This window comes from Bacillus sp. FSL W8-0645 (genome assembly GCF_038007905.1).
Taxonomy (GTDB): Bacteria; Bacillota; Bacilli; order Bacillales; family Bacillaceae; genus Bacillus; species Bacillus pumilus.
This window is the reverse complement of record NZ_JBBOYC010000001.1, coordinates 1-57,671: the sequence shown is the minus strand read 5'-3', so window position 1 is coordinate 57,671 and position 57,671 is coordinate 1. Positions and strand designations below refer to the sequence as shown.

Annotated in this window: 49 protein-coding genes, 5 tRNA genes, 6 rRNA genes, 1 other RNA gene, 1 pseudogene and 1 other annotated feature (1 of these 63 running past the window's edge); of the genes and pseudogenes, 7 read left to right on the top strand and 55 right to left on the bottom strand. The window is 42.7% G+C overall.

The genetic code is table 11. From position 1 onward, the window contains the following. The 11 genes from ridA to metG form a co-directional block, all read right to left on the bottom strand. Positions 1–98: the 5' portion of a 2-iminobutanoate/2-iminopropanoate deaminase gene (ridA, locus tag NST39_RS00310; protein WP_065097660.1), read on the bottom strand. Its footprint begins 280 nt before the window's first position; 98 of the gene's 378 nt are visible here — the first part of the coding sequence; it begins with the start codon at positions 96–98; its stop codon lies off the left edge, out of view. 37 nt (positions 99–135) lie between these two features. Further along, entirely contained in the window at positions 136–969 is an 834-nt protein-coding gene (gene purR / locus NST39_RS00305) for a pur operon repressor (protein ID WP_113768769.1), read from the bottom strand. A 55-nt stretch (positions 970–1,024) separates the two neighbouring features. Beyond that, a complete protein-coding gene (gene ispE / locus NST39_RS00300) occupies positions 1,025–1,894 on the bottom strand; it encodes a 4-(cytidine 5'-diphospho)-2-C-methyl-D-erythritol kinase (protein ID WP_044140396.1) in 870 nt (289 codons plus the stop codon). A gap of 146 nt (positions 1,895–2,040) precedes the next feature. Then, on the bottom strand, positions 2,041–2,226 hold the full coding sequence (locus NST39_RS00295) for a small, acid-soluble spore protein, alpha/beta type (RefSeq protein ID WP_012008653.1): 186 nt from the start codon (positions 2,224–2,226) through the stop codon (positions 2,041–2,043). Positions 2,227–2,389: 163 nt separating this feature from the next. Beyond that, complete coding sequence (gene veg, locus NST39_RS00290; RefSeq protein ID WP_003217979.1) at positions 2,390–2,647, bottom strand: biofilm formation stimulator Veg; 258 nt, start codon at positions 2,645–2,647, stop codon at positions 2,390–2,392. A 212-nt stretch (positions 2,648–2,859) separates the two neighbouring features. Beyond that, complete coding sequence (gene yabG / locus NST39_RS00285) at positions 2,860–3,744, bottom strand: sporulation peptidase YabG (protein ID WP_034620903.1); 885 nt, start codon at positions 3,742–3,744, stop codon at positions 2,860–2,862. A gap of 133 nt (positions 3,745–3,877) precedes the next feature. Continuing rightward, on the bottom strand, positions 3,878–4,756 hold the full coding sequence (gene rsmA, locus NST39_RS00280; protein WP_044140395.1) for a 16S rRNA (adenine(1518)-N(6)/adenine(1519)-N(6))-dimethyltransferase RsmA: 879 nt from the start codon (positions 4,754–4,756) through the stop codon (positions 3,878–3,880). Then, positions 4,749–5,309 carry a ribonuclease M5 gene (rnmV, locus tag NST39_RS00275; protein ID WP_012008650.1) on the bottom strand — a complete coding sequence of 187 codons (561 nt, stop codon included), beginning with the start codon at positions 5,307–5,309 and terminating at the stop codon, positions 4,749–4,751. The genes rsmA and rnmV overlap by 8 nt, the downstream gene beginning before the upstream one ends. A gap of 161 nt (positions 5,310–5,470) precedes the next feature. Continuing rightward, positions 5,471–6,673 carry a ubiquitin-like domain-containing protein gene (locus NST39_RS00270; protein ID WP_341026466.1) on the bottom strand — a complete coding sequence of 401 codons (1,203 nt, stop codon included), beginning with the start codon at positions 6,671–6,673 and terminating at the stop codon, positions 5,471–5,473. A 244-nt stretch (positions 6,674–6,917) separates the two neighbouring features. Next, the gene (locus NST39_RS00265) at positions 6,918–7,685 is read right to left on the bottom strand and encodes a TatD family hydrolase (RefSeq protein WP_106066825.1); all 768 of its coding nucleotides are present in this window, start codon (positions 7,683–7,685) and stop codon (positions 6,918–6,920) included. 81 nt (positions 7,686–7,766) lie between these two features. Beyond that, positions 7,767–9,767, bottom strand: coding sequence for a methionine--tRNA ligase (gene metG, locus NST39_RS00260; protein ID WP_341026465.1), 2,001 nt, complete (start codon positions 9,765–9,767; stop codon positions 7,767–7,769). A 520-nt stretch (positions 9,768–10,287) separates the two neighbouring features. On the opposite strand from metG, the gene NST39_RS00255 reads away from it, so the two are divergent. After that, positions 10,288–10,578 (top strand): AbrB/MazE/SpoVT family DNA-binding domain-containing protein, encoded by a 291-nt coding sequence (locus NST39_RS00255; RefSeq protein WP_087975202.1) that lies wholly within the window; start codon positions 10,288–10,290, stop codon positions 10,576–10,578. A gap of 45 nt (positions 10,579–10,623) precedes the next feature. Here NST39_RS00255 and rsmI read toward each other — a convergent pair whose 3' ends face one another. The 25 genes from rsmI to tadA all read right to left on the bottom strand — a co-directional run bounded on the left by rsmI (position 10,624) and on the right by tadA (position 29,615). Further along, positions 10,624–11,502, bottom strand: coding sequence for a 16S rRNA (cytidine(1402)-2'-O)-methyltransferase (rsmI, locus tag NST39_RS00250; protein WP_065097667.1), 879 nt, complete (start codon positions 11,500–11,502; stop codon positions 10,624–10,626). Then, positions 11,480–11,776, bottom strand: coding sequence for a GIY-YIG nuclease family protein (locus NST39_RS00245; protein WP_106067701.1), 297 nt, complete (start codon positions 11,774–11,776; stop codon positions 11,480–11,482). Before NST39_RS00245 ends, rsmI begins: the two co-directional genes overlap by 23 nt. Then, positions 11,763–12,506: a tRNA1(Val) (adenine(37)-N6)-methyltransferase gene (locus NST39_RS00240; RefSeq protein ID WP_341026464.1), complete on the bottom strand. Its 744-nt coding sequence runs from the start codon at positions 12,504–12,506 to the stop codon at positions 11,763–11,765. The genes NST39_RS00245 and NST39_RS00240 overlap by 14 nt, the downstream gene beginning before the upstream one ends. A gap of 55 nt (positions 12,507–12,561) precedes the next feature. Further along, positions 12,562–12,915 (bottom strand): DNA replication initiation control protein YabA, encoded by a 354-nt coding sequence (gene yabA, locus NST39_RS00235; RefSeq protein WP_003217957.1) that lies wholly within the window; start codon positions 12,913–12,915, stop codon positions 12,562–12,564. 14 nt (positions 12,916–12,929) lie between these two features. Next, positions 12,930–13,757: a PSP1 domain-containing protein gene (locus NST39_RS00230; RefSeq protein WP_003217932.1), complete on the bottom strand. Its 828-nt coding sequence runs from the start codon at positions 13,755–13,757 to the stop codon at positions 12,930–12,932. Positions 13,758–13,759: 2 nt separating this feature from the next. Continuing rightward, positions 13,760–14,749 (bottom strand): DNA polymerase III subunit delta', encoded by a 990-nt coding sequence (gene holB, locus NST39_RS00225; RefSeq protein WP_341026462.1) that lies wholly within the window; start codon positions 14,747–14,749, stop codon positions 13,760–13,762. Positions 14,750–14,760: 11 nt separating this feature from the next. Next, positions 14,761–15,201 carry a YaaR family protein gene (locus NST39_RS00220; RefSeq protein WP_044140388.1) on the bottom strand — a complete coding sequence of 147 codons (441 nt, stop codon included), beginning with the start codon at positions 15,199–15,201 and terminating at the stop codon, positions 14,761–14,763. Between the two features lie 12 nt (positions 15,202–15,213). Then, positions 15,214–15,543 (bottom strand): cyclic-di-AMP receptor, encoded by a 330-nt coding sequence (locus NST39_RS00215; protein ID WP_012008640.1) that lies wholly within the window; start codon positions 15,541–15,543, stop codon positions 15,214–15,216. A 79-nt stretch (positions 15,544–15,622) separates the two neighbouring features. Further along, positions 15,623–16,261 (bottom strand): dTMP kinase, encoded by a 639-nt coding sequence (gene tmk / locus NST39_RS00210; RefSeq protein WP_065097670.1) that lies wholly within the window; start codon positions 16,259–16,261, stop codon positions 15,623–15,625. Then, the gene (locus NST39_RS00205; protein ID WP_341026460.1) at positions 16,258–17,667 is read right to left on the bottom strand and encodes an aminotransferase class I/II-fold pyridoxal phosphate-dependent enzyme; all 1,410 of its coding nucleotides are present in this window, start codon (positions 17,665–17,667) and stop codon (positions 16,258–16,260) included. Before NST39_RS00205 ends, tmk begins: the two co-directional genes overlap by 4 nt. Before the next feature lie 77 nt (positions 17,668–17,744). Then, a complete protein-coding gene (locus tag NST39_RS00200) occupies positions 17,745–18,803 on the bottom strand; it encodes a toxic anion resistance protein (protein WP_341026458.1) in 1,059 nt (352 codons plus the stop codon). Between the two features lie 19 nt (positions 18,804–18,822). Continuing rightward, the gene (locus NST39_RS00195; protein WP_003217944.1) at positions 18,823–19,437 is read right to left on the bottom strand and encodes a 5-bromo-4-chloroindolyl phosphate hydrolysis family protein; all 615 of its coding nucleotides are present in this window, start codon (positions 19,435–19,437) and stop codon (positions 18,823–18,825) included. Positions 19,438–19,565: 128 nt separating this feature from the next. Next, on the bottom strand, positions 19,566–19,757 hold the full coding sequence (locus tag NST39_RS00190) for a sigma factor G inhibitor Gin (protein WP_044140383.1): 192 nt from the start codon (positions 19,755–19,757) through the stop codon (positions 19,566–19,568). Between the two features lie 170 nt (positions 19,758–19,927). Continuing rightward, positions 19,928–20,043 (bottom strand): 5S ribosomal RNA (gene rrf / locus NST39_RS00185). A gap of 61 nt (positions 20,044–20,104) precedes the next feature. After that, positions 20,105–23,035, bottom strand: a 23S ribosomal RNA gene (locus NST39_RS00180). A gap of 98 nt (positions 23,036–23,133) precedes the next feature. Beyond that, positions 23,134–23,209, bottom strand: a tRNA-Ala gene (locus NST39_RS00175). A gap of 14 nt (positions 23,210–23,223) precedes the next feature. Next, positions 23,224–23,300 (bottom strand) — tRNA-Ile (locus tag NST39_RS00170). A gap of 95 nt (positions 23,301–23,395) precedes the next feature. Further along, positions 23,396–24,944 (bottom strand): 16S ribosomal RNA (locus NST39_RS00165). Together the 16S, 23S and 5S rRNA genes with 2 tRNA genes alongside form the textbook arrangement of a ribosomal RNA operon. A 276-nt stretch (positions 24,945–25,220) precedes the next feature. Then, a complete protein-coding gene (locus NST39_RS00160) occupies positions 25,221–25,484 on the bottom strand; it encodes a pro-sigmaK processing inhibitor BofA family protein (RefSeq protein ID WP_003218084.1) in 264 nt (87 codons plus the stop codon). A gap of 66 nt (positions 25,485–25,550) precedes the next feature. Next, entirely contained in the window at positions 25,551–25,775 is a 225-nt protein-coding gene (locus NST39_RS00155) for a YaaL family protein (RefSeq protein WP_003218088.1), read from the bottom strand. A gap of 18 nt (positions 25,776–25,793) precedes the next feature. Continuing rightward, positions 25,794–26,390: a recombination protein RecR gene (gene recR, locus NST39_RS00150; RefSeq protein ID WP_113768807.1), complete on the bottom strand. Its 597-nt coding sequence runs from the start codon at positions 26,388–26,390 to the stop codon at positions 25,794–25,796. Between the two features lie 15 nt (positions 26,391–26,405). After that, complete coding sequence (locus tag NST39_RS00145) at positions 26,406–26,729, bottom strand: YbaB/EbfC family nucleoid-associated protein (RefSeq protein ID WP_008342011.1); 324 nt, start codon at positions 26,727–26,729, stop codon at positions 26,406–26,408. A 26-nt stretch (positions 26,730–26,755) separates the two neighbouring features. Further along, positions 26,756–28,468 carry a DNA polymerase III subunit gamma/tau gene (gene dnaX / locus NST39_RS00140; protein WP_341026457.1) on the bottom strand — a complete coding sequence of 571 codons (1,713 nt, stop codon included), beginning with the start codon at positions 28,466–28,468 and terminating at the stop codon, positions 26,756–26,758. Between the two features lie 329 nt (positions 28,469–28,797). After that, positions 28,798–29,062, bottom strand: an RNA gene (ffs, locus tag NST39_RS00135) — signal recognition particle sRNA large type. Positions 29,063–29,138: 76 nt separating this feature from the next. Beyond that, positions 29,139–29,615: a tRNA adenosine(34) deaminase TadA gene (gene tadA / locus NST39_RS00130; RefSeq protein WP_044140444.1), complete on the bottom strand. Its 477-nt coding sequence runs from the start codon at positions 29,613–29,615 to the stop codon at positions 29,139–29,141. A 79-nt stretch (positions 29,616–29,694) separates the two neighbouring features. On the opposite strand from tadA, the gene NST39_RS00125 reads away from it, so the two are divergent. The 4 genes from NST39_RS00125 (at position 29,695) to NST39_RS00110 (ending at position 32,955) form a co-directional block, all read left to right on the top strand. Continuing rightward, entirely contained in the window at positions 29,695–30,249 is a 555-nt protein-coding gene (locus NST39_RS00125) for an isochorismatase family cysteine hydrolase (RefSeq protein WP_065097772.1), read from the top strand. Positions 30,250–30,348: 99 nt separating this feature from the next. Continuing rightward, positions 30,349–31,596 (top strand): glycosyl hydrolase family 18 protein, encoded by a 1,248-nt coding sequence (locus NST39_RS00120; protein ID WP_437435423.1) that lies wholly within the window; start codon positions 30,349–30,351, stop codon positions 31,594–31,596. A 79-nt stretch (positions 31,597–31,675) separates the two neighbouring features. Beyond that, positions 31,676–32,299, top strand: coding sequence for a deoxynucleoside kinase (locus NST39_RS00115; RefSeq protein ID WP_044140447.1), 624 nt, complete (start codon positions 31,676–31,678; stop codon positions 32,297–32,299). Then, entirely contained in the window at positions 32,296–32,955 is a 660-nt protein-coding gene (locus NST39_RS00110; RefSeq protein ID WP_003218104.1) for a deoxynucleoside kinase, read from the top strand. Before NST39_RS00115 ends, NST39_RS00110 begins: the two co-directional genes overlap by 4 nt. A gap of 88 nt (positions 32,956–33,043) precedes the next feature. Here the strand turns inward: NST39_RS00110 and NST39_RS00105 are convergent. The 5 genes and pseudogenes from NST39_RS00105 to pdxS all read right to left on the bottom strand — a co-directional run bounded on the left by NST39_RS00105 (position 33,044) and on the right by pdxS (position 37,288). Continuing rightward, positions 33,044–33,136 (bottom strand) — tRNA-Ser (locus NST39_RS00105). Positions 33,137–33,265: 129 nt separating this feature from the next. Then, positions 33,266–33,601: pseudogene (locus NST39_RS19925) on the bottom strand (methyl-accepting chemotaxis protein); the annotation flags it as partial. Between the two features lie 597 nt (positions 33,602–34,198). Next, positions 34,199–35,473 carry a serine--tRNA ligase gene (serS, locus tag NST39_RS00095; RefSeq protein ID WP_044140449.1) on the bottom strand — a complete coding sequence of 425 codons (1,275 nt, stop codon included), beginning with the start codon at positions 35,471–35,473 and terminating at the stop codon, positions 34,199–34,201. Between the two features lie 49 nt (positions 35,474–35,522). Beyond that, positions 35,523–35,739: a binding site (T-box leader), on the bottom strand. A gap of 53 nt (positions 35,740–35,792) precedes the next feature. Continuing rightward, a complete protein-coding gene (gene pdxT, locus NST39_RS00090) occupies positions 35,793–36,383 on the bottom strand; it encodes a pyridoxal 5'-phosphate synthase glutaminase subunit PdxT (RefSeq protein WP_341026455.1) in 591 nt (196 codons plus the stop codon). A gap of 20 nt (positions 36,384–36,403) precedes the next feature. After that, the gene (gene pdxS, locus NST39_RS00085) at positions 36,404–37,288 is read right to left on the bottom strand and encodes a pyridoxal 5'-phosphate synthase lyase subunit PdxS (protein ID WP_341026453.1); all 885 of its coding nucleotides are present in this window, start codon (positions 37,286–37,288) and stop codon (positions 36,404–36,406) included. Between the two features lie 245 nt (positions 37,289–37,533). Here pdxS and pdxR point away from each other — a divergent pair, with 245 nt between their 5' ends. After that, positions 37,534–39,012, top strand: a complete 1,479-nt coding sequence (gene pdxR, locus NST39_RS00080) for a MocR-like pyridoxine biosynthesis transcription factor PdxR (protein WP_106067748.1) — start codon at positions 37,534–37,536, stop codon at positions 39,010–39,012. A 38-nt stretch (positions 39,013–39,050) separates the two neighbouring features. Here pdxR and NST39_RS00075 read toward each other — a convergent pair whose 3' ends face one another. After that, positions 39,051–40,376, bottom strand: a complete 1,326-nt coding sequence (locus tag NST39_RS00075; RefSeq protein WP_044140453.1) for a D-alanyl-D-alanine carboxypeptidase family protein — start codon at positions 40,374–40,376, stop codon at positions 39,051–39,053. A 160-nt stretch (positions 40,377–40,536) separates the two neighbouring features. Further along, the gene (gene guaB / locus NST39_RS00070; RefSeq protein ID WP_003218109.1) at positions 40,537–42,003 is read right to left on the bottom strand and encodes an IMP dehydrogenase; all 1,467 of its coding nucleotides are present in this window, start codon (positions 42,001–42,003) and stop codon (positions 40,537–40,539) included. 121 nt (positions 42,004–42,124) lie between these two features. Here guaB and NST39_RS00065 point away from each other — a divergent pair, with 121 nt between their 5' ends. Further along, positions 42,125–43,063: a YaaC family protein gene (locus NST39_RS00065; RefSeq protein ID WP_044140454.1), complete on the top strand. Its 939-nt coding sequence runs from the start codon at positions 42,125–42,127 to the stop codon at positions 43,061–43,063. 41 nt (positions 43,064–43,104) lie between these two features. Here NST39_RS00065 and rrf (NST39_RS00060) read toward each other — a convergent pair. From rrf (NST39_RS00060) to dnaA, 12 genes are all read right to left on the bottom strand, one after another. Then, positions 43,105–43,220: ribosomal RNA gene (gene rrf, locus NST39_RS00060) — 5S ribosomal RNA — on the bottom strand. A 61-nt stretch (positions 43,221–43,281) separates the two neighbouring features. After that, positions 43,282–46,212, bottom strand: a 23S ribosomal RNA gene (locus NST39_RS00055). A 98-nt stretch (positions 46,213–46,310) separates the two neighbouring features. Next, positions 46,311–46,386, bottom strand: a tRNA-Ala gene (locus tag NST39_RS00050). 14 nt (positions 46,387–46,400) lie between these two features. Continuing rightward, positions 46,401–46,477: transfer RNA gene (locus NST39_RS00045), tRNA-Ile, on the bottom strand. Positions 46,478–46,572: 95 nt separating this feature from the next. Continuing rightward, positions 46,573–48,121: ribosomal RNA gene (locus tag NST39_RS00040) — 16S ribosomal RNA — on the bottom strand. A gap of 412 nt (positions 48,122–48,533) precedes the next feature. Continuing rightward, on the bottom strand, positions 48,534–51,035 hold the full coding sequence (gene gyrA, locus NST39_RS00035) for a DNA gyrase subunit A (RefSeq protein WP_341026452.1): 2,502 nt from the start codon (positions 51,033–51,035) through the stop codon (positions 48,534–48,536). A 230-nt stretch (positions 51,036–51,265) separates the two neighbouring features. Then, positions 51,266–53,182 (bottom strand): DNA topoisomerase (ATP-hydrolyzing) subunit B, encoded by a 1,917-nt coding sequence (gene gyrB / locus NST39_RS00030; RefSeq protein ID WP_044139139.1) that lies wholly within the window; start codon positions 53,180–53,182, stop codon positions 51,266–51,268. A gap of 57 nt (positions 53,183–53,239) precedes the next feature. Beyond that, positions 53,240–53,485, bottom strand: coding sequence for an extracellular matrix regulator RemB (remB, locus tag NST39_RS00025; RefSeq protein WP_041815080.1), 246 nt, complete (start codon positions 53,483–53,485; stop codon positions 53,240–53,242). Between the two features lie 17 nt (positions 53,486–53,502). Continuing rightward, complete coding sequence (gene recF / locus NST39_RS00020) at positions 53,503–54,615, bottom strand: DNA replication/repair protein RecF (protein ID WP_044139026.1); 1,113 nt, start codon at positions 54,613–54,615, stop codon at positions 53,503–53,505. A gap of 16 nt (positions 54,616–54,631) precedes the next feature. After that, entirely contained in the window at positions 54,632–54,847 is a 216-nt protein-coding gene (gene yaaA, locus NST39_RS00015; protein WP_003215257.1) for a S4 domain-containing protein YaaA, read from the bottom strand. 150 nt (positions 54,848–54,997) lie between these two features. Further along, positions 54,998–56,134 (bottom strand): DNA polymerase III subunit beta, encoded by a 1,137-nt coding sequence (gene dnaN, locus NST39_RS00010; RefSeq protein ID WP_044139028.1) that lies wholly within the window; start codon positions 56,132–56,134, stop codon positions 54,998–55,000. A gap of 196 nt (positions 56,135–56,330) precedes the next feature. Beyond that, positions 56,331–57,671 (bottom strand): chromosomal replication initiator protein DnaA, encoded by a 1,341-nt coding sequence (gene dnaA / locus NST39_RS00005; protein WP_268485398.1) that lies wholly within the window; start codon positions 57,669–57,671, stop codon positions 56,331–56,333.

Sequence of the window (57,671 nt, the reverse complement as noted above, 5' to 3'; positions counted from 1 at the left end):
ATCTGCCCGGAGCTGTAAAACATGTTATTGACAATAATCCCTTGAGAGTAAGGTCCAATGGCTGCTGGTGCATGTTTGGTTTGAACAACTTTTGTCATATCAATCTCTCCCATTCAACTACATGTTTATCAACGCTTAAGCTTTCGAATGAAAAAACTCGTGGAAATTGCCTTCATTGATCTCAATGATCTTCTGCTTCATATCAATGGTTGAAAGCTTTAAAAGCGATACATATTCATCAACGAGACGTTCATCTACGCCTTCATCTTCTAAAAGAACACCGATCCCTGCAACATTTGCATTAAATTCCTCAAGCAAATTCACCATGCCGTTAATGGTTCCGCCCGCTTTCATAAAGTCATCAATGATCAGGACATTGGATCCTTTATCTAAGCTTCGCTTTGCAAGTGACATGGTTTGAATTCGATTAGACGAACCTGACGCGTAGTTAATACTTACAGTTGATCCCTCAGTTACTTTATTATCTTTTCTAACGATCACAACCGGCACATTTAAATAACCAGCAACAGAATAGGCAATAGGAATACCCTTTGTCGCAACAGTCATGACGACATCAATCGCACGGTCTGCAAAGATGGTCGCAAATAGCTTACCGATTTTCGCAAGGATTGATGGATTCCCTAAAACATCGGTTAAATATAAATAACCGCCAGGAAGTACACGTTCAGGAGTCGATAGAGCTTCTCCGATATCGTTTACCACGTCGTCTGCTTCTTTTAGGTGAATCTTCGGAATATATTTCACTCCGCCAGCAGCACCAGGTACAGTAAGCAATGTGCCTATTCCCTGCTGTTCGAAGGTCTGTTTGATAATCGTTAAGTCTTCACTAATGGAGGACTTCGCAGATTGATATCTTTCTGCAAAAAAAGTTAACGGTACTAGTGCGTGCGGGTGGGCTAACAAATAATTTGTTAAGTCCACCAATCTGCCGCTTCGACGAAACTTCATGAACTTACCCCCAGAACCCGAATAATTTATGATAAATATAACTTAATATACGGATTTAATCAAGGGCATTTTGTTCGCCGATCATGCGGACAGCGTATACTTGATCACAAAATCCTCTCAGTCCGTTATATATTCTTTGTACCTTCGATTCATATTGAATCAAACCAAATACTGTAGGGCCGCTTCCACTCATTAAAACAGCGTCAGCACCGAAACGCTTCATCTGCCTTTTGATCATATCTACTTCTGGATACATCTTTAATGTCACAGACTCTAGAACGTTTCCGAGTGAGCCGCACATCTCTTTATAATCTTTTGCTTCAATCGCTTCAATCATACGCTTTACATTCGGGTGTTCTACTTTGCTTGCGTCATATTGTCTATAGACTTCTGCTGTAGATACCCCAATCACCGGCTTCGCTAAAATCACCCAGCAATGCGGCGGTGCCGCAATATGCTTCAGCTTTTCTCCACGTCCTGTCGCTAGTGCTGTGCCTCCGTGTACACAAAAGGACACATCTGAGCCGATCTCCGCTCCAAGCTCAGCTAGTTCATCTAACGTGAGGTTTAACTTCCACAAACGATTTAAGCCGCGAAGTGCTGCTGCTGCATCACTGCTGCCTCCAGCTAACCCTGCTGCGACTGGAATTGTTTTTGTGATGACAATGGATACACCTTTTTGAATACCGAACCTTGTTTTAAGTAATTTAGCCGCCTGATAAGCCAAATTACGCTGATCATCTGGCACGAATCGATTATGAGATGATACACGAATTTCATCCTTGTCCAGCTCCGTCAGCTCTAGTCGATCTGCAAGGTCTATTGTTGTCATCACCATCTCCACTTCGTGATATCCATCCGGTCTTTTTCCATGAACATCAAGTGAGAGATTAATTTTCGCCGGTGCTTTTTCTAAAATACGCAAACATTTCACCTACTTCTCCATCTAAACATAAGTATCAATATTGTATCACATTTGATGGATCTGATGAATATAGGCTTTTACGCCGAGCACACTGACTTTTTCATCAAAAAAAGCCAGAGACACCCGAGGTATCCCTGACCGTTTTTCTATCGTTGATTCTCATCCTGAGCCATGTGCTGTTGAGCTAATTCAATGGCACGTTTGACCATATTACCTGCGTCACGCGCACGAATCTCTCCCCAGCCTCCATTTTTGACGGTATCATAAAATCCAAGATCCTTCGCCAGCTCGTATTTGAACTCATCTGACATAATGCCTCGGCGTCTACCCAAACGAAACAGCCCCTTTAGTCGAGAATTCGAATCAGTGCCACTGCTTGTGTGGCTTTCTTATTTTGTATCGAATCCTTTCTTTTACCCCTTTCAAAAAATGGACAGACTCCCATTCAGAAAAAAAGGCAAAACAAAAAGCAGTAAACAAAAAGTTCACTGCCCATTAATAGGCGACTGAGCTAGCGGTATCATCGAACGTTAATTCGACCGTCTCAGTCAGTATATCTGCATAACTATAAGAAACTCTTTCAAACGAATTCTCATCTTGATCTAATTGAATCACAAATACAGAAGGGTACGTTTCAGCTAAAATGCCCGAACGCTCAATTGTTTTACGGCGGCCCCCGTTAGCCTTTAACGTCAAACGTTTACCTAAGTTACCATCAAGCGATCTTTTGATGTCGGACAAAGTCTTCGCCATTGCATCCACCTCACTGAGATAATTATACAACAACGGCCCGTTTTTGTCAAATAAAAATTAAATTATATCAACGAACACGAGCCATTGTCAACAAAATAATTTTGACAAACTTCTACCTTTTCTTCTCCCTATTTTTCTCAATTTCCGGCGAATTATGTATCCTTTTGCAATTTCTTTTTGAACATAAAAAAACCAGACTGAAATCAGTCGGGTTATGTCGATTCATGATCTCTTTTATATGGCATACCTACCCTTAGAACACCCTTCGTCTCGATGCCTCCGAGCCCTTTTTCTCTTGTTAATGTATTTCGGAGCACATCCCACACGTTGATTCGATCTACAAATGGAGTGAAGCTGATCTTCGCAACGATATAGACGGGGTCGAGCGCATGGATATTCACACGTGAAGGCGAGCTCGCAAAATTGGCACCTGCTTGGATCAATGATTCAAAATGAGATTGACAGGCACCAGCAAAGATCACAAGCTGATCTAAATGAGGGATTTTCCGTCTGGCTTTTTGAACCGTTTCAACGAAATGCCGAGAATGACGATAGGCACTGATATCATGTACGCCGCCCTTTTGCTTGGAATACGCATCATGTCCTGTGATAACCAATATATCTGGTCGATATTGATCAATTAACGAGTCAATCATGCTTGGCATTTTCTTCTCATGGCAATGCACCCCATACACAGGTACACCAATTCGTTCATATACATCTAAGCATTTCTTTAAGTATGAAGCATCTCCATCTAAATGAAGGACCTTTCCAGGCATGTGAAAATACTGCTCCTGATGCTGATATTGTCCAGAAGTATAATACTCTTGTTTTTCCCGCAGCAGCTGATAATCCTGTCTTAGTAAGTCGAGCGATTCATTGATTTTTCGTTCGTCATTTTTCTCTCTAGTCAGCTGTTCCTCTTTTTGAACCTTGACGAGATCTGACAACTTGGCATCAGCAATCAGCCTCACTTCATTCCCATGCAATATGGCGGTGGCTTCGTGCTGATCGGTCTCATCAATTCGAATGATTCGAAACAAAATATCCATTTGATAGGATGCCCTTGTCACCATATCTCCTATTTGAAATTGCATGCTTTTCACTCCACAATCAGGCTCATATCCTGTTGGTATCGTCTTGCGCTAAATATGTTCGTCTTTCATGGTGCTGTTCTTTCTAACCTATGCCCGAACAAACGAAGTGGTGAAAAACAAAAGAAAAAAGCCCTTAAGACAGGGCTTTTTGTAAAACATTCGACAGACGGGCAAATTCCTCAATGGATAATGACTCGCCGCGGCGCTTTCCATCAATGTCTGCTATTTGAAGTGCTTCTTCAATGATCGCTTTATGTTGCTTTCCATCAGGTAAGTTGTTCATGAGATTATTCATCAATGTTTTTCGGCGCTGACCAAAGCTCGCACGGATCAATTGAAAGAAAAACTCATTATTTTCTACTGAGACAGCAGGCGTTTCACGAACAGTTAGCTTGATCACAGCCGAATCGACATTTGGCTGTGGAACGAAAACCGTTTTAGGCACAACCATCACCGTTTTCGCTTCCGTATAGTATTGAACTGCGATAGACAGCGAATTGTATTCCTTTGATGAAGGGACAGCAGCCATACGATCTGCTACTTCTTTTTGCAGCATAACCACAATCCCTTTCAATGGAAGGTTTTCTTCAAGCAGTTTCATAATAATCGGTGTCGTCACGTAATATGGAAGGTTGGCGACAACCATCACTTCTTTACAGTCAGCAAAATTTTCCTCGATGACCTTCCTCACATCCGCCTTTAATACGTCTTGATGAATGATCGTAACATTATCATATGGAGAAAGCGTATCGTTTAAAATGGGCAATAAACGCTGATCGATTTCAAAAGCGGTGACTTTCTTTGCACGCTTAGCGAGCTGCTCGGTCAATGCACCGATACCAGGCCCAATCTCAATCACGCCGGTCTCATCCGTCACCTCTGCGTGATCGACAATACGATCGAGTATATTTGTATCAATTAAAAAGTTCTGCCCTAAGCTCTTTTTAAAAGAGAAACCGTATTTCTTCAGTATTTCCTTCGTTCTGATGGGTGTCGCTATATCTTTATTCATCGGCTTCCTCCTGCATGACGGTCTTTAAGGCCGCAATAAAATCATGTTTGGTTATTTGGAACATGTGAAGGCGCTTATGCAGCTGCTTCGCATTGGTATATCCTATATTTAATAGCACACCTAGTCGTTCTCGGCGGCGTTTCGATGATTCGCCTCCAATTAGGCCTGCGTCAAATAAGTCATCTAATGTAATGTCACTTTCCGTTACTTCCATTTCCTCATGGACATGGGCAAGGCATTCCCGAATACTGTCCAAGGAAGCATGCTCGACACCAATTCCTTTGTCCCGCTTCGCCTTCGCAAGATGTTTTGGCAAAAATGCGTGCTTACAGCCAGGAACCGCTTCTGCGATGGTTTTCCGGATCTTCTCCCCAGGGAAATCAGGATCAGTTAAAATAATGACCCCTCTCGTCTCCTGAGCAAGACGCACTTGTTGAATAACTGTATCGCCAATGGCTGATCCGTTTGTTTCGATCGTATCTGCATCAACTGCCATCTTCACCCTCGCAGTGTCGTCACGACCTTCCACCACAATGATTTCTTTGATTTTCATGTATTCCTCCGCTTGCAAAAACAATAAACAATTTTTGGTTAAAAAAACGAAACCTTTTATGCTGTTTTTGCGTCTAATTAATTAGAAAACAGTGCTTCTATTATAACCAAAAAAACAGAGGGTGCGCAAAGCCCTCTGTTCATATAAATGATTTGATGTGTTTATTTGAGTACTCTAATTTTCACTCGTTTATTTCCCCATTGATAAGCTGCCGACTTATTTGGGACGAACACATCAATTTTATTCCCTTTTATAGCAGATCCAGTGTCTGATGCAACGGCATATCCATAGCCTTCCACATACACTTTAGAGCCTAGCGGAATGACACTCGGATCAACTGCTATGACCTTTGCACCTGGATTTGATTTTAAATTATAGCCTGTTGACGTTCTGCCCGTACATCCAGCACAGCTCGCTGTATAGGCTGTCGACGCGACATAAAATTCTTTTCCTGACGATTCATTGCTTCTTGAAACGGCAGGTGTCGCTTTAGGCTCTTTTTGGGACTCTTGTGTACCAATGGCCACTAAACGATCCTTGCTATCTTTTTCAGTCACTTCTTTAATCAATTCTTTAGACACCACTTTGCCGTTTTCTTTCACAATGGCATAGTGCTTCTTCAATTTACCTTCTTCACCTTTTTTAAGCACCTTCTCTTTTCCTTTTTCAAGAGAACGATCCTTTTTATGTTTGGTATCAAAAGCAATTTTCTCTTCCACTACATCGGTGACTTTTTCCACCCGAGTGATCTGGATATCTGCGCTTTTATTAGAAATGTGACTATGTAACGCAGGTTTGATCTTATCGTGCTTCTTGAGCTTCAGCTCTTGTTGCTTTAAAAAGTCAGCGACCGTAGTCGAAGTGGTCCACACTTTTTTCTCTTTTCCTCCATCATTTACGCTGACCTGGAAGGCCTGCTCAACCACAAGATCCATATCCTTTTTAATCTTGTCATTCTTTCCTGGAGTTACTTGATCGTGCTTCCCAATATCTATCTTCTCATTCTTCAATAATGCTCCTACCGTCTGATCTGTTGTCCATATCGTTTTCTCTTTCCCATTTAGGGTCAGATGAACCGGTATAGCCGCATCATACACAATGTTCATGTTATCTTCAATCTTTGTATTTAGACTTGGAGAGATATGATCCTCCACCTTGGTCTTTATTCCAAGGTCTGAAAGCAGCTGTGCTACTGTCTCTTCATGTGTACGAATTGTCTTCTCTTTACCATTGATTGAAATGGTAATAGACTGCTTAGTGAGCTCATGCGCACCGTAAGCCGTCCCAGTTCCAGCTAAAAGCAAGCAAACAACTAGTAATAAAACCTTGCCTTTTCCTAGCTTAACAGAAAACAGATTTTTCATTTTTTGTACGATGAAAAACGCCTCCTTCTCCTCGGAGAGATTATATAGAGTATCTCAAAACCTGTCAACCCTTCCACCCACTGTACAAAAATGCTCGATTGTACCCCTATTATGGGAGTTTAATGGAAGGAAGGGAAGAAAGACTTATCGACAACTTATCCTATGAAGAGGCGTAAACGTGTAGAACATTTTCGTTATGTTTCACAAATGGACAAGCTTAAACAAGGATTGACATCATATACTGTCAGTTTATACCGAAAACTTTTTTCGCATTTTTTGTGGTCACTTCAGCAAGCTCTTCAAAGCTTATATCTCGTAACTCTGCAATCTGTTCTGCGATATATTTCACATAACTCGGCTCGTTGCGTTTTCCTCTAAATGGCGCTGGCGTTAAGTATGGGCAGTCTGTTTCAATTAAAAGCCGGTCACTTGGTATGTCCTTGACAACTTCCTTCGGTTTTTTGGCATTTTTAAATGTCACGGGTCCACCGAATGAAATATAAAAGTTCATATCCATACACGCTTTTGCGATTTCTAGGCTGCCAGTAAAGCAATGCATAATCCCTCCAACTTCAGCCGCTCCCTCTTCCTTTAAGATCGTCACGACATCTTCCGTTGCGTCACGATTATGAATAATGATTGGAAGATTCACTTCTTTCGCAAGAGCAATTTGACGTCTAAAGACTTCTTTTTGCACATCTTTTGGCGACTTGTCCCAATAGTAATCCAGACCCATTTCTCCAATCGCAACGACTTTTTCATGTTGAGATAATTCTTTGATCCACAGCAAATCCTCATCTGTCATATCGATGGCGTCGACTGGGTGCCAGCCAATGGCTGCATAGATGAAATCATACTCTTCAATTAATTCCATTGCTCTCGTAATTGTCGGGCGGTCAAACCCTACCACCACGATTTTTTCGACTTTTTCACTCTTCGCTCTTTCGATCACCCGCTCTAAGTCTTCATTATATTGTTCCGCATTTAAGTGGGCATGTGTATCAAATAACATCGTTGATTGCTCCTTTCGACAATTCTTCTAAAAAACAAAAGGTGTTCGACGAAATGTTACACGTGGAACACCTTTGTTGATTTATAAAATTTTTGTTCCATTCGCTAGAGATTGATCCACTTCAAGAACCTGCAATTTCCCGCTAGTTTCTCCAGTTAAAATCATTCCCTGGGAAATTTCCCCTCTGAGTTTAACTGGTGTGAGATTCGCTACACAGACGAGCTTCTTCCCTACTAATTCCTCCGGTTGATAATGCTTGGCTATCCCTGAAACAATTTGTCTCTTTTCAAATCCAAAATCAAGCTGTAGCTTTAAGAGACGATCTGCTTTTTTCACTGGGGCTGCTTCCAGTACCTGTGCGACTCGAAGATCAACTTTTGAGAAATCATCAAAAGCAATTTCTGCTCCCAGCTCAGGTAATTCCGTTTCTTCTATTTCCACTTTCTCTTCTTCTACCTTAGGTGCACTTCCCTGCATTTTTTCTTTAATGTAGGCTACTTCTTCTTCAACCTCTAAACGCGGGAACAAAGGTTCTCCTTTTTGTACCGTCGCTTGTTGAATCGCACCGAAAGTTAGAATGCTATCCCAGCTTTTAAGCTTCTCTTCTTCAATGCCAAGCTGGAAGAAGATTTTCTTAGGTGTTTTCGTTAGGAATGGCGTTAAGAGCACTGCTGTGATGCGGAGTGATTCTGCTAAATGATACATGACAGAATGCAGCTCTTTTCGTTTTGTTTCATCCTTTGCCAGCACCCAAGGAGCTGTCTGGTCAATATACTTATTGGTTCTACTGATTAATGTCCAAACATTTGAAAGAGCCACCGAGAATTCAAGATTTTCCATCGCTTCTTCATAGGCTTTGACTGTTTGCTCAGCTACTGCTTTAAGTTCCTCATCAAACTCATTAACTGGACCCTTATAGCTGCTTAATGTCCCGTCAAAATATTTTTGTACCATCGCAACTGTACGGTTAAGCAAGTTACCTAAATCATTAGCAAGATCATAGTTTACACGTTCCACGAATCCTTCTGGTGTAAACACACCATCCGCACCAAATGGTACTTCACGAAGGAGGTAATAACGAAGGGCATCAAGACCGTAGTGATCAATTAATGTGACCGGATCTACTACGTTCCCTTTTGATTTAGACATCTTACCATCTTTCATCAGCAGCCAGCCGTGTGCGAAAATTTGTTTCGGCAGCGGCAGATCGAGTGCCATCAGCATAATTGGCCAATAAATCGTATGGAAACGAACAATTTCTTTCCCTACGAGATGCACGTTGGTAGGCCAATATTTTTTATATTTTTCATCCTGATCAGTTCCGTAACCAATCGCAGTTAAATAGTTGAACAACGCATCAATCCATACATAGATGACGTGCTTTGGATTGTTTGGAACTTTAATTCCCCAGTCAAAGGTTGTTCTTGATACAGCTAGATCCTCTAAACCTGGTTTGATGAAGTTATTGATCATTTCATTCTTTCTTGATTCAGGCTGAATGAACGTTGGATTCTTTTCGTAATAGTCCAGTAAACGATCCGCATACTTACTCATACGGAAGAAATATGATTCCTCTTTAATTAATTCGACAGGATGTCCGCTGTCAGGGCTTTTCCCGCCAGTGACTTCTCCTTTTTCATTCCGCTCAACATCCACAAGCTGTGTTTCCGTATAGAATGTCTCATCAGGAATACTGTACCAGCCTTCATATTGATCTAAATAAATATCACCTTGATCAAGTAGCTTTTGAAACACTTGCTCAATGATTTTCGTGTGTCTTTTTTCTGTTGTACGGATGAAATCATCATTGGAAATGTCGAGTTTCTTCCATAGTGATTGAATGTCTGCTACGACCGGATCTAAATACTCGATCGGTGTGATGTTTTGTTCTTCAGCTTTTTGCTGAATTTTTTGTCCGTGCTCATCTGTACCCGTTAAATACATCACATCATAGCCTTGAAGACGTTTATAACGAGCCATAGCATCCCCTGCTACTGTCGTATAAGCATGTCCAATATGTAATTTTCCGCTCGGATAGTAAATAGGTGTTGTCAGATAGAACGTTTTTTTCTTTTCCGGCATGTTGGAACCTCCTGCGTGTGTGTAAAAGTCAAAAACTCCCGCCCAATGGACGAGAGCGGTTATCATCATTACATGAAAATGTGTTAGATCCATTTATTAAATTTTGCACTTGTGCTTTCTCTATGATACCATCTTAGCCTTTAAGATCAAGCATATATACATAGAACAAGATGAAATGATCGAAAAAGATGAGTTTTTCAAAAAAAACGACAAACCTGTCGACATTTTGTCGAATATTGTCGTATGAAATCTATCTCCAGATTTACAATTGTCTAATTTAGGGCAAAAGTCTTGTTAATCTGAACTCGTCATTTCTCATATTTTCATAGAAAAAACCCGCAAAATCCTTATAAATCAGTAGTTTCAAGGTCTTTTGACTTTAAGAGTCATATTTTACAAACAATAGTAAACAAAATGATTGACGATTTATGGAAACCTTGTTATGCTATGAATGTAAGGAATTTGTCGAATAATGACGAAGATAATATTATATTAAGAATAAGAACTCTTTGGGAGGAGAATGAAGATGAAATCTACAGGTATTGTACGTAAAGTTGACGAATTAGGGCGCGTGGTGATTCCAATCGAACTTCGCCGTACTCTAGGAATCGCTGAAAAAGACGCTTTGGAAATTTATGTTGATGATGAAAAAATTATCCTAAAAAAATATAAACCAAACATGACTTGCCAAGTTACAGGTGAAGTATCAGACGATAACCTTAAACTTGCTAATGGTAAATTAGTTCTTAGCCGTGAAGGTGCAGAGCAAATCATTAACGAAATCCAAAACCAACTTCAATCACAAAAATAAGTTTGATATAAAAAAGGTTCTTGCACCGTTTGCAAGAACCTTTCTTTATTGTTCAATATGATAGGCATCATATATGTTGCGCTTTGGTACACCACGTTCGACGGCTGTACGTTTAATGGCTTCCTTCGACGTTAATCCTTCTTCTATGTAATGGATCACGTGTTCTTTTTCTGATAAGGACTTCCACCAGGCTTCTTCATTTAGCTCTTCTTCATCTTGATCGTTACCTTGTACGACAAGACAGAATTCACCTCGGATTTGATTCTCTACCGCCCATGTCAGCACAGACTCTAAATCTCCACGAATAAACTCTTCAAATTTTTTCGTTAGTTCTCTCGTAATGGCGATATTCCGGTTGCCCCACACTTCCTTCATCAAAGTCAGCGTTTCTTTTAACCGATGAGGCGCTTCATAGAAAATGATTGTTTCTTGACGCTTCTTCAAAGCTTCGAGCTGTTTTTTCTTTTCCTTTTTTTGTCGGTCAAGAAATCCATAAAAGAAAAATGGCTGCGGCGTGATCCCTGAGGCAATGAGTGCTGTAAGTGCAGCATTTGCTCCAGGTAACGGAACGACATAACCGCCGATATTAGTAAAGTCACTGACCACTTCAGCACCTGGATCAGAGATCGTCGGTAAACCAGCATCACTCACTAGTGCGATGTTTTTTCCTTCTTTTAACCATTCGATCAACTTGTGGCCGCTGCTGTCTTTGTTATGCTCATGATAACTCGTTAATGGCGTATCAATTTCATAGACATGACAAAGTTTTTTCGTTTGTCTTGTATCCTCTGCGGCAATATAGTCTACATCTTTTAATGTTTGGATGGCTCGAAACGTCATATCTTCTAAATTGCCAATTGGGGTTGGGACGAGATATAGAATGCCCATATCTGATTGACCATCAAAGCTTTTCTGTGTTTTCATGTGCCGCCTCCTTTTCAATACGCATTTCTTCTATATAAAGATCTTTCTTTTTCCGTGTCCACGTTTTAAAACGATATTCTTGCTGCATGGCTTCTCTTTTGGTTGCAAAACATTCATGATAATACAGCTCAACCGGCCGTCTTGCTCTTGTATACTTTGCTCCCTTTCCACTATTGTGGGTCGTCAGTCTTTTTTGTAAATCATTTGTATAACCTGCATATAGGCTGCCGTCTGCACATTTCAATACATAGAAAAAATGATTATGCTTCTCCATACAGTATCGTCCTGATTTCCTCTGTATACTCTTGATCATCTCCATAAACAAAAAGAGGCGGGAGAATTTTCAGATCTGGTTTTCCATCTTTTATTCCCTCTACTAAGATGGTATTGGCTTCCTTACCCTGTTTGGGATAAACAAATTGAATTCGTTTTGGCTCAATTCGGTACTTCTTCATCAATTCCACAATCTCAAGTAGCCGGCCAGGCCGATGAACCATCGCCAGTTTCCCTCCTTGCTTCAGCAGCGTGGAAGAAACGCGAATGACATCTTCTAATGTACAATGAATTTCATGCCGAGCAATGGCCAAGTATTCATTTTCATTGATTTCTTCCTTAGAAGGTGTCTTAAAATATGGCGGATTACATGTGATGACATCTACTTTGTGATTGCCGTAGCGTGATGGCATATCATTCAGATCTCCATGAATCAGTTCTATCTGCTTTTCAAGTTGATTATACGCCACACTTCTTTTTGCCATATCAAACAGCCGTTCTTGAATTTCGACCCCAGTAATGGAGGCCTTAGATCGTGTCGAAAGCAGCAATGGCACAATGCCATTTCCCGTACAAAGATCAATAATCTCTCCTTTTTGGATGGGCACATACGCAAATTTTGCTAATAACACTGCGTCCAATGAAAAGGCGAAAACCGTTTTACTTTGAATAATCTTCATATCTTCGGCGAGCAAATAATCTAATCGTTCATCTTCTCTTAACGAAACCATGATGTATCCTTTCTTTTCCTGTGAAAAAGGCTTCCGATTCAGCGGAAGCCTTTTCTCATTTTTTATTTAAAAATGACAGACAGAACAAACAGTCTCCCTCTTTACGTATGCTCCCATAATGTACATTGCAAATATGGAAGCCCTCCTGATATAACCGAGCCAGGTTATCATGACCTTCTCCTATATCAGAATGACCTGGTTTCTGAGCAGAATCATTCTCTGTCTCAGACGATTTGTCCCGATCGGACTGATCCAGACGTTCACGCAAGTGCTGATTCTCCATCTGCAGCTGATGATTTTCTTCAATCACTTCACCGATATGATTTTTCAAATCACCTAACTGGCGATAAAGAGAACCAATTTGTTCTTCTAAATTTATCACCGTATCAAATAGTTCCTTTTTATCCAAGGTGGCACACCTCGTTACTCAGTTGTTTGTGCAGATACAACGCCTTCTTGTAATAATTCTTCCCAAGTATATTCTACCACTTTTTCTTGCCCGGTTAATTCAACTTGCAAAATTCGTTCTAAAATGTTGAGCCCTACTACCTTTGCAGAGCCACTAGATGTTTGAATCGTTTCACCGATATCAGGCAATTGTTCTTTCGCTGTTTCATACTCATCATTCTCATACTTCAAGCAGCACATCAAACGACCGCAAAGCCCTGAAATTTTTGTGGGATTTAGCGACAAGTTTTGATCTTTTGCCATCTTAATGGATACTGGTTCAAAGTCTCCTAAGAATGTCGAACAGCAAAGCATTCGCCCGCAAGGTCCTATGCCACCCAGCATTTTTGCCTCGTCTCTTACACCAATCTGGCGAAGTTCAATTCTCGTTTTGAAGATCGATGCAAGATCCTTCACTAGCTCGCGGAAATCTACTCTGCCATCCGCTGTGAAGTAGAAGATGACCTTGTTTCGGTCAAATGTAAATTCAACATCAACCAGCTTCATTTCAAGCCCATGTTCACTTACCTTCTGAAGACATGTATCAAAGGCTGTCATCGCTGCCTCTTTGTTTTCCTCAACGATGAGCCGGTCTCGTTCATCTGCTACACGAATCACCTTACGCAGAGGAAGAACGACATCGTGTTCATCTACTTTTTTATTAGCGATGACCACTTGTCCGTACTCAACACCTCTGACCGTCTCTACAATGACACAACTATCATTTTCTATATGAAATCCATTAGGATCGAAATAATAGATTTTGCCCGCTTTTTTAAAGCGAACACCAATTACGTTGTACAAGCTTATCCCTCCTGCAACATCAACACCAATTGCTCCATCAGCCCTTGGGCATTCACGTTGGATTGAAGTCTCTTTTTCGCTTCTAATACAGCAAGGATCTGGTTCGTCACCATCTGCTGTGTGGAATGCAGCGCGTGCTGCTTCATTGTCTGGAATAAGTCTTGATAAATGACTTTATCTTCATTTCCTATTTGAATCGACAATACATCACGATATATAAATAAAAGCATATCCAGACCTGTTTCTTGAAGGTCTTTCTCTTTGAAAAAAGGCATCCATTGATCTTGTATATAAAAAAATGCATGTTCTTTTCGCTGGTGTAAGACTTCATACAATTTTATCACTTTCGCTCTAGACTCTGCAAACTGATCATTTCGACTTAATTCGAGTGCTTCTGCTAAATTGTTGGTTAAATTCGACAAAAGCCTTGCAAGATGCTGAGATACGCCTTCTTGTAATAGCTGCTGCTCCAAGGATTGTGGCTGCAGCGGCTGAAAGCTGAGCATCTGACATCTTGAAATAATCGTATCCAACATTTTATGCGATTGCTCAGTGATTAAAATTGCCATCGTTTCCCGGTTAGGCTCCTCTAGGAACTTTAATAAACTGTTCGCGGCATTGACCGTCATTTTGTCCGCATGAAGAATGATATACATTTTTCGGTGAGATTCCACACCTGCTTTTGTAAATTCCTCTTGCAATGCCTGTACTTGCGCTTTCTTAATTGATTGACCATCAGGCTGCACGAGATGTAAATCGGGATGGTTTCCTGACTCAATCCTTTTGCAGTTTTGACAGGATTCACACGGTTTCACTCCTGATTCCAAGCAAAAAAAGCTCTTAACCAAAAGCATCGCAGCATCCCGCTTACCGGTCCCTTTTTTCCCTTCAAATAAGTAGGCATGCGCAAGTCGGTCTTTATCAATACTATTAAAAATCAGCCGCATGACGCGCGGCTGCAAATCATTCATGTCATCCCAGCTAATTGCCATGTTATCACTCTCTATGTGTAAAGGTTAATCAATAAACCTTTTATTTCTCCAATACGTTCAAGCAAATCAATAGATGGCTTCTCTTGGTCCATCATATCCTCTGTTAATTCAATCAGCTTTTCATCTAATGCTTTGACTAAAGCGAGTGTACGCGTGTTGCCATAAATGTCAAAGCTTCTTGATGTTTCTATATTTAACCCATTATCGACTGTCTCTTTCACAAAGCGCTTCACAAGACCTTTAAACCTAGCCAAGTCCTTTAAATTTCGTGACTTTGTCAGCTTTTTACCGAACACTTCGATATCACTCAGCATAACCGTCAGCTGCTCTAAGCGCATTTTGCCGCTTTGCGTCTCCATCGATGCTTTAAAGGAGGCAGATGTCTGGCTTCCTTTCATGCCTTGGAGTTCACGCTTTTCTAAAAGCAGCCGCATATCTTGATTAATTTTCACAGCAACCCATCCTTAGAATTGATGAAATTGTTCAACTGGCAGAATAAAGACAGTAGCTCCACCAACTTCAACCTCAACAGGGTATGGTACATATGAATCTGCGTTACCACCCATTGGAGATACAGGTGCAATCATTTGATCACGTTTGCGGCAATTTTCTTTTATAAGCTGCAATGCTTTATCCACTCGGACATCATCACAACCAATGATAAAAGTCGTATTCCCAGACTTTAAAAACCCACCAGTTGAAGCTAATTTTGTCACGCCGAATTGATGTTCAGTCAATATTTTCAACAACTTGCTGCTATCTTGGTCCTGTACAACGGCAACAATTAATTTCATTTGATTGGCCTCCTTTGTTTTAGGCACAGGTGACATGCCGATGTCTTCCTCTATATTATAACAACGATTGGGAATGAGGTCATATTTGATTTTTCTTTAATGTGTCCTGAATCACTCGAAGTACTTCTTCATAAACATTTTGCATCGGCTGAGAAGCATCCACTACATGGAATCGTTCTGGTGATTGCGCAATAAGTAGTTCATAGCCTTCTCTGACCAACTGGTGGAAATTCAGCGTCTCCATGTCTAATCGATTTTTTTCTCTTCCTTGATTGGCGTGAATTCGCTTTAGCCCTTCCTCAGGTGTAATGGAAAAGTAAATGGTCATTTGCGGCATCGTGCCATCAATAGCAAAGTCGTTAATTGACCTGACTTGGTCAATTCCAAGCCCTCTCGCATAGCCTTGATAAGCAAGAGAGCTATCAACAAAACGATCACACAAGACTGTCTCTCCGCGCTGCAATGCCGGTTCTACCTTTTCAGCCAAATGCTGCCTTCTTGCTGCTGCATACAGCAATGCCTCTGTTTTCGCGTCCATTTTTGTATTTTTTTCATTTAAAATGACTTCACGGATCTGCTCAGCAATGTCAATCCCACCCGGCTCGCGTGTCGCCATCACTGCATATCCTTGACGTTCCATTTCTTCGTACACTTTTCGTATCACTGTCGTTTTTCCGGCACCCTCTGGCCCTTCAAACGTAATAAACATACCGCTCATAGTGTCTCCTCTTCTATATAAACATATAATTTTCTCAGATGAATGACCTGACTTGCTTGAATATGAACCTCGTGACCAAGCAAACGGCTTAACGCTTCAATTTGTTCTTTTTCAATACGCTCTCCCTTAATCATCAAAGGAATTCCAGGTGGATAGGGAATAATGGATTCTGCACTCATCCGGCCTGCTGCATGTTCAAATGGGACAGCCTCTATATCTTGATTTTGTTCATCAGTCTCAATAGATACCATCTCATTTTGGGTATATTTTTTTCCTTTGAGCAATGAATCACTTTGCTTAAGAGCCTGCTCGATCCGCTTGAAAGGGACGTCCTTCCTCTGTTCTAAGCTAAGTACAAGTAAAACCTGATGTTCGTCCGCAAGCTCTGGATGAACATCCACTGATTCAAGCACCTGCTTTAGTTCGTAACCAGTCAGTCCTTTTGTTGATCGAATGACGCATTTTAAAGGATCGGAATGTAGCGAGTCAGGTTCAACCACTTCAAGATGGGTCAGACGGTTGAACTGATCTTTCAGCTCTGTCAGTTCTTTCATGATTACATCCAATGTCCCTTTTCCTTTGATCTCCTCGACATAAGCTCTTGCTACATCTAATGAGGCCATAATTGGATAAGAGGGCGAACTACTTTGAAGCATCGTGAGCAAGGTTTTCAAACGCTTCGCATCGATTCGGTCCCCTTGAAGATGAAGATAGGAACCCATCGTCATTGCCGGAAGGGTTTTATGTGCTGATTGTACCACCACGTCCGCTCCATAGGAAAGAGCAGATAGAGGAAAGGCACCGCCTAATACAAAATGCGCCCCATGTGCCTCATCAACCAAAACAACCATACCTGCTTCATGACACATGTGAATCAGCTTTGATAAATCAGCTGCATGTCCGTAGTAGTTCGGATAAGTCAAAACGATTGCCCGGCAATGAGGATGTCTTGCTATGGCTTTTCTCACTGTATCATCCGTCACATGTGTTGGAACGTGCAAGTGTGCGTCTATCTCAGCGTCTATCAGAATAGGCGTTGCCCCTGCAAGCTCGATCGCATGAAAGACAGACTTATGGCAATTACGCTGGACAAAAATCTCGTCTCCCGTGCGGCATGCTGTCATCACCATCGCCAAATTTCCGACTGTTGTGCCATTCACAAGGAAGAAGCTTTGATCTGAACCATATAGCTTAGTCAATAAATGTTCTGCCTCTTGGATGACCCCAGTCGGGTGATGAAGATCATCTAGGCCTTCAAGCTCCGTCACATCCAATTGAAGGATTGAAGCATAGTGAGACCGTGCCTCATCAAAAAAGACATCTCCATTGTGATGTCCTGGAACGTGAAAAGAATAAGGCTTCTTTTCCGCATGCTGTGCTAATGCTGTATATAAAGGTGTTCTCAAACAAATCGACCCTTTTCACTTTAACGATATCTTAAGTCTATTATAACGTCCAAACAAGTGAACCGAAAGATGGTTTCTCATTCCTTTATTGGGTTCGCCAACTGCTGCTCTGCCTCATACATACTGCTTTTCAATTGAGCTCGCTCTTGGCTTCCATGCTCTTTCACCTGTAACGTTTCCTGTAATGTTTCAGCTAATTGACGTTGAACCTTTTTCAAAGTATCTATAGGGGCTAAAGATGCCTCTTCAAGAATCTGCCCCTGCTGTTTCGATACATTTTCATATGTTTTTTGGATTCGGTCCTCAAGAGCTGAATTGGCCCGCTGCTGAATATGCGTTAATGCCATCGACATTTGGTTGATCCATAGAGGAATAGATGCTGAAACAGTTGATTGAATGTGATTGGCCAATGTATGATTCGTATGCTGGATCATCCGAATTTGAGCATTACATTGCAATGCAATTTGCCGGCTTAACAGCAAATCATACTTTCGTTCCTTTAGTCTCTCCACATACTCTTCTTCATTGACTTCTTGACTCATCAATTGCTCCTCTAACGTCCGTTCAACAGAAAGTTGCGTTTCTGAAAGAGGCTGCTGCTCTAACGTTGTCATTTTCGCTTCAACTGCGGCAACCTGCATCGTCATCTCTTGAAAATATGTTTGATTTTCTTCAAATAAACGCTCTAGTAACATATGGTCCGAGATTAATACGCCTCTTGCATAACGAAGCCTTGCTGACAATCTCTCGATCTGTGATTTTGCATGTTGAAAACGTGATATGATCTCCTGAGTAGATCGCTTATCCCGTTGAAACCATTTCAAAAAAAAGCCCTGTTTCTTTGGCACTAAATCCTCAGGCTCCACTACATGTAGCTGCTGCAAAAAGGCCTCCAGCACGTCTCCTATTTGATCAATATCTTTTTTCTCAACATATTTCATCATCTGTTGTGATTGTTCCAATAGTCGTTCCTGCACACGTGTACCATAGAAAAGGAGCTTTTGCGGATTTTCAGGGATCTGCTGAGCTCGCTGCACAGCTTCGTTTTTCTCTTCATCAGATAAGGTATCAAACACCCGAAACTGAAGATCTGTATTGGGGATAGGCGGTGTTGTGGCGTGATCTTCCGGTTTCATCGAGTTTGACTCCTTTCATCTATTTCTTCATCATTTTATCAGCTACTTCAAGCTCAATATGAAGAGCTTCTATATCTCTTCCTAACACTTGCTGCAAATCATTCGTCAATTGCTTTTGCAGCTCTGTCAATGTCACTCGGGTTTGGCTCAATGTCATTTCCAGCTCATGACTACGATTGGGCTGATTATACAATAGTGCATATTTCTCAGTTAGTTCAACGACAGAATCCAAGCTTTCAAAATAAAAACGCTGTGCATCATAAAAGCGATTAGGCTCTTTTTTTGTTATTGTATAGATTCGTCGCGCAAGCCGAAAAACTTCGTAATTATGTTTGATCGTTTGTACGTTTTTCACAGCAAATAAAGCTTTTTTTAAACGCACAAGCTTTTGTCCTGCTTCTTTTAAATGCTGTTTGATATATACATAATCACTTCGAGACAGTCCGTGTTTCTTTAAAAACAATTGGAAAGCAGTCCATCTGCTCCCTACAAACATCACGCCCCACCCAATCATCGCATACAGTATCGATAATCCAGCATGATGATGGAAAACCCCTATACTGACGGTTAAAATCACAAGCGAAAAAAAAGTAGAGAGGATGGCCCATATAAATGTATAAAAGATTGATTTCATGTTCATCGACTCCTATGAATAATCAGGCTCTCTGTTTATCTTATTATGAATTACGGATGATGTCCAAACTAAGTTCCAAAAAACAAGCCCAATCCTTCATAGCTCATAAAAAAAGACCATCTAGTGGTCTATGAATACAAAGGCGGCGTATGAAGATTTTTAAGCTTTCTCACATAATCGGAATAGCTAGGATCCGAGGTCGATGTAGAAATTAACTTTCGCTCACAGTCGCGGCACAAAAACTGATGATATAAATAAATTCCCTTTGTCTTTTTCTCTTCACAAATCAAACAAATCGCTTCTCGCTCTTTTATGCTCATTGTGACACCTCCACTTATAGCTTCAGTATGCCCTAGCGCTTTCAATTGTATACAAAATTAAGAATGTTTTAGATGGTAGTTTAGTATATGTATCCATGTCAGATCGGGTGTTTGTTCCTTTTCTTAAAAAACAAAAAAGACCAGTTCCTTATGGAACTGATCCTTAAAAAGCTTGGCGGCGTCCTACTCTCACAGGGGGAGACCCCCAACTACCATCGGCGCTGAAGAGCTTAACTTCCGTGTTCGGTATGGGAACGGGTGTGACCTCTTCGCTATCGCCACCAAACCTGATGGAGAGAATGTTCTCTCAAAACTAGATAACAATGTTCAAGCTTCACATTAGAATATAGGTTAAGTCCTCGATCTATTAGTATCTGTCAGCTCCACGTGTCACCACGCTTCCACCTCAGACCTATCAACCTGATCATCTTTCAGGGATCTTACTTCCTTGCGGAATGGGAAATCTCATCTTGAGGGGGGCTTCATGCTTAGATGCTTTCAGCACTTATCCCGTCCGCACATAGCTACCCAGCGATGCCCTTGGCAGAACAACTGGTACACCAGCGGTGCGTCCATCCCGGTCCTCTCGTACTAAGGACAGCTCCTCTCAAATTTCCTGCGCCCGCGACGGATAGGGACCGAACTGTCTCACGACGTTCTGAACCCAGCTCGCGTACCGCTTTAATGGGCGAACAGCCCAACCCTTGGGACCGACTACAGCCCCAGGATGCGATGAGCCGACATCGAGGTGCCAAACCTCCCCGTCGATGTGGACTCTTGGGGGAGATAAGCCTGTTATCCCCGGGGTAGCTTTTATCCGTTGAGCGATGGCCCTTCCATGCGGAACCACCGGATCACTAAGCCCGACTTTCGTCCCTGCTCGACTTGTAGGTCTCGCAGTCAAGCTCCCTTGTGCCTTTACACTCTGCGAATGATTTCCAACCATTCTGAGGGAACCTTTGGGCGCCTCCGTTACATTTTAGGAGGCGACCGCCCCAGTCAAACTGCCCACCTGACACTGTCTCCCTGCCCGATAAGGGCAGCGGGTTAGAAGGTCAATACAGCCAGGGTAGTATCCCACCGATGCCTCCACCGAAGCTAGCGCTCCGGTTTCCAAGGCTCCTACCTATCCTGTACAAGCTGTACCAACATTCAATATCAGGCTGCAGTAAAGCTCCACGGGGTCTTTCCGTCCTGTCGCGGGTAACCTGCATCTTCACAGGTACTATAATTTCACCGAGTCTCTCGTTGAGACAGTGCCCAGATCGTTGCGCCTTTCGTGCGGGTCGGAACTTACCCGACAAGGAATTTCGCTACCTTAGGACCGTTATAGTTACGGCCGCCGTTTACTGGGGCTTCAATTCGCACCTTCGCTTACGCTAAGCGCTCCTCTTAACCTTCCAGCACCGGGCAGGCGTCAGCCCCTATACTTCGCCTTACGGCTTCGCAGAGACCTGTGTTTTTGCTAAACAGTCGCCTGGGCCTATTCACTGCGGCTTCTCGGGGCTTTAACACCCTAAGAAGCACCCCTTCTCCCGAAGTTACGGGGTCATTTTGCCGAGTTCCTTAACGAGAGTTCTCTCGATCACCTTAGGATTCTCTCCTCGCCTACCTGTGTCGGTTTGCGGTACGGGCACCTCTCACCTCGCTAGAGGCTTTTCTTGGCAGTGTGGAATCAGGAACTTCGCTACTAAATTTCGCTCGCCATCACAGCTCAGCCTTTACGGGAAACGGATTTGCCTATTTCCCAGCCTAACTGCTTGGACGCGGATATCCAATACCGCGCTTACCCTATCCTCCTGCGTCCCCCCATTGCTCAAATGGTGAGGAGGTGGTACAGGAATATCAACCTGTTGTCCATCGCCTACGCCTTTCGGCCTCGGCTTAGGTCCCGACTAACCCTGAGCGGACGAGCCTTCCTCAGGAAACCTTAGGCATTCGGTGGACGGGATTCTCACCCGTCTTTCGCTACTCATACCGGCATTCTCACTTCTAAGCGCTCCACCAGTCCTTCCGGTCTGACTTCACAGCACTTAGAACGCTCTCCTACCACTGTTCGTAAGAACAGTCCGCAGCTTCGGTGATACGTTTAGCCCCGGTACATTTTCGGCGCAGAGTCACTCGACCAGTGAGCTATTACGCACTCTTTAAATGGTGGCTGCTTCTAAGCCAACATCCTGGTTGTCTAAGCAACTCCACATCCTTTTCCACTTAACGTATACTTTGGGACCTTAGCTGGCGGTCTGGGCTGTTTCCCTTTCGACTACGGATCTTATCACTCGCAGTCTGACTCCCAAGGATAAGTCATCGGCATTCGGAGTTTGACTGAATTCGGTAACCCGGTAGGGGCCCCTAGTCCAATCAGTGCTCTACCTCCGAGACTCTTACCTTGAGGCTAGCCCTAAAGCTATTTCGGAGAGAACCAGCTATCTCCAGGTTCGATTGGCATTTCACCCCTACCCACACCTCATCCCCGCACTTTTCAACGTGCGTGGGTTCGGGCCTCCATTCAGTGTTACCTGAACTTCACCCTGGACATGGGTAGATCACCTGGTTTCGGGTCTACGACCACGTACTCATGCGCCCTATTCAGACTCGCTTTCGCTGCGGCTCCGCATCTTCTGCTTAACCTTGCACGGGATCGTAACTCGCCGGTTCATTCTACAAAAGGCACGCCATCACCCTTTAACGGGCTCTGACTACTTGTAGGCACACGGTTTCAGGATCTATTTCACTCCCCTTCCGGGGTGCTTTTCACCTTTCCCTCACGGTACTGGTTCACTATCGGTCACTAGGGAGTATTTAGCCTTGGGAGATGGTCCTCCCGGATTCCGACGGAATTTCACGTGTTCCGCCGTACTCAGGATCCACTCTGGAGAGAACAACATTTCAGTTACAGGGCTGTTACCTTCTTTGGCGGGCCTTTCCAGACCTCTTCGCTTATATCGTTCCTTTGTAACTCCGTATAGAGTGTCCTACAACCCCAAGAGGCAAGCCTCTTGGTTTGGGCTGTTCCCGTTTCGCTCGCCGCTACTCAGGGAATCGCATTTGCTTTCTCTTCCTCCGGGTACTTAGATGTTTCAGTTCCCCGGGTATGCCTTCTCATACTCTATGTATTCAAGTATGGATACTACTCCATTACGAGCAGTGGGTTTCCCCATTCGGAAATCTCCGGATCAAAGCTTGCTTACAGCTCCCCGAAGCATATCGGTGTTCGTCCCGTCCTTCATCGGCTCCTAGTGCCAAGGCATCCACCGTGCGCCCTTTCTAACTTAACCATTTCTTACTTTAGAAAGAATCACTATGTGTGATGAACTTTGCATTGCATTCAATGTGAATGTATTACTTATTGTTATCTAGTTTTCAAAGAACACGTTGGTGGAGCCTAGCGGGATCGAACCGCTGACCTCCTGCGTGCAAGGCAGGCGCTCTCCCAGCTGAGCTAAGGCCCCGATTTAATAGAAGATGGTGGGCCTGAGTGGACTCGAACCACCGACCTCACGCTTATCAGGCGTGCGCTCTAACCAGCTGAGCTACAGGCCCATCTTTCATATCGAAGATATGATGTTGTAGGATCTTTTGCAAGTTCCTTCAAAACTAAACAAGACGAAAACGCACGCTGCTCCATATATCCTTAGAAAGGAGGTGATCCAGCCGCACCTTCCGATACGGCTACCTTGTTACGACTTCACCCCAATCATCTGCCCCACCTTCGGCGGCTGGCTCCATAAAGGTTACCTCACCGACTTCGGGTGTTGCAAACTCTCGTGGTGTGACGGGCGGTGTGTACAAGGCCCGGGAACGTATTCACCGCGGCATGCTGATCCGCGATTACTAGCGATTCCAGCTTCACGCAGTCGAGTTGCAGACTGCGATCCGAACTGAGAACAGATTTATGGGATTGGCTAAACCTTGCGGTCTCGCAGCCCTTTGTTCTGTCCATTGTAGCACGTGTGTAGCCCAGGTCATAAGGGGCATGATGATTTGACGTCATCCCCACCTTCCTCCGGTTTGTCACCGGCAGTCACCTTAGAGTGCCCAACTAAATGCTGGCAACTAAGATCAAGGGTTGCGCTCGTTGCGGGACTTAACCCAACATCTCACGACACGAGCTGACGACAACCATGCACCACCTGTCACTCTGTCCCCGAAGGGAAAGCCCTATCTCTAGGGTTGTCAGAGGATGTCAAGACCTGGTAAGGTTCTTCGCGTTGCTTCGAATTAAACCACATGCTCCACCGCTTGTGCGGGCCCCCGTCAATTCCTTTGAGTTTCAGTCTTGCGACCGTACTCCCCAGGCGGAGTGCTTAATGCGTTAGCTGCAGCACTAAGGGGCGGAAACCCCCTAACACTTAGCACTCATCGTTTACGGCGTGGACTACCAGGGTATCTAATCCTGTTCGCTCCCCACGCTTTCGCTCCTCAGCGTCAGTTACAGACCAGAGAGTCGCCTTCGCCACTGGTGTTCCTCCACATCTCTACGCATTTCACCGCTACACGTGGAATTCCACTCTCCTCTTCTGCACTCAAGTTTCCCAGTTTCCAATGACCCTCCCCGGTTGAGCCGGGGGCTTTCACATCAGACTTAAGAAACCGCCTGCGAGCCCTTTACGCCCAATAATTCCGGACAACGCTTGCCACCTACGTATTACCGCGGCTGCTGGCACGTAGTTAGCCGTGGCTTTCTGGTTAGGTACCGTCAAGGTGCGAGCAGTTACTCTCGCACTTGTTCTTCCCTAACAACAGAGCTTTACGATCCGAAAACCTTCATCACTCACGCGGCGTTGCTCCGTCAGACTTTCGTCCATTGCGGAAGATTCCCTACTGCTGCCTCCCGTAGGAGTCTGGGCCGTGTCTCAGTCCCAGTGTGGCCGATCACCCTCTCAGGTCGGCTACGCATCGTCGCCTTGGTGAGCCATTACCCCACCAACTAGCTAATGCGCCGCGGGTCCATCTGTAAGTGACAGCCGAAACCGTCTTTCATCCTTGAACCATGCGGTTCAAGGAACTATCCGGTATTAGCTCCGGTTTCCCGGAGTTATCCCAGTCTTACAGGCAGGTTACCCACGTGTTACTCACCCGTCCGCCGCTAACATCCGGGAGCAAGCTCCCTTCTGTTCGCTCGACTTGCATGTATTAGGCACGCCGCCAGCGTTCGTCCTGAGCCAGGATCAAACTCTCCGAAAAAGTACAAAACCGAAGTTTTGTTTTTCGTCAGCGTTTGACTGACTACCTATGATGTTTCATAGGATTTTTTTATAAAAACTCGAATTAACAGGTACGTTTTGTCTTGTTTAGTTTTCAAAGAACTTGTTTACCGCTTCAGAAGCGACTAGAACATCATACCACATTTAAATTGTTAATGTCAACAACTTTTTCGTTATCATGTTTTTTCGTTTCTTCGTCATCAGCGACGTATATTAATTTACCACCATACAGAATCAAAGTCAACAATATTTTTCATTAAATAATAAATTTTTCAATTACGACTAAAGCTGCTACGCCTGGGATGCCCAATAAACCACTGATTCCACTTGTTACAGGGTTAATAGAGACATGTAATCCTAGACTCTCACCAAATAGATTGAGGCAAAATAAAAAAAGAGCACCTGCCACAAACTTTATTCCGATCAGCCCTAACCATTTGATGGGGTTCGCTTGAACACCTGACATAAACAACAATAGTACAGCAAGCAAAATTGACCCGATCACAATAACAGGTTCCATAATCCTCTCATCTCCTCTTCATATGAATAGTACAAGCATATGAGAGGACTATGTAAAATAGACCTGCTATCTCCAGTTGTTTAAACGTAAGTTCCTCTTTTTCGCTTCTCTTAGATAGAAAAAGTACTTCGCTTGAGCAAGCTTTAATTCGAATAGAATGTCCGGTGAAGGCTCAACGCTATTTGCGACAAGCTTTTTTTGTCTGTTCCATTCTTCCTTTTGCTTAAAAAGCTGTTGAATTAATTTCTCATCGAATTCTTTTCGAATTGATTTTCTGCGAAGAAAACCCATGTACCGTACTTCTCCTTCCTACATCTCACGTCTGCCCTCTATAGCTTTAGACAGTGTGACTTCATCCGCATACTCTAAGTCTCCACCTACTGGTAGTCCGTGAGCAATACGAGAGAGTTTAATTCCTGATGGTTTCAACAATCTAGAGATATACATGGCTGTAGCCTCTCCTTCAATGTTTGGATTGGTTGCAAGGATTACCTCTGTCACTTGATCGTCTTGCAATCTTTTTAACAGATCAGGAATTTTAATATCCTCTGGACCAATGCCATCCATTGGCGAAATAGCACCATGAAGTACATGATATAAGCCGTTGTATTCTTTCATCTTTTCCATCGCGATCACATCTTTTGGATCTTGCACTACACAGATAACAGATTGATCTCTTCTTGTATCTTCACAAATATAGCAAGGATCTTGATCTGTGATATGGCCGCATACCGAGCAATAAGTTAAATTACGCTTTGCATTAACAAGCGCCTTCGCGAAATCTAGTACGACATCTTCCTGCATACTAAGAACAAAAAAAGCCAGACGGACCGCAGTTTTCGGTCCGATTCCTGGCAATTTCATAAAGCTGTCAATCAGCTTTGATATTGGTTCAGGATATTGCATCTTCAGTTATTCCTCCTAGAATAAACCTGGCATGTTCATTCCTTTTGTGAATTGACCCATTGTTTCATTTGTTAACTCATCAACTTTTTTCAATGCATCGTTTGTCGCTGCAAGTACAAGATCTTGAAGCATATCGATATCTTCTGGATCAACAACTTCTTCATTGATTGCTACATCGACAACTTCTTTTTGTCCATTTACTTTTACAGTGACCATACCGCCACCAGCTGTACCTTCAAGGACTTTTTCTGCAAGCTCTTCTTGAGCCTTAGCCATATCCTTTTGCATTTTTTGCATTTGTTTCATCATTTTTTGCATATTTCCCATTCCACCGCGCATATGAACACCACTCTCTTTCATTTTTATTAATCTTTAATTTCAATTAAATCGGTTCCTACTAACTTCTTTGCTTCTGCAATCAATGGATCCTCTTCAGCAGGAGTCCCCTGACCATCTGCCTGTTCATCTGGCTGATGATCTCTTAAAAATTCTTCTCTTATTTTACCCCATTGAGCGTCAGGAACGCCAACTAATTCCACTCTTTTCCCTAACATAGACTCTAGTAGCTGCTCAAGGTTGGTTCGAACACCACTTTTATCTTCAGCAACCATTTTACAATGTATTTCAAACTTGAATTTTAAAACAAAGGCATGAGTAGCAGCAGCAACTGGTTCACTATCCGTTAATAGTGCAGCGTGAGACACCTTATTCTGCAGTTTCAAGTGGGCAAGGAGTTCTCCCCATTTACCTTTAATTTTTTCTAGCTCTGGACGTTTTGCCTCTTTTAGAATCTCGTGAATTCGACCGACAGGTGCACGGTATCCATTTTTGTTACTCGTTTGTGGTCGAGGTGCTTCCTTTTTTTCTTGAGGATGATGAGAATGAGACATTGGCACACCCTCAGCTTTTATCCTAGATAGCTCCTGTTCCAACCTATCTATTTTATCCGTTAGCGCCGTTAAATCAGCGTTAGCATGAGCTTGTGGTATTCCAGCCGTTGACTGACATAGCTTGACAACAGCTACCTCAAAGAAAATCCTTGGATGATTCGTCCATTTCATTTCTTGGTGACTTTTATTCAGCACTTCAATTGTTTCATATAGAAATTGAGGTGTCACACGATCCGAAAGCGTCACGAAATTTTCATCGACCTTTACCTTTTCAAGGACCCCTTCCAGATCTGGTGCTGTTTTATAAAGCAGCATATCTCTAAAATAAAAAATCATGTCCTCTATTAATTTAGCAGTATCTTTCCCCTGCTGAAGTAATTCATTTAAGGTATCTAACGCCACAGCAATATTTTGATCAAAAATTGCTTCGGCTAGCTGACTAATGAATTGCTGAGAAACAGCTCCTGTAATGAGCAGCGCATCATCAATTGTCAGTTGCTCACCACTAAATGAAATTGCTTGATCTAAGAGGCTTAGTGCATCACGCATACCGCCATCAGCTGCACTAGCGATAATCTCGAGCGAGCCCTCTTGTACATTTAGGCTTTCTGCATCTACAATTTTCTGCATTCTTCCAACAATATCTTTTGTTGTGATTCGTTTAAAATCAAATCTCTGGCAACGAGATATGATGGTAAGAGGAATCTTATGAGGCTCTGTGGTAGCCAAAATAAAGATACAATGAGCGGGCGGCTCCTCTAACGTTTTAAGGAGGGCATTAAACGCCCCGATAGAGAGCATATGTACTTCATCTATAATATAAACCTTATATGTAACCGCCGAAGGAGCAAATTTCACTTTATCACGTATATCACGGATTTCATCTACCCCGTTGTTTGAGGCAGCATCTATTTCGATCACATCTGAAATCGAGCCGTTAGTAATCCCTTTACAGGCATCACATTCATTACAAGGTTCACTCACAGGTGACTTTTCACAGTTCACTGCCTTCGCAAAGATTTTAGCAGCACTTGTTTTACCTGTTCCTCTAGGACCTGAAAATAAGTAAGCATGAGAAAACTTCTTCTGCAAAAGGGCATTTTGCAACGTTTTTGTGATGTGTTCTTGTCCAACAACATCCTCAAAAACTTGAGGTCTGAACACTCGATACAAAGCTTGATAACTCACAAATACGCCCTCCTCCATTTATCATCTTTTTTATTATACATGATGCACCGATCAATTCAAAAGCACACCTTTATTTTCTAATAAACGAAAATGATGATTTCAACTATAGATTTTCTACTTTCTATGAATCAAAAACCTTTTTTCTAGATTTTCGAATTGATCTGCCACACCATAAAGAACACTAGTTCTCATCATGATTAATAAAAAAACAAAAGACTCTAAAAAGATTTTTTGGCTATTTGTATAAACAAAGCAGCTGAGCTATTCTTTAAACAGCAACAAAAAACTCACCTAGATTAACTAGATGAGTTACATTTAATATTGATTTACCGTGCACCTTCTGTCGATTCGCTACCCCAAGCGTTACTTAAACAGTTAGCTCGGCCCAGGCAACCCTGCGGCACATGAGAGGTTTCACTTAATGCTGCTTCCTTCCGGACCTGACATGGTTCATGAATTCCCATTGCGCAGGACCCAGACGTCAACACCACTTATTTAAGGCAGACCTTGAAGTAAACGAACCTTGAGAAGGGATTCGGCCTCGCTAGAGCGGATTGCGAGTACAGGGCACCGCTACCTCCCCGCTTAGCACGGCAAAATGAATATTAAATTGTTAGTGACGCAGACATAAGTATACCTTCTTATAGCCGAAATTGCAAACGACATCCATTCATTTACTTTTGGCTTGTTTCTTTCGCTGACGGAGATTTCGGAAGAACTGACTTAACAGCTCACCACACTCATTTTCAAGTACACCACCAATGACTTCAGACTGATGATTGAACCGTTCATCATCCAGTAAATTCATTAAAGTACCTGCACATCCACCTTTTGGATCGTATGCACCGAAAACGACCTTTTTCACTCTAGAAAGGACAATCGCTCCCGCACACATAGGACATGGTTCAAGCGTCACATAAAGTACAGCATCCTCTAAACGCCAGCTTCCAGCCGTTTTACACGCTTCATCAATGGCAAGTAATTCTGCATGTGCAATTGAACGCTGCTCTGTTTCCCTTAAATTATGAGCTCGGCTCACAATTTGGTCATCAACAACGATGATGGCACCGATTGGTACTTCTCCTATTTGTTCTGCTTTTAAGGCTTCAGAAATAGCTTCTTGCATAAACTGTTCATCTCTCGTCATAGCACGGCTCTCTTTTCATGTTTTTTAAAAGGATATTGAGGTTAACATATTAGCACAATCTTTTAAAGGGGGTCTTACTTTGTCAAAGCACCAAAAGGCACTGCTTATTATCGACATGATTAATAATTTTGATTTTGAAATGGGACATGTGCTCGCTGATAAAACAGAGCAAATGACCAATAAGATTTTAGCTCTTAAAGATCATGCTTTCAAGGAAAATTGGCCGATTATCTATATCAACGACCACTATGGTCTCTGGAAGGCTGATATTCAAGCTGTGATGGAAACATGTAAAAATGAAAGAAGCGCCCCTATTTTAGAGAAAATGGCACCATCTAAAGATGATTACTTCTTAATTAAACCGAAGCATTCTGCCTTCTATGGAACTGCATTAGAGACACTCTTAAATGAATTAGGTGTGCAAGACATCATTTTGACCGGAATTGCAGGAAACATTTGCGTTCTGTTCACTGCAAATGACGCATACATGCGAGAATACAACTTAATTGTACCTAAAGATTGTATCGCATCAAATGACGACAGAGACAACGAATATGCTTTAACGATGATGGAGAACGTTCTACTAGCAAAAATCACCACTGCTAAAGAGATCACGAATGAAAATCAAACATGATTTATCCATAACCCTCATAAATTGTTAGCAATAACAAAGGGGGCGTTGACTATTCAAATTTATGTTGTCAAAAGAGGAGATACTTTAAACGAAATTGCCATGCGCTTTAAAACAACAGTCAATGAAATCATCCGTACCAACGATATTGAAACACCAAATCAACTCGTCATTGGACAAACAATTGTCATTCCAATTAGAGGACAATTTTATGAGGTCAAACAAAATGACACACTTTATCAAATTGGAAGACGATTTCGAATTTCAGTGGAAGAGTTGGCACGTGTGAATAGAATACGGCCTGAAGCGATACTTCCTATTCGCTTCTTGCTCTATATTCCTCAAAGACCTAAGAGGAACATTAATTCGAATGCTTACATTGAACCACGGGGAAATCAAGTCAGTGAAAACTTAAAACAAGCAGCTAGAGAGGCCTCTCCATATTTAACGCATTTAGGCGCCTTTAGTTTTCAAGCGCAAAGAGATGGAACACTGAAAGAACCACCGTTAGATCAGCTACCTCAAATAGCCGCTCAGAGCAGAACCGTTTTATCAATGGTGGTGACTAACCTAGAGAATGATAAATTCAGTGATGAACTTGGGCGAATTCTTTTGAATAACCAATCTGTCAAAGCCACATTTTTAAATGAAATCGTTCGTGTTGCAAAAAAGTATCAATTAAAAGAAATCCATTTTGATTTTGAATATTTACGTCCCGCTGATAAAGATGCTTACATTCAATTTTTAAGAGAGGCAACAACCCGCTTCCATCAAGAAGGATGGACAATATCTGTTGCGCTTGCCCCTAAAACAAGTAGTCAGCAAAAGGGAAAATGGTATGAAGCTCATGACTATGAAGCCATTGGGAAGATCGTCGATCATGTTGTATTAATGACCTACGAATGGGGATACAGCGGCGGCCCTGCGCAAGCAGTCTCTCCCATTGGACCTGTCCGCCAAGTCATTGAATATGCACTGACCGTTATGCCAGCCAATCAAATTGTTATGGGCCAGAACTTATACGGCTATGATTGGACGCTACCTTACGTTCAAGGCGGCCCTATTGCTAAAGCTGTCAGTCCCCAACAAGCGATTGCAATTGCTAGAAGTAATAATGCCTCCATTCTATATGACAAAACAGCACAAGCACCTTATTTTCGTTATACAGATGCCAATAATAAAGAGCACGAGGTATGGTTCGAAGATGCTAGATCAATTCAAGCAAAGTTCAACCTCATCAAAGAGTTAAACTTGAACGGACTTGCTTATTGGAAATTAGGTCTATCCTTCCCTCAAAATTGGCTCTTATTATCCGATCAATTTAATATTGAAAAAAGAACGACATCGTAATCCGTTCGCTCTATCTCTCGGAAGGGGTATGGTACAATATACATTGGTTTGACAACTTTATAGATAGAGGAGAACGCCTATGTATCCTGCCCCTTTTATTGCAGTGGAAGGCCCAATTGGAGCCGGAAAAACAACTTTGGCTACAATGCTTGCGAAGGAATTTCAATTTCCTTTAGTAAAAGAGATTGTAGAAGAAAATCCATTCTTAGATAAATTTTATGAAGATATGGAACAATGGAGCTTTCAGCTTGAGATGTTCTTTTTATGCAATCGGTTCAAACAATTAGAATCTATTCAAGAAAACTATGTGAATCAACAGCAGCCGATTGTCACTGATTATCATGTCTATAAAAATATGATATTTGCAGAAAGAACATTATCAAAAAAGCACATGGACAAATACAGAAAGATCTATCACCTGCTAACAGATGATCTTCCTAAACCAAATGCCATCATCTATATAAAAGCCAGCCTTCCTACCTTACTTGAAAGAATACAGATGAGAGGACGCTCTTTTGAAGAAGACATTGACCCGGCTTATTTAAAAACACTCATTGAAGATTATGAGCTGGCCATTGAGCATTTAAAACAGACTGACCCAGGGCTTCCTATCATTACAATTGAAGGAGATCATACAGACTTCGTTTCCTCACAGCAAGATTACCAGCAAATTGTACAGAACATAAAGGAGCAAGTGCTATGAACAATATCGAAATACCAAAGGATGCAGTGATCACAATCGCCGGGACTGTTGGTGTCGGAAAATCAACTATGACTAAAACAATAGCGGACAAGCTTGGCTTTCAAACCTCTCTTGAAAAAGTAGATGATAACCCATACTTAGAGCCCTTTTATTCAGATTTCCAAAGATGGAGCTTCCATTTACAGGTCTATTTCCTAGCTGAGCGTTTTAAGGAGCAAAAACGGATTTTTGAATCTGGTGGAGGATATGTGCAAGATCGTTCAATTTATGAGGACACAGGCATTTTCGCAAAAATGCATGCGGACAAAGGTACGATGTCTGAAGTAGATTATGAAACGTATACGAGTCTATTCGAGGCGATGGTGATGACACCTTACTTCCCTCACCCTGATGTTCTCATCTATTTACACGGGGATTTAGATCATATTTTACATCGTATTGAGGAACGCGGCAGAGAGATGGAAACTCAAACGGATCGAGCCTATTGGGAAGAAATGTACACGCGATACACGGAATGGATCGAACAATTCGATTTATGTCCAGTGATTAAAATTAACATTGAAGATTATGACTTACTTCATGATGAAAGCTCACTTGATCCCATTCTTCATGAAATAGCTTCTGTTATTCAAAAAAATCGCTCTAAAACAAAATAAAAAAACCGCTGCATTTCGCGAATGCAGCGGTTTGACAATTCCAATTTTTATGCTTGCGTTTCAATTCAACTAAGGTAAAAAATCAATATGGCGGAGGAAGAGGGATTCGAACCCCCGCGGGCTTTGACACCCCTGTCGGTTTTCAAGACCGATCCCTTCAGCCGGACTTGGGTATTCCTCCGTATCGACAAGAATTAATATACCATATCGTTTTATTTCAAGTCAACATCTTTTCGAAAAAAATTTCAATAAGTTATTTTGGTATGAGAATCTGCCCATAAAAAAGCAGCCATCGACGGCTGCTCTTGATCTATTTTGTATCCTGTCTAATCTCTTCAATAAAATGATTCATCTCTTCTTTAAACTCATTTAATGATTCAATAATTTTCGTAAAGTCTGTCACTTGTTTTGCTTGTTCATTTGTTGAACTGCTGATTTGTGAGATGTTTTCAGACAAAGTGCCAATGCTGTCTTGGATCTCTTTTAAGAAGGTATTAATGGTTTCAGCCGCTTCCTTTGATCCATCTGATAATTTACGAACTTCATCAGCCACGACAGCAAACCCTTTTCCATTCTCTCCTGCTCTTGCTGCTTCAATTGCAGCATTTAGCCCTAGCAAGTTGGTTTGTCTAGCAATCCCGCCAATGGTTTTGACGACTTCTTCAATATTTGCAGATTTCTCTTCCGCTCTTCCTGCCTGTTCGCTTATTTCTAAACTTGTGGCAGCCAGCTCTTGTGAATGCGCAGCAATTTGCTCAATTCCACTTTGAAGTTCTTTCGCTACATCATTGATATGCTCCATATAACCGCTTAATTTCTTTTCACGATGATGTGAAAAAGCCACTAAAAAAGAGCCAATTACTTTTCTATTTTCATCAAAAATCGGGTAACCTTTTACTGCAATTTCATAACCATATAAAGACTCTGGTAAATGACCGTCATATTCTTGTCCTCTTAATGTCGTCGCCACGTTTTGGTCTTCTGGGTTCAATGGGTCCCCAACCTTCATGCCAAAATCTATTGTTTTAGACGGATAGTAACAAAGCACCTTCTCTGTATCAGTGATGCCGAAAAGGATACTTTCATCTAGAACTTTTCTAATTAATTGAGCCATTTCAACATAATAGTCAAGCCTATTCAAGGTTATTCCTTCTTTCCTAGAAGCTTTTAGTATTTCTATCGGCTAAATTTAGGAAAACTGTAGGACTTTTGGTAAAAAGAAAAAAGATGCCATAGCGGCATCTTATTTCATTACTTCTTTATTTCCCATATAAGGACGCAGTACTTCAGGAATGATCACAGTGCCGTCCTCTTGTTGATAGTTTTCTAAAATGGCCGCCACGGTTCTTCCTACTGCTAAACCAGATCCATTTAATGTGTGCACATGCTCTGGCTTGGCTTTAGGCTCTGGACGGAATCGAATGTTTGCACGTCTTGCTTGGAATGCTTCAAAGTTACTGCAAGAAGAAATTTCACGATACGTATCTTGGCTCGGAATCCATACTTCGATATCGTATTTTTTCGCAGCCGTGAATCCTAAATCTCCCGTACACATGCTCATGACACGGTATGGCAGGTTTAATAGCTGTAGGACTTTTTCTGCTTGATTTGTTAGTTTCTCTAATTCTTCATAAGAATCTTCAGGTCTAACAAATTTCACAAGCTCTACCTTATTAAATTGATGCTGACGGATAAGTCCGCGTGTATCTCTGCCGGCAGATCCAGCCTCTGATCTAAAGCAAGCACTGAATGCTGCATAATTGATTGGCAGCTGTTCACCTTCAAGGATTTCGTCACGGTGCATGTTGGTGATTGGCACTTCAGCCGTTGGAATGAGGAAGTAATCTTCTTCTCGAATTTTAAAGGCATCCTCTTCGAACTTTGGAAGCTGACCAGTTCCTGTCATGCTTGCTCTGTTAACCATATAAGGTGGAATCACTTCAGTAAAACCAAACTCATCCACATGTAAATCGAGCATGAAGTTATACAGTGCGCGCTCTAAGCGTGCGCCAAGCCCTTTATAAAAAACGAAACGGCTTCCTGTCACTTTTCCTGCACGTTCAAAATCTAGAATATCTAACTCATCCGCTACGTCCCAATGTGGCTTTGGCTCAAATGAGAATGCCGGCTGTTCGCCCCATTTTCTCACTTCCACGTTGTCATCTTCTGTTTCCCCAACGGGTACAGTGTCATGAGGGATATTCGGAATAGAGAATAGAATATGCTGCAAGCTTTCTTCTACTGTTCTTAGCTCATCATCCAGCTTCTTAATCTCATCTCCTACCTCACGCATTTCTTGAATAATGTGATCGGCGTCTTTCTTTTCTCTTTTTAGAACAGCCACTTGCTGTGATACTTCATTTCTTCGGCTCTTTAATTCTTCTGTTTTTCCGATTAATTCTCTTCTTTTTTGATCCAGCTCACCAAACTTATCAAAATCTGCTAAATCTTCGCCTCGGTGTGCTAATTTTTCTTTGATTTGATCAAAGTCCGTGCGCAGTTGTTTAATATCCAGCATGTGTAACACTCCTTTTTTTATCGAAAAATAAAAAGAGCCCTCATCCCATGAAAGGGACGAGAGCTCTCGCGTTGCCACCCTGATTGAAAACATGCAGAAGCATGCTTTCCTCTTTCCTCTGTAACGGTATCACCGTAAATGCTTACTTCTCGTGTTTCAGCATTTCGCTCAAGGATGGATTCAGACTGCATCTTTCACCGATTCGCACCAACCATCGGCTCTCTGAGAAAGAGGGGCTTCTTACTATTTCCCGTCAACGCTTTTTCGATCTTTGATTGTGATTTTAATGTACTATAAGTTTTATCTCTTTTCAACCGTTTTATACAGCGAGCTTCGTTTTATAGGACTTCACCATTTCAACAAACAGTTGTGTTAACCGGTGATCGTCTGTCAGCTCTGGATGAAAAGAACAGCCTAAGATATTGTTTTCCTTCGCCATCACAATCCTGCCATCATATTCAGCCATGATGTCTACACTCTCATCTGCGCTGATGATATGAGGCGCACGGATGAACACTCCTGTAAACGGCGCATTCAGTCCTTTTACTTCTAAATCTGCTTCAAAGCTGTCTACCTGTCTGCCAAATGAATTCCGTGCAACAGATACATTTAACAGTCCAAGATGAGCATCGTCTCGATCTTCTATATGCTTTGCCAGCATAATCAAACCGGCACAAGTCCCGAAAATCGGTTTCCCTTCTGCAGCGAACGCTTTGATCGGTTCAATAAATTGGTACGTATCCATGAGTCTTCTCATCGTCGTGCTTTCTCCACCAGGGATAATAAGACCGTCAACAGATGCTAGCTCTTCTGCTCGTTTGATGATCTTCCCTTCTGCAGCGCAAGCTTCAATCGATTGAATATGCTCTCTCACGGCTCCTTGAAGCCCTAGTACACCAATTGTTAGCATGTTCGTTTGCGCTCCCTTAATTACCAGCCACGCTCTTGCATACGCTCTTCTGGCAGTAGATTTGAGATTTCAATTCCTTTCATGGCTGTTCCAAGCTCTTTTGAAAGCTCTGCAATGAGACGGTAATCTGTGAAGTGAGTCGTTGCTTCAACAATCGCTTTTGCAAATTTCGCTGGATTGTCTGATTTAAAAATACCAGATCCAACAAATACACCGTCTGCTCCAAGCTGCATCATTAACGCAGCATCTGCTGGTGTCGCAACGCCTCCCGCTGCAAAGTTAACAACTGGGAGCTTGCCGTCTTTTTTGATTTGAAGCAATAAATCATACGGTGCTCCCAGGTTCTTCGCTTCTGTCATCAGTTCATCTTCATTCATTGATGCTACTTTACGAATCTGAGCATTGACCTTTCTCATATGACGGACAGCTTCTACAATGTTGCCTGTCCCAGGCTCCCCTTTTGTGCGAAGCATAGAAGCGCCTTCTGCGATACGGCGGGTTGCTTCACCTAAGTCACGGCAACCACAGACAAAAGGTACTGTGTATTCATTTTTATTTAAATGGAATTCCTCATCTGCGGGCGTCAGCACTTCACTCTCATCGATATAATCAACACCAAGTGCTTCAAGAACACGAGCCTCGACGATATGGCCGATACGTGCTTTTGCCATGACTGGAATCGTTACTGCATTTTGTACTTCCTCTACGATTCTTGGGTCTGCCATACGGGCAACACCACCGGCTGCACGGATATCAGCTGGTACGCGTTCTAGTGCCATAACTGCCACCGCACCTGCTTCTTCTGCGATCTTTGCCTGTTCAGCATTCACGACATCCATAATGACGCCACCCTTTTGCATTTCTGCCATTCCACGTTTCACTCGTTCAGTTCCCTTATTGCTCACAATAGTTTCCTCCCATTTGTCAATTCGATTGATTTACCCCTTTATCATACAAGTGAGACAGTATAACAATAAAGAGAATAGTATAACAATTCAATCCGCCGAAAAAATAGCTTAAACCCTTGTATATAAACGATTACCTGCTAAAAATATGTCATTCTTTCTTTGAGGTGTCATTTACATGCTATAATGTAACTATAACAATTCAAATTCATGTATAACAATTTTGCACTCAATGGAGGTTTCTCATGCATATTGATATCCATCGACATTCTGATACATCGCTTTCAAATCAGATTTACTTTTCAATCATTGATCATATCCAATCGGGTTTGCTTCAGCAGGGAGATAAGCTGCCAACTGTACGTGATTTAGCAAAGCAGCTGAATGTGAGTCTTGTCACGGCAGCAAAGGCATACACTCGGCTGAAGGACGACGGATATTTAACGACTGTGCAAGGAAAAGGAACGTTTGTGGATGAGTTGCAAAAGCAGTCAGAGATTCCGGTTCCGTCATCTACCTCTTTTGATTGGCAGTTATCCATTCCGGATTATTTACCACGGTCTCAATTTGCTCAGTATCACTATGTCGAAGAAGCGATCAACCTTTCTTCCTCTATGATCGATCCAGGGCTTTTGCCAAACCGTTATTTAGAAAAAGAAATGCAGCATGTCCTAGCGAGACATCCTCAAATCATGTCAAAGTATGGGGAAATTCAAGGGGATCTTCAGCTTCGGCAGGTCATTCAGTCTTTTTTAGAAAAGCTAGATGTGCCTTCTACTCCTGAGAATATCCTTGTAACTAGTGGTTCTCAGCAAGGGCTTGATCTGGTCGCACGTGCGTTTATCGGTCCTGATGATGTAGTTGTCATGGAAGCACCGACCTATCCAGGCGCCATTGATGTCTTTATGGGGAGAGGGGCAAGAATTATTACAGTCCCGGTTGATCATGAAGGAATGAACATGAAGCAGCTTCAAAGCATTTGTGATAAATATAAACCAAAGCTCATCTACACGATTCCTACTTTTCACAGTCCAACAGGCGCCAGTATGTCAATGAAACGCAGAAAACAACTTCTCTTACTGGCTCAAAGTATTGATTGTCTTATTGTAGAGGATGATCCTTATCGTGAGCTTTATTTCGAAAAGAAGCCGCCAGCACCTATCAAAAGTCTGGATCATGATGGACACGTCATTTATTTACGAGGTTTAAGTAAAACACTTGCTCCAGGATGCAGAATTGGGATTATTACTGCTTCAGGCTCGATATTTAATCGTTTATTAGCTGCAAAGGCCAATAATGATTTAGGCAGCCCTCTTCTCACACAAAAAGCCATTCTGCCATTTCTGACTTCAAAGAAAATGATTGATCATACGAAAAAGTTGAGAACCGCCTTGATGGTGAGACGTGATTTAATGATAAATGTATTAACGAAGCATGCACCAAAAGATGTGACATGGCAAATTCCTCAGGGTGGGCTCAATTTGTGGCTTAGCTTTCCTTCCTGGGTCGATACACGTGCACTTCTGCATGAGGCACGTAAGCAGCAAATCACCTTTCTGCCTGGCTCTGTGTGCTATCCTGGAGAGCCGAAGCAAAACTATATCCGCCTCAGCTTTTCTTATGTGAATGAAAAGGCACTGACCGAGGGAGTGGAAAAGTTATGTGGTATTTTTCAGCAAGCCTTGTCCACTCCTCAAAATCACAAACAATCGCTTTTCTTTTAATAAAAAAACTGCTCTCATGCATAGAGAGCAGTTTTTTATTAGAACCAACCTTTAACTGTGTCAACGATTCCGCCCCAAATGCCAGCGAAGAATCCACCTACACTACGCATTGCAAGGATGAACCAGTTTGCTTTTTCATCGCCTGTTTTCGTTATAAGCTCAACACCTGATTGATCTTTATTCAAATAGCCGTAGTCCTTCTCATCACCTGAATAAGAAGTCGTCAGCATGCCAACCTTCGTTCCTTTTTTAATAGGAGCTTCTAGTTTCGTTTTCTCGATATTTACTTTTGCTTTAAAGCTCTTTTCGTCGCCATTTTTTACTGGCACAGAGAAAGCTTCTTTCGTAACGACAGGTACTTCTTTGTCTTTACCTTTGTCGACTTCGATGTTTTCATGTCCTTTGATCTGTTGACCTTTTTTGTACATTTCTTTCATCGTGAAGTTTTTAAACGCATAATCGAACAGTTTTTTCGCCACGTCAAAACGTGCTGTATGAAGATTACCTTTTGCATTCAAGATCACTGCGATGACACGCATGTCACCTTGTTTAGCGGTACCTGTGAAGCTAGAACCAGCTGAATCTGTAGAACCTGTTTTCAGACCGTCTACACCTTTATATTCCTTCACAAGTCCTTTAAGCATGAAGTTCCAGTTAGGCATGTCCATTTCATCGTCTGTGCCTTCTCTGAACTTTGTTTTCGCAATACTTGATGTTTCAAGAATTTCCGGGTGGTCTTTGATGAGATGCTGTGCAAGCAATGCCATATCTTTCGCAGATACTTCACTTTCTTCATCAGGACCTGTACCTTTTGGCTGTTTGCCATGTAAGTCTTTATTTTCTAGTCCAGTTGCATTCACGAATTTGTAGTTTGTTAAACCTAATTCTTTCGCTTTTGCGTTCATTTTTTCAACGAACTTCGATTCTGATCCAGCAATCACTTCTGCTAAGCCAATTGCTGCTGCATTTGCGGAATAAATAGCCGTTGCTTGATAAAGTTCTTTCACTGTATACGAGCCATCTTTTCTCAAAGGAACGTTTGATAAACTGCGGTCCTGAGAAATTTCGTATACATAATCATCTGGCGTATACGTTTGATCCCATTTCACTTTGCCTTCAGCAATCGCCTCTAGTAATAGATACTCTGTCATCATCTTTGCCATACTTGCAATAGGCAGTCTTTGCTCTGCGTTTTTACTATAAAGAATCTTACCTGTAGAAGCTTCAATTAGGATCGCTGCTTTCGCATTCACATTGAATGGATCTTCAGCTGCTTTTGCTTTGGACATTGGTGTAAATGCTGTCACAATCAATGCCAGTGCAAGGATAGAGACCATAAGCTGTTTCAATATCTTGCTGTTCAATCGTCATACCTCCGTTATCATCTTTTTTCGACATATTTCATATATATTTAATCCACAAGGGCTTATTTCAACACAACAGTATAAATTTTATCACAATAAAGACAAAAAAAATAGACAGAGTCATAGACCCTGTCAAATGTAATTTGATTGTCACAATTTATCAAGAAATTGTGTAGTTAGGTGATTCTTTTGTAATTTGTACATCATGTGGATGACTCTCACGAAGTCCTGCACCAGTCATGCGAATGAACTGTGCATCTTCTCTAAGTGAGCGTAAGTCCTGCGTTCCACAATAGCCCATACCAGAACGGATACCGCCAACGAGTTGATACACTGTATCAACGACTGGTCCTTTGTATGGTGTACGGCCTTCAATACCTTCTGGAACGAATTTTTTATTATCTTCTTGGAAGTAACGATCTTTACTTCCTTTTTCCATTGCAGCGACTGAACCCATACCGCGATAAACTTTGAAGCGTCTACCTTGGAAAATTTCTGTGTCCCCTGGGCTTTCAGATGTACCAGCTAGAAGGCTTCCAAGCATTACAGCATGTCCACCAGATGCTAGAGCTTTTACGATATCACCTGAATATTTAATTCCACCATCTGCAATAATAGCTTTACCATGTTTTCTTGCTTCTGTTGCACAGTCATAGATCGCTGTGATTTGTGGTACACCAACACCTGCAACAACACGTGTTGTACAAATAGATCCTGGTCCGATACCGACTTTCACAATATCTGCTCCTGCTTCAAACAATGCTTTTGTTGCTTCGGCTGTTGCAACATTACCAGCAATGATATTAAGAGAAGGATACGTTTCACGGATTTTCGATACAGTGTTTAGAACACCTTGTGAATGACCATGAGCAGTATCAATGACAACGACATCCACATTGGCTTCGACTAATTTTCTCACACGAGTCATTGTATCGCCAGTGACACCAACAGCGGCACCAACAATTAAACGGCCATGTGCATCTTTAGAGGAGTTAGGGAATTCGATCACTTTTTCAATATCTTTGATGGTGATGAGACCTTTTAACGTTCCTTCGTCATCTAAAAGAGGTAATTTTTCAATTTTATATTGCTGTAGAATTTTTTCAGCTTCTTCTAACGTCGTACCTACTGAAGCTGTCACAAGTTCCTCTTTTGTCATCACATCGCTAATCTTCATTGAATAATCCGAAATAAAACGAAGGTCACGGTTCGTAATAATACCAACAAGCTTTTGATCTTCAATGTTATTTACAATCGGTACACCTGAAATACGGTACTTACCCATTAGGTGCTCTGCATCAAATACTTGATGCTCAGGTGTTAAGAAGAATGGATTTGTAATAACGCCGCGCTCTGAACGTTTTACTTTATCCACTTGTTCTGCTTGTTGCTCTATAGACATGTTCTTATGAATGATACCAAGACCACCTTGACGTGCCATTGCAATCGCCATTTGTGATTCAGTCACCGTGTCCATTCCTGCACTGATAATTGGAATGTTTAGTTTTAATGTGCTTGTTAACTCAACTGATAAATCGACATCTCGCGGAAGTACTTCAGACTTAGCTGGAACAAGCAAAACATCGTCAAACGTCAAACCTTCTTTTGAAAATTTACTTTCCCACATTAGTAAATCCCCCTCTTTTCGGCAAAATATTATATGTAGATTATCAACTAGCAAACAGCATGTCAAGGAAGCAACAAACAGTTGCAATTTTTAGAAAATATAAAGAGAGTTGAGGAAGAAGATGAAAAGTTCAGGATGGAAGGATTTAAAACGTTTTTACTCACTTGAAACTTCCCAAAAGTTTCTATATCAACAATATGAGAAACGGAACATTCAAGATGCAAACCAGCAAGCCTATAAAAACTGTGAACGGTTTATTTATTTTTTAAAGCATGGCCATACGTTCTACGAACAGGCAGCTATCGCCCCACTAGAACTGAAACCCATTTTATTATTTTATGGAATGGCTCAGTTGCTAAAGGCATGTTTACTGACTGTTGATCCTCACTATCCTTCTCAAACCTCTGTTTTGGCCCATGGCGTAACATCGAGAAAGAGAAAGAAGCAGCACTACCGTTTTAGTGAAGATGAAGTAAAAATTCAGCGAAATGGACTATGCATGCATGTGTTAAAGCATTTATTTCATTTAAATGGCCTTGAAGATGAGCGATTTACGATGATTCATCTCCTTTCAAAGATACCTGAAATGAGTCATATTTTGGAGTTTCAAAAGCAGCCCTCGACATTAGTTAAAGTGGAAAAGGCCAATGGGATGATGATTCAAGATCATATTCCATTGCTTTATAACATGTCTGCTGAACGTTTTATTGAATACTTTGAGTTTCATACAAGTTGGAAACTCAAACAGAGAGAAGCCAAAAAGCTGACGTTTGATGTATCTCTAGAAGAAAACCCAGCGCTCGCTACTCATCTTCATTATGATTTAGAAATGGATCAATGGTATATTCCGTCAACGCGTGATTCATTTTTAGGGATTCCTGAAATTATCAGCCATTACTTATTAATGTATAATCTCAGTATGATTGCCCGCTACGAAACTGAATGGTGGTACGAGCTGCTGTCTCAATACATTAGTGATGATTATGTCATGATTGAGCGCTACATGGAGATTGCCGAAGAGAAGTTCCCAGCTTATATCATGATGCTGTTAGAAGAATAAACAAAAAAGACCAGTTCCAAATGGAACTGATCCTTAGAAAATCTTGGCGGCGTCCTACTCTCACAGGGGGAGACCCCCAACTACCATCGGCGCTGAAGAGCTTAACTTCCGTGTTCGGTATGGGAACGGGTGTGACCTCTTCGCTATCGCCACCAAACCTGATGGAGAGAATGTTCTCTCAAAACTAGATAACAATGTTCAAGCTTCACATTAGAATATAGGTTAAGTCCTCGATCTATTAGTATCTGTCAGCTCCACGTGTCACCACGCTTCCACCTCAGACCTATCAACCTGATCATCTTTCAGGGATCTTACTTCCTTGCGGAATGGGAAATCTCATCTTGAGGGGGGCTTCATGCTTAGATGCTTTCAGCACTTATCCCGTCCGCACATAGCTACCCAGCGATGCCCTTGGCAGAACAACTGGTACACCAGCGGTGCGTCCATCCCGGTCCTCTCGTACTAAGGACAGCTCCTCTCAAATTTCCTGCGCCCGCGACGGATAGGGACCGAACTGTCTCACGACGTTCTGAACCCAGCTCGCGTACCGCTTTAATGGGCGAACAGCCCAACCCTTGGGACCGACTACAGCCCCAGGATGCGATGAGCCGACATCGAGGTGCCAAACCTCCCCGTCGATGTGGACTCTTGGGGGAGATAAGCCTGTTATCCCCGGGGTAGCTTTTATCCGTTGAGCGATGGCCCTTCCATGCGGAACCACCGGATCACTAAGCCCGACTTTCGTCCCTGCTCGACTTGTAGGTCTCGCAGTCAAGCTCCCTTGTGCCTTTACACTCTGCGAATGATTTCCAACCATTCTGAGGGAACCTTTGGGCGCCTCCGTTACATTTTAGGAGGCGACCGCCCCAGTCAAACTGCCCACCTGACACTGTCTCCCTGCCCGATAAGGGCAGCGGGTTAGAAGGTCAATACAGCCAGGGTAGTATCCCACCGATGCCTCCACCGAAGCTAGCGCTCCGGTTTCCAAGGCTCCTACCTATCCTGTACAAGCTGTACCAACATTCAATATCAGGCTGCAGTAAAGCTCCACGGGGTCTTTCCGTCCTGTCGCGGGTAACCTGCATCTTCACAGGTACTATAATTTCACCGAGTCTCTCGTTGAGACAGTGCCCAGATCGTTGCGCCTTTCGTGCGGGTCGGAACTTACCCGACAAGGAATTTCGCTACCTTAGGACCGTTATAGTTACGGCCGCCGTTTACTGGGGCTTCAATTCGCACCTTCGCTTACGCTAAGCGCTCCTCTTAACCTTCCAGCACCGGGCAGGCGTCAGCCCCTATACTTCGCCTTACGGCTTCGCAGAGACCTGTGTTTTTGCTAAACAGTCGCCTGGGCCTATTCACTGCGGCTTCTCGGGGCTTTAACACCCTAAGAAGCACCCCTTCTCCCGAAGTTACGGGGTCATTTTGCCGAGTTCCTTAACGAGAGTTCTCTCGATCACCTTAGGATTCTCTCCTCGCCTACCTGTGTCGGTTTGCGGTACGGGCACCTCTCACCTCGCTAGAGGCTTTTCTTGGCAGTGTGGAATCAGGAACTTCGCTACTAAATTTCGCTCGCCATCACAGCTCAGCCTTTACGGGAAACGGATTTGCCTATTTCCCAGCCTAACTGCTTGGACGCGGATATCCAATACCGCGCTTACCCTATCCTCCTGCGTCCCCCCATTGCTCAAATGGTGAGGAGGTGGTACAGGAATATCAACCTGTTGTCCATCGCCTACGCCTTTCGGCCTCGGCTTAGGTCCCGACTAACCCTGAGCGGACGAGCCTTCCTCAGGAAACCTTAGGCATTCGGTGGACGGGATTCTCACCCGTCTTTCGCTACTCATACCGGCATTCTCACTTCTAAGCGCTCCACCAGTCCTTCCGGTCTGACTTCACAGCACTTAGAACGCTCTCCTACCACTGTTCGTAAGAACAGTCCGCAGCTTCGGTGATACGTTTAGCCCCGGTACATTTTCGGCGCAGAGTCACTCGACCAGTGAGCTATTACGCACTCTTTAAATGGTGGCTGCTTCTAAGCCAACATCCTGGTTGTCTAAGCAACTCCACATCCTTTTCCACTTAACGTATACTTTGGGACCTTAGCTGGCGGTCTGGGCTGTTTCCCTTTCGACTACGGATCTTATCACTCGCAGTCTGACTCCCAAGGATAAGTCATCGGCATTCGGAGTTTGACTGAATTCGGTAACCCGGTAGGGGCCCCTAGTCCAATCAGTGCTCTACCTCCGAGACTCTTACCTTGAGGCTAGCCCTAAAGCTATTTCGGAGAGAACCAGCTATCTCCAGGTTCGATTGGCATTTCACCCCTACCCACACCTCATCCCCGCACTTTTCAACGTGCGTGGGTTCGGGCCTCCATTCAGTGTTACCTGAACTTCACCCTGGACATGGGTAGATCACCTGGTTTCGGGTCTACGACCACGTACTCATGCGCCCTATTCAGACTCGCTTTCGCTGCGGCTCCGCATCTTCTGCTTAACCTTGCACGGGATCGTAACTCGCCGGTTCATTCTACAAAAGGCACGCCATCACCCTTTAACGGGCTCTGACTACTTGTAGGCACACGGTTTCAGGATCTATTTCACTCCCCTTCCGGGGTGCTTTTCACCTTTCCCTCACGGTACTGGTTCACTATCGGTCACTAGGGAGTATTTAGCCTTGGGAGATGGTCCTCCCGGATTCCGACGGAATTTCACGTGTTCCGCCGTACTCAGGATCCACTCTGGAGAGAACAACATTTCAGTTACAGGGCTGTTACCTTCTTTGGCGGGCCTTTCCAGACCTCTTCGCTTATATCGTTCCTTTGTAACTCCGTATAGAGTGTCCTACAACCCCAAGAGGCAAGCCTCTTGGTTTGGGCTGTTCCCGTTTCGCTCGCCGCTACTCAGGGAATCGCATTTGCTTTCTCTTCCTCCGGGTACTTAGATGTTTCAGTTCCCCGGGTATGCCTTCTCATACTCTATGTATTCAAGTATGGATACTACTCCATTACGAGCAGTGGGTTTCCCCATTCGGAAATCTCCGGATCAAAGCTTGCTTACAGCTCCCCGAAGCATATCGGTGTTCGTCCCGTCCTTCATCGGCTCCTAGTGCCAAGGCATCCACCGTGCGCCCTTTCTAACTTAACCATTTCTTACTTTAGAAAGAATCACTATGTGTGATGAACTTTGCATTGCATTCAATGTGAATGTATTACTTATTGTTATCTAGTTTTCAAAGAACACGTTGGTGGAGCCTAGCGGGATCGAACCGCTGACCTCCTGCGTGCAAGGCAGGCGCTCTCCCAGCTGAGCTAAGGCCCCGATTTAATAGAAGATGGTGGGCCTGAGTGGACTCGAACCACCGACCTCACGCTTATCAGGCGTGCGCTCTAACCAGCTGAGCTACAGGCCCATCTTTCATATCGAAGATATGATGTTGTAGGATCTTTTGCAAGTTCCTTCAAAACTAAACAAGACGAAAACGCACACTGCTCCATATATCCTTAGAAAGGAGGTGATCCAGCCGCACCTTCCGATACGGCTACCTTGTTACGACTTCACCCCAATCATCTGCCCCACCTTCGGCGGCTGGCTCCATAAAGGTTACCTCACCGACTTCGGGTGTTGCAAACTCTCGTGGTGTGACGGGCGGTGTGTACAAGGCCCGGGAACGTATTCACCGCGGCATGCTGATCCGCGATTACTAGCGATTCCAGCTTCACGCAGTCGAGTTGCAGACTGCGATCCGAACTGAGAACAGATTTATGGGATTGGCTAAACCTTGCGGTCTCGCAGCCCTTTGTTCTGTCCATTGTAGCACGTGTGTAGCCCAGGTCATAAGGGGCATGATGATTTGACGTCATCCCCACCTTCCTCCGGTTTGTCACCGGCAGTCACCTTAGAGTGCCCAACTAAATGCTGGCAACTAAGATCAAGGGTTGCGCTCGTTGCGGGACTTAACCCAACATCTCACGACACGAGCTGACGACAACCATGCACCACCTGTCACTCTGTCCCCGAAGGGAAAGCCCTATCTCTAGGGTTGTCAGAGGATGTCAAGACCTGGTAAGGTTCTTCGCGTTGCTTCGAATTAAACCACATGCTCCACCGCTTGTGCGGGCCCCCGTCAATTCCTTTGAGTTTCAGTCTTGCGACCGTACTCCCCAGGCGGAGTGCTTAATGCGTTAGCTGCAGCACTAAGGGGCGGAAACCCCCTAACACTTAGCACTCATCGTTTACGGCGTGGACTACCAGGGTATCTAATCCTGTTCGCTCCCCACGCTTTCGCTCCTCAGCGTCAGTTACAGACCAGAGAGTCGCCTTCGCCACTGGTGTTCCTCCACATCTCTACGCATTTCACCGCTACACGTGGAATTCCACTCTCCTCTTCTGCACTCAAGTTTCCCAGTTTCCAATGACCCTCCCCGGTTGAGCCGGGGGCTTTCACATCAGACTTAAGAAACCGCCTGCGAGCCCTTTACGCCCAATAATTCCGGACAACGCTTGCCACCTACGTATTACCGCGGCTGCTGGCACGTAGTTAGCCGTGGCTTTCTGGTTAGGTACCGTCAAGGTGCGAGCAGTTACTCTCGCACTTGTTCTTCCCTAACAACAGAGCTTTACGATCCGAAAACCTTCATCACTCACGCGGCGTTGCTCCGTCAGACTTTCGTCCATTGCGGAAGATTCCCTACTGCTGCCTCCCGTAGGAGTCTGGGCCGTGTCTCAGTCCCAGTGTGGCCGATCACCCTCTCAGGTCGGCTACGCATCGTCGCCTTGGTGAGCCATTACCCCACCAACTAGCTAATGCGCCGCGGGTCCATCTGTAAGTGACAGCCGAAACCGTCTTTCATCCTTGAACCATGCGGTTCAAGGAACTATCCGGTATTAGCTCCGGTTTCCCGGAGTTATCCCAGTCTTACAGGCAGGTTACCCACGTGTTACTCACCCGTCCGCCGCTAACATCCGGGAGCAAGCTCCCTTCTGTTCGCTCGACTTGCATGTATTAGGCACGCCGCCAGCGTTCGTCCTGAGCCAGGATCAAACTCTCCGAGGTATGCAGGATGCATATCACACATGCGTTGCTACACGATGTAGCGAACTTAGCATGTGATCATTTCCTGCCTCGTCAGCGTTTGACTGACTACCTATGATGTTTCATAGGATTTTTTTATAAAAACTCGAATTAACAGGTACGTTTTGTCTTGTTTAGTTTTCAAAGAACTTGTGTGTCACTCTCTTAAAGCGACCACTTAAATATATCATATATCTCTATCAACAGTCAACATTTTTCTTAAAAAACATTTTGTTTTTCTAAGAAGTTTTTACTGGGGAATGAGATAAAAAAATAGAGCCTCTTTTTGCTCCTTTGAAAGATTAACACATATCTATGAAAAAAGCATTATAAATTTCAAAAAAAGTGATGTTTTTTCAAAAAAAATAAAGCCGGTGAAGAACCGGCTTTATTTTTACTCAGATTGCTCTTGATCTGATTCTATATTTTCTACGTTCTCTTCATTATCTTCATCGTCTTCTTGTGATTGTTCAACTAATGCCACTGTTGCGACATGTTCCTCATCACCAAGACGGATTAGGCGGACACCTTGAGTGACACGGCCTGTTGTCGAAATGTCTGAAACGGCCATACGAATGATGACACCGCTCCCTGTAATAATCATCAAGTCTTCTTCAGCTTCAGCATTGGTCGCCTTCACTGTGATAAGCGGACCATTGTTGTCAGTGATCTTGCATGTTTTAAGACCTTTACCGCCTCGAGTTTGAACACGATATTCTTTTTCAGGCGTTAATTTACCATAACCTCTTTCAGTTACGATCAATACGTTTGCATCTGGCTCAAGGATTTCCATTCCAACGACGATGTCATCCTCAGAAAGTGTGATCCCTTTGACACCAGCTGCCGTACGTCCCATTTCACGAACATCTGTCTCGGCGAAACGAATCAGCATCCCCTTTTTCGTCCCAATGATGATTTGTTTTTCTCCATTGGTTAAACGAACGGCCATCAGTTCATCTTCGTCACGCAGGCTCAGAGCAATAAGACCATTGTTTCGAATGTTTGCAAACTGAGACAATGTTGTTCGTTTCGATACACCGTGTCTTGTTGTAAAGAAGAGGTACGAATCTTCATCAAATTCGCTTACTGGGATAATGGCGTTAATCCACTCTCCTTTTTCTACTTCAAGAAGGTTAATAATCGGAATCCCTTTCGCTGTCCGTCCGAATTCAGGAATCTCATACCCTTTCGCACGATAGACCTTCCCTTTATTGGAGAAGAAGAGGATCGTATCGTGGGTCGATGTTGAGATCAGTTGTTCAACGAAATCATCCTCGTTGGTCCCCATTCCTTGGACACCTTTACCGCCTCTTTTTTGACTGCGGTATGTTGATGCAGGGAGACGCTTGATATAACCATTATGCGTCAGCGTAATCACGATGTTCTCAACAGGAATCAAATCTTCGTCTTCAATTGTTTCAATACCCGCTGTCACAATTTCAGTTCGACGCGTATCATTGAAGCGTTCTTTGATTTCTATTAATTCTTCTCTAATGATTTCAAGTACTTTCTCATTGTCTGCTAAAATGGCTTTTAATTCAGCAATCAAATCAACAAGTCCTTTATATTCATCCTCTATCTTTTCTCGTTCTAGACCAGTCAAACGCTGAAGTCGCATATCAAGAATGGCCTGTGCCTGTTTTTCAGACAAGCTATAGTTTTCCATCAAACCATTTCTTGCAATTTCTGCAGTTTGAGAGCCTCTAATTAAAGCAATGACTTCATCTAAGTGATCAAGTGCAATTCTCAGGCCTTCTAAAATGTGTGCTCTTGCTTCTGCTTTACGCAGCTCATACGCTGTTCTTCTGCGAATGATCACTTTTTGATGCTCTAGATAATACTCAAGACATTGTTTGAGGGACAAGACTTTCGGCTGTCCATCAACAAGTGCTAATAAGTTGATACCAAAAGACGTTTGAAGTGTCGTTTGTTTATAAAGATTGTTTAATAGAACATGAACGTTTGCATCTCTACGCAGTTCAATGACAATACGCATACCATTACGATCTGATTCATCGCGCAAATCTGTAATGCCATCAATCTTTTTATCACGCACAAGATCAGCAATTTTTTCAATTAAACGGGCTTTGTTGACTTGGTAAGGGATCTCATTGATAACAATGCGCTGTTTACCACTAGATGTTTCCTCAATATCCGATTTTGCTCTTAATGTGATAGAGCCGCGCCCTGTCTCATACGCTTTCCGAATACCACTTCGACCAATGATTTGACCTGCTGTTGGGAAATCTGGGCCTGGGATGATATCCATAAGTTCCTGTGTGGTCATTTCAGGGTTTTGACTGATAGCCAATACCCCATCAATCACTTCACCTAATTGGTGTGGCGGAATATTGGTCGCCATTCCTACAGCAATTCCTGCCGATCCGTTGACCAATAAGTTCGGGAATCTTGCAGGCATCACCATTGGCTCTCTTTCACTGCCGTCATAGTTATCTTGATAATCAATGGTATCCTTAGTGATATCACGGAGGATTTCCATAGAAATCTTCGATAGACGCGCCTCGGTATAACGCATCGCCGCTGCTCCGTCTCCATCGACTGAACCAAAGTTTCCATGACCATCTACTAACATATAACGATAGTTGAAGTCTTGCGCCATACGAACCATCGCTTCGTATACAGCGCTGTCACCGTGAGGGTGATACTTACCGATAACTTCCCCGACGATACGTGCAGATTTCTTAAATGGTTTATCACTTGTCATACCTAGGTCATTCATCGCATACAAAATTCTTCGATGCACGGGCTTTAATCCGTCACGCACATCTGGTAATGCACGCGACACAATCACACTCATTGCATAATCTAAAAAGGACGTACGCATTTCATGGCTGATATTCACTTCGCGTACATTTGGTGTATGTTGTTCACTCACTATAAGAACCTCCCTTTACGTATCACATGAAATAAATTATGTGGGAGTAAAATATGTATTTATCTTCACAAGACTATTCTTCATTATATCAATAATCTCTGCTTTATACACATTAATTTACTAGAAAATCAACGAAACATAGAAAACCAGGACATTCGTTTCACAGGCCTAAATCTTGAAAAACAACCTTATTCCAAACAAGAAATAAGGTTGTTCTCAAGGGGACCTATCTAAATATCAAGATTTTTCACGTATTGTGCATTTTCTTCGATAAAGTTTCGTCTCGGTTCTACTTTATCTCCCATCAACATTTCAAATGTTTCATCAGCATCAATCGCATCCTCAAGCGTCACTTGAAGAAGTGTTCTCGCATCAGGATCCATTGTTGTTTCCCAAAGCTGAGTTGCGTTCATTTCTCCAAGACCTTTATAGCGCTGAAGTCCAGGTTTTGGTGTTTGAGGCAATGTCTTTAGCAGCTCATCTAGCTGTTTATCGTTATACACATACTCAACACGTTTACCTTGCTGCACTTTAAATAAAGGTGGCTGCGCAATATACACATAACCGTTTTCAATGATTTCACGCATGTAGCGATAGAAGAACGTTAAGAGCAGCGTGCGAATATGGGCACCATCGACATCCGCATCCGTCATGATCACAACTTTGTGATAGCGAGCTTTCTCTAAAGTGAAGTCTTCACCGATTCCAGTTCCTAACGCTGTAATCATAGAACGAACTTCGTTGTTCGATAGAATTTTATCTAGTCGCGCTTTTTCAACGTTTAAGATCTTCCCTCTTAACGGTAAGATCGCTTGGAAGTGACGATCACGGCCTTGCTTAGCAGATCCGCCCGCTGAATCTCCCTCTACGATATAAAGTTCAGAGATGGAAGGGTCTTTAGAAGAACAGTCCGCCAGTTTCCCTGGTAAGCTGGAGACTTCCAGTGCACTTTTACGTCTTGTCAGCTCACGTGCCTTTTTGGCAGCCATTCTTGCACGAGCTGCCATCACGCCTTTCTCCACAATTTTCTTTGCAGCATCAGGGTTCTCTAAGAGGAATTTCTCAAGTGCTTCAGAGAAAAGGGAGTCGGTAATGGTTCTTGCTTCTGAGTTCCCAAGCTTTGTCTTCGTTTGTCCTTCGAATTGAGGATTTGGATGTTTGATGGAGATAATGGCTGTTAAGCCTTCTCGCACATCTTCACCGCTCAAATTCGAGTCTCCATCTTTGAATACGCCATTTTTACGAGCATAATCATTGATGACACGCGTCAGCCCTGTTTTAAAGCCTGCTTCGTGTGTTCCGCCTTCATACGTGTTGATATTGTTGGCGAAGGAATAGATGTTGCTTGTATAGGAATCGTTATATTGTAATGCCACTTCAACCGTGATTCCATCTTTTTCACCTTCAATGTAAACGGGTTCTTCATGAACGACTTCTTTTGAGCGATTTAAATGTTCTACATAGCTCTTAATACCGCCTTCATAGCAGTATTCATTTCGTCGTTCTTTCCCCTCACGTAAATCTTCAATAACGATGTTGACACCTTTTGTTAAGAAAGCTAACTCACGTACACGGTTTGCAAGTGTGTCGTAATCAAATTCAATGGTTTCAGTAAAAATTTCTGTATCTGGCACAAAATGAGTGGTTGTCCCTGTAACATCTGTTTCACCAATGATCTCTAAATCTCCAACTGGAACACCGCGTTTGAATTGTTGATAATGAATTTTTCCATCACGATATACGGTCACGTCTAAGGTCGTAGATAACGCATTAACAACAGATGCCCCTACGCCATGCAGACCGCCAGATACTTTATAACCGCTGCCGTCAAATTTACCGCCAGCGTGAAGAACAGTCATAATAACCTCTACAGCAGGACGTCCCATTTTCTCATGAATCCCAACAGGAATTCCGCGGCCATTATCTTTCACTGTAATGCTATTATCCTTTTCAATTTGCACCGTAATATCTGTGCAATATCCAGCTAAAGCCTCATCAATACTGTTGTCGACAATTTCCCATACAAGATGGTGAAGTCCTTTTGCACTGGTTGACCCAATGTACATTCCTGGACGTTTTCTAACAGCTTCTAGTCCTTCAAGCACCTGTATCTGATTTTCATCATAACTATTATGTTGCTGTTCCATTGCCACGTACATTCACCTACACTTTTCTTAAACGATATATTTATATGAATTGAGCTTTTAGACTTCAATTTCAATCACAAATGAAGCACGTTTTTTGAGCGTGCTTGAGGAAAGAGGAGAGTAATAAACAGATTTAGTTGTGACGACGATGGATTTGGGTGTCCCTTGTGATAACGAAATGATTTGTCCTTCTTGTTTTTGGAGAAACTCTTCTACAACAGAAGACGACCTCATTTTGTAATCAACAATTGCGACAATCTCTCGTGTAGAAACAACACAATCATCACCTAAATGAATATACAAGACCCACACCTCATTTATCAGTCAATTACTTTTCCACTGGCTACTCTGAAAATTTCCGCTTCTTTCAAGGTGGCGTGATCGATGCCTTCAACACTTGTTGTGGTGACGAAGGTCTGTACACGTCCCTGAATGGTATGGAGCAAATGAGACTGTCTGTAATCATCAAGTTCAGATAAAACATCATCGAGTAGAAGAATGGGATATTCTCCAATCTCTTCGTGTATCAAGTCGATTTCTGCCAGCTTTAGTGAAAGAGCTGTTGTTCTTTGCTGCCCTTGAGAGCCATATGTCTGAACATCCCGACCATTCACAAAGAAAAGCAGGTCATCTCTGTGAGGTCCCCACAGCGTCACTCCTCGGTCTATTTCTCTGTCTCTTAGTTTCTGAAACGATTCTTCATAGCTATTCTTTATTTTCGACAAGTCTGACGCTTCTGATACCTCTATCGCCGTGTGGTATTGGAGCGTGAGTGTTTCTAGCTCTCTAGAAATGCCAAAATGCAACGGCTGCGCCCATTTCTCGAGCTGTTTCGTAAAAGTCAGTCGTCTTTTGACAACTTTCGCTGCCGCATCAATCAACTGCTCTGTTAAAACCTCCAGCATCGCTTGATCCTTTTGCTTTCTTGTCTGCAATTGTTTCAAGTAATGATTCCGCTGAGAGAGAATTTTTTGATAGAGCGATAAATCATGCAAGTAGACAGCAGAAACTTGTCCAATCTCCATATCGAGAAATCTTCTGCGGATTTGCGGGCTGCCCTTTACAAGACTTAAGTCCTCTGGTGCAAACATGATGGTGTTTAACGCACCAACATAATGACTGAGCTTCTGTTGTTCAATGTGATTGACCTTGCCCCTTTTCCCTTTTTTTGAAATCACGAGCTGCATAGGGAGTGGACCATTTTTTTTGATGACTCTACCTTCTATTTTAGCATAGTCTTGGTCCCATCGGATAAGTTCTTTATCATTTGACGTACGATGCGACTTTGCCATCGACAATACATAGATCGCTTCCATCAAGTTCGTTTTACCTTGGGCATTCTCACCGATCATGACATTCACCTTGTTGTCGAATTGAAGCTCGGTGTGTTCATAGTTTCGGTATGAAGTTAACGCCAGACTTTGAATGTACATGTATTGTCACCCGTTTCTAATTCACAACTTGAAATGTGCCATAACCTTCTATCTCGACAACATCTCCTGGGTATAGTTTGCGTCCCCGTCTATTATCTGGCTCTTGATTAATGAACACCTCATGTTCACTTAAAAACCATTTCGCCATTCCGCCAGATTGGATGACTTCGGCTAATTTCAAAAATTGCCCTAATGTAATCATTTCTTTCTCAATGGTTATAAGATTAGGCATTGTATCGACCTCTTTCAATATCACTAATATCTAATTGTACTAAAAAACAAGACAAGAAGGAAAGGGGGAAAGCGAACTGGGATGAAAGAAAGCATGGTAAACGAGAAGAAAAGCTGCTGTGCACTTACACAGCAGCTATTTTAGATTGAATTAATATGTTCTGACTGGAAGAATCAACTGCAAGATTGAATCATCATTTGGCGTGCGCAATAGGAACGGTCTCATGGCTCCAGTGAAGCTTACATGAATTTCAGTTCCCTCTAATACTTTTAACGCATCTAGCATATATTTTGGACTGAAGGAGATTTTGAGGTCCTCCCCTTTAATGTCATCTGCTTGAACCGTTTCGACTACTTTACCAATTTCAGGTGAATTAGAAGAAATCTCAAGGCTTTGTTCAGGATCAGCTGACAGCTTTACGACGTTATTGCGCCCTTCTCTTGCCAAAAGTGATGCACGATCAATGGCTTGAAGGAATTCCTTCGTGTTGACCACGACATCCGTTTTACTTTCCTGCGGGATCAGGCGAGCTGTATCTGGATAATTACCATCCAGCAATCTTGAGAAGAACAACACGTTTTGTGCTTTAAAGAGAACTTGCGTTTCTGTAATTACGATGCTCACAAGATCTTGTCCGTCATCAAGGATTCTACTTAACTCTGTTAAACTTTTCCCTGGAATCACGACATTGTATGAGCTTTCCTCGTCAATATCCAACTTTGCTTTTCTTAAAGCAAGACGGTGGCTATCCGTCGCCGTGCATATTAATTCACCTTTTTCTACCCTCCAGTTTACACCTGTCAAGATAGGTCGTGTTTCTGAGGTGGACACTGCAAAAACGGTTTGACGAATTAAGTTTTTAAGCAGGTCTGTCGGAATTTGAAATGCATGATGCTCTTCAATTTGCGGAAGATGCGGATATTCCTCAGCATCTAAGCCGTTTAAGTTAAATTCCGCTGAACCTGAACGGATGATGGTGAGGTGATTTTGTTCTACTTCAATTTCGACAGTAGCCATTGGCAGTTTCTTCACAATTTCACTAAAGAAGCGGGCCTGAAGCACAATACTCCCTGGACGATCAATCGTGATCACTTCTAAATCTCCATCTCTTAGAGAAATAAAGGATTCAATTGAGATATCGGAGTCACTTCCTGTGAGAGAAACCCCCTCATCAGATGCAACAATTTTTATCCCTGTCAAAATAGGTATCGTTGTTCTAGAGGATACGGCCTTTAATACATCTTGGACACTTTCGACAAGACGATCTTTTTGAATCGTGAATTTCATAGTGGTCCTCCTAAATTTTCTTAATGACATGTATATATATTTTATTAATAAAAATCGTAGAAGTAATAGTAGGGCTTGTGAATATGTGGATAAGTCGGTAAAAAGAAAGGAAAGACAGCCTATCCACATGTGGACAGACTGTGTATGACTATGCTCTAGTTATTCACATTTTCCCGTACTTATTATATCAGCTAGGTTATTTCAATTGTTCTTTTATTTCTTTCACATGCTGCTGAAGCTGTTCATCTTCAACGATTAATTTCGAAATCTTCTCATGAGCATGAATGACAGTCGTATGATCACGACCTCCAAATTCTTCTCCTATTTTAGGCAGAGAGGAATCGGTCATTTCTCTAGAGAGATACATGGCAATTTGTCTTGGATAAGCAACTGACTTCGTACGTTTCTTCGCTTTGAAATCCTCTAAACGAATATTAAATTGCTGCCCTACAATTCTTTGAATATCTTTAATTGTAATGATCCTTGGCTTCGACGAAGGAATGATGTCCTTTAGCGCCTCAGCTGCTAGATCCGCATTGATGTCTTTATTAATTAAAGAAGAGTAAGCAACGACACGAATCAAAGCACCCTCCAGTTCACGAATATTGCTGTCGATTTGATTGGCAATATAAAGCATGACTTCATTCGGAATGTCTAAGCCTTCTGCTTTTGCCTTTTTTCGTAAAATTGCAATACGTGTTTCTAAATCTGGCGGGGTAATGTCTGTGATTAAGCCCCATTCGAATCGAGAGCGTAATCTGTCTTCAAGTGTCGGAATTTCTTTCGGCGGCCGATCACTAGAAATGACGATTTGCTTACTTTCTTCGTGAAGTGTGTTGAATGTATGGAAAAACTCTTCTTGTGTTTGTTCTTTTCCTGCTAAAAATTGAATATCATCTATCAAAAGCACATCGACATTCCGATAGCGATTACGGAAATCGACAGCTTTGTTGTCTCGGATTGAGTTGATAAATTCATTTGTAAATTTTTCAGATGATAGATAGACCACTTTGGCTGATGGATTATGGTCGATGACATAATGACCAATCGCATGCATCAAGTGAGTCTTTCCTAAACCAACGCCCCCATAAATAAAGAGCGGATTATATGCTTTTGCTGGTGCTTCCGCAACTGCAAGTGAAGCGGCATGCGCAAATCGGTTGCCTGAACCAATAACAAAAGTATCAAATGTATATTTTGGATTCAGCATATTTTGTGGAATATCGACGGGATCTTCTTTAGACATTTTTTTAATTGGAGACTTTGGCATAGCTTCCCCTTCATCCTGATTTTGAGGAATGATAAATTTAATGCTGAGCTCTTCACCTGTCAGTTCGTAGATGGTATCAGCAATTAAGTGAAGATATCTTGATTCCAGCCAGTCTCTAGCAAATTCATTAGGTGCCGTAATTGTGAGCGTATCACCTTGAAGAGAATGGGCTTTTGTCGATTTCATCCATGTCTCAAAACTGGGTTTGCTCAACTTTGTCTCTATTTTTTGAAGTGCTTTATTCCAGAGATCCAAAATATTTTCCAT

Bases quoted from the DNA above. Each gene is read 5' to 3' on its own strand.
- NST39_RS00120 (WP_437435423.1), top strand. From the start codon at position 30,349: ATGCGCTTTAAAACAACAGTCAATGAAATCATCCGTACCAACGATATT.
- NST39_RS00270 (WP_341026466.1), bottom strand. From the start codon at position 6,673: ATGAAAAATCTGTTTTCTGTTAAGCTAGGAAAAGGCAAGGTTTTATTA.
- NST39_RS00145 (WP_008342011.1), bottom strand. From the start codon at position 26,729: ATGCGCGGTGGAATGGGAAATATGCAAAAAATGATGAAACAAATGCAA.
- metG (WP_341026465.1), bottom strand. From the start codon at position 9,767: ATGCCGGAAAAGAAAAAAACGTTCTATCTGACAACACCTATTTACTAT.
- pdxT (WP_341026455.1), bottom strand. From the start codon at position 36,383: ATGCTAACAATTGGTGTACTAGGGCTTCAAGGAGCCGTGAGAGAGCAT.
- NST39_RS00160 (WP_003218084.1), bottom strand. From the start codon at position 25,484: ATGGAACCTGTTATTGTGATCGGGTCAATTTTGCTTGCTGTACTATTG.
- tadA (WP_044140444.1), bottom strand. From the start codon at position 29,615: ATGACGAGAGATGAACAGTTTATGCAAGAAGCTATTTCTGAAGCCTTA.
- NST39_RS00245 (WP_106067701.1), bottom strand. From the start codon at position 11,776: ATGGAGAAGCATAATCATTTTTTCTATGTATTGAAATGTGCAGACGGC.
- NST39_RS00155 (WP_003218088.1), bottom strand. From the start codon at position 25,775: ATGGGTTTTCTTCGCAGAAAATCAATTCGAAAAGAATTCGATGAGAAA.
- NST39_RS00200 (WP_341026458.1), bottom strand. From the start codon at position 18,803: ATGAAACCGGAAGATCACGCCACAACACCGCCTATCCCCAATACAGAT.
- rsmI (WP_065097667.1), bottom strand. From the start codon at position 11,502: ATGAAAACACAGAAAAGCTTTGATGGTCAATCAGATATGGGCATTCTA.
- NST39_RS00240 (WP_341026464.1), bottom strand. From the start codon at position 12,506: ATGGTTTCGTTAAGAGAAGATGAACGATTAGATTATTTGCTCGCCGAA.
- NST39_RS00190 (WP_044140383.1), bottom strand. From the start codon at position 19,757: ATGAGCATAAAAGAGCGAGAAGCGATTTGTTTGATTTGTGAAGAGAAA.
- NST39_RS00110 (WP_003218104.1), top strand. From the start codon at position 32,296: ATGAACAATATCGAAATACCAAAGGATGCAGTGATCACAATCGCCGGG.
- gyrB (WP_044139139.1), bottom strand. From the start codon at position 53,182: ATGGAACAGCAACATAATAGTTATGATGAAAATCAGATACAGGTGCTT.
- purR (WP_113768769.1), bottom strand. From the start codon at position 969: ATGAAGTTTCGTCGAAGCGGCAGATTGGTGGACTTAACAAATTATTTG.
- NST39_RS00215 (WP_012008640.1), bottom strand. From the start codon at position 15,543: ATGAAATTAATTGTTGCCGTTGTACAGGACCAAGATAGCAGCAAGTTG.
- recR (WP_113768807.1), bottom strand. From the start codon at position 26,390: ATGCAATATCCTGAACCAATATCAAAGCTGATTGACAGCTTTATGAAA.
- dnaA (WP_268485398.1), bottom strand. From the start codon at position 57,671: ATGGAAAATATTTTGGATCTCTGGAATAAAGCACTTCAAAAAATAGAG.
- NST39_RS00065 (WP_044140454.1), top strand. From the start codon at position 42,125: ATGAAAAGTTCAGGATGGAAGGATTTAAAACGTTTTTACTCACTTGAA.
- pdxR (WP_106067748.1), top strand. From the start codon at position 37,534: ATGCATATTGATATCCATCGACATTCTGATACATCGCTTTCAAATCAG.
- rsmA (WP_044140395.1), bottom strand. From the start codon at position 4,756: ATGAATAAAGATATAGCGACACCCATCAGAACGAAGGAAATACTGAAG.
- holB (WP_341026462.1), bottom strand. From the start codon at position 14,749: ATGGCAATTAGCTGGGATGACATGAATGATTTGCAGCCGCGCGTCATG.
- yabG (WP_034620903.1), bottom strand. From the start codon at position 3,744: ATGCAATTTCAAATAGGAGATATGGTGACAAGGGCATCCTATCAAATG.
- NST39_RS00265 (WP_106066825.1), bottom strand. From the start codon at position 7,685: ATGTTATTTGATACACATGCCCACTTAAATGCGGAACAATATAATGAA.
- serS (WP_044140449.1), bottom strand. From the start codon at position 35,473: ATGCTGGATATTAAACAACTGCGCACGGACTTTGATCAAATCAAAGAA.
- rnmV (WP_012008650.1), bottom strand. From the start codon at position 5,309: ATGAAAATCAAAGAAATCATTGTGGTGGAAGGTCGTGACGACACTGCG.
- veg (WP_003217979.1), bottom strand. From the start codon at position 2,647: ATGGCGAAGACTTTGTCCGACATCAAAAGATCGCTTGATGGTAACTTA.
- recF (WP_044139026.1), bottom strand. From the start codon at position 54,615: ATGTACATTCAAAGTCTGGCGTTAACTTCATACCGAAACTATGAACAC.
- NST39_RS00195 (WP_003217944.1), bottom strand. From the start codon at position 19,437: ATGAAATCAATCTTTTATACATTTATATGGGCCATCCTCTCTACTTTT.
- NST39_RS00255 (WP_087975202.1), top strand. From the start codon at position 10,288: ATGAAGATGAAATCTACAGGTATTGTACGTAAAGTTGACGAATTAGGG.
- dnaN (WP_044139028.1), bottom strand. From the start codon at position 56,134: ATGAAATTCACGATTCAAAAAGATCGTCTTGTCGAAAGTGTCCAAGAT.
- NST39_RS00115 (WP_044140447.1), top strand. From the start codon at position 31,676: ATGTATCCTGCCCCTTTTATTGCAGTGGAAGGCCCAATTGGAGCCGGA.
- tmk (WP_065097670.1), bottom strand. From the start codon at position 16,261: ATGAGCGGTATGTTTATTACGTTTGAAGGGCCAGAGGGTGCCGGAAAA.
- guaB (WP_003218109.1), bottom strand. From the start codon at position 42,003: ATGTGGGAAAGTAAATTTTCAAAAGAAGGTTTGACGTTTGACGATGTT.
- yaaA (WP_003215257.1), bottom strand. From the start codon at position 54,847: ATGCCTAATCTTATAACCATTGAGAAAGAAATGATTACATTAGGGCAA.